Source organism: Rhizobium sp. BE258 (assembly GCF_031457345.1).
Classification (GTDB): Bacteria; Pseudomonadota; Alphaproteobacteria; order Rhizobiales; family Rhizobiaceae; genus Rhizobium.
Genome location: NZ_JAVDWL010000001.1, coordinates 224303 through 281780 on the forward strand (window position 1 = coordinate 224303; position 57478 = coordinate 281780).

The 57478-nt window shown below is 61.2% G+C and carries 53 protein-coding genes (2 of these 53 cut by a window edge); 25 read left to right on the plus strand and 28 right to left on the minus strand.

Annotated features, from left to right (window positions below; genetic code table 11):
• The 4 genes from J2X43_RS01180 to J2X43_RS01195 form a co-directional block, all read left to right on the plus strand.
• On the plus strand, positions 1-721 hold the 3' portion of the coding sequence (locus J2X43_RS01180) for a glycosyltransferase family 4 protein (protein WP_112386642.1). 527 nt of this gene lie to the left of the window's left edge; only the last 721 of its 1248 coding nucleotides appear in the window; its start codon lies off the left edge, out of view; the stop codon is at positions 719-721.
• Complete coding sequence (locus J2X43_RS01185; RefSeq protein WP_310290175.1) at positions 718-1851, plus strand: glycosyltransferase; 1134 nt, start codon at positions 718-720, stop codon at positions 1849-1851. Before J2X43_RS01180 ends, J2X43_RS01185 begins: the two co-directional genes overlap by 4 nt.
• A 182-nt stretch (positions 1852-2033) precedes the next feature.
• Positions 2034-4748: an ABC transporter transmembrane domain-containing protein gene (locus J2X43_RS01190; RefSeq protein ID WP_112386640.1), complete on the plus strand. Its 2715-nt coding sequence runs from the start codon at positions 2034-2036 to the stop codon at positions 4746-4748.
• A 108-nt stretch (positions 4749-4856) separates the two neighbouring features.
• Complete coding sequence (locus J2X43_RS01195) at positions 4857-5324, plus strand: cyclic nucleotide-binding domain-containing protein (RefSeq protein WP_112386639.1); 468 nt, start codon at positions 4857-4859, stop codon at positions 5322-5324.
• Between the two features lie 6 nt (positions 5325-5330).
• Here J2X43_RS01195 and J2X43_RS01200 read toward each other — a convergent pair whose 3' ends face one another.
• From J2X43_RS01200 to J2X43_RS01210, 3 genes are all read right to left on the minus strand, one after another.
• Positions 5331-5618: a type II toxin-antitoxin system RelE/ParE family toxin gene (locus J2X43_RS01200; RefSeq protein WP_112386638.1), complete on the minus strand. Its 288-nt coding sequence runs from the start codon at positions 5616-5618 to the stop codon at positions 5331-5333.
• Complete coding sequence (locus J2X43_RS01205; RefSeq protein WP_112386637.1) at positions 5615-6073, minus strand: hypothetical protein; 459 nt, start codon at positions 6071-6073, stop codon at positions 5615-5617. The genes J2X43_RS01200 and J2X43_RS01205 overlap by 4 nt, the downstream gene beginning before the upstream one ends.
• 114 nt (positions 6074-6187) lie before the next feature.
• Complete coding sequence (locus J2X43_RS01210) at positions 6188-7516, minus strand: MFS transporter (protein WP_112386636.1); 1329 nt, start codon at positions 7514-7516, stop codon at positions 6188-6190.
• A 378-nt stretch (positions 7517-7894) separates the two neighbouring features.
• Between J2X43_RS01210 and cyoA the strand changes: the two genes are divergently transcribed.
• Genes cyoA through J2X43_RS01235 form a run of 5 tightly spaced genes read left to right on the plus strand, consistent with a single transcriptional unit; the run spans position 7895 to position 12944 of the window.
• Positions 7895-9082, plus strand: a complete 1188-nt coding sequence (cyoA, locus tag J2X43_RS01215) for a ubiquinol oxidase subunit II (protein ID WP_112386635.1) — start codon at positions 7895-7897, stop codon at positions 9080-9082.
• A 45-nt stretch (positions 9083-9127) separates the two neighbouring features.
• Positions 9128-11131: a cytochrome o ubiquinol oxidase subunit I gene (cyoB, locus tag J2X43_RS01220; RefSeq protein ID WP_112386634.1), complete on the plus strand. Its 2004-nt coding sequence runs from the start codon at positions 9128-9130 to the stop codon at positions 11129-11131.
• Positions 11132-11136: 5 nt separating this feature from the next.
• Positions 11137-11757, plus strand: a complete 621-nt coding sequence (cyoC, locus tag J2X43_RS01225; RefSeq protein ID WP_112386745.1) for a cytochrome o ubiquinol oxidase subunit III — start codon at positions 11137-11139, stop codon at positions 11755-11757.
• A complete protein-coding gene (cyoD, locus tag J2X43_RS01230) occupies positions 11754-12161 on the plus strand; it encodes a cytochrome o ubiquinol oxidase subunit IV (RefSeq protein ID WP_112386633.1) in 408 nt (135 codons plus the stop codon). The genes cyoC and cyoD overlap by 4 nt, the downstream gene beginning before the upstream one ends.
• A 42-nt stretch (positions 12162-12203) precedes the next feature.
• The gene (locus J2X43_RS01235; protein WP_112386632.1) at positions 12204-12944 is read left to right on the plus strand and encodes an SURF1 family protein; all 741 of its coding nucleotides are present in this window, start codon (positions 12204-12206) and stop codon (positions 12942-12944) included.
• A 12-nt stretch (positions 12945-12956) separates the two neighbouring features.
• Here J2X43_RS01235 and J2X43_RS01240 read toward each other — a convergent pair whose 3' ends face one another.
• Positions 12957-14363, minus strand: a complete 1407-nt coding sequence (locus tag J2X43_RS01240; RefSeq protein ID WP_112386631.1) for an FAD/NAD(P)-binding protein — start codon at positions 14361-14363, stop codon at positions 12957-12959.
• Between the two features lie 264 nt (positions 14364-14627).
• Positions 14628-15245, minus strand: coding sequence for a flavodoxin family protein (locus J2X43_RS01245; RefSeq protein WP_112386630.1), 618 nt, complete (start codon positions 15243-15245; stop codon positions 14628-14630).
• Positions 15246-15365: 120 nt separating this feature from the next.
• Between J2X43_RS01245 and J2X43_RS01250 the strand changes: the two genes are divergently transcribed.
• Entirely contained in the window at positions 15366-17330 is a 1965-nt protein-coding gene (locus J2X43_RS01250) for an ABC transporter ATP-binding protein (protein ID WP_310290188.1), read from the plus strand.
• Between the two features lie 210 nt (positions 17331-17540).
• Positions 17541-19439 (plus strand): ABC transporter ATP-binding protein, encoded by a 1899-nt coding sequence (locus J2X43_RS01255; protein WP_112538736.1) that lies wholly within the window; start codon positions 17541-17543, stop codon positions 19437-19439.
• A gap of 53 nt (positions 19440-19492) precedes the next feature.
• Here J2X43_RS01255 and J2X43_RS01260 read toward each other — a convergent pair whose 3' ends face one another.
• From J2X43_RS01260 to J2X43_RS01305, 10 genes are all read right to left on the minus strand, one after another.
• On the minus strand, positions 19493-20338 hold the full coding sequence (locus J2X43_RS01260; RefSeq protein ID WP_112388950.1) for a fumarylacetoacetate hydrolase family protein: 846 nt from the start codon (positions 20336-20338) through the stop codon (positions 19493-19495).
• Between the two features lie 30 nt (positions 20339-20368).
• The gene (locus J2X43_RS01265) at positions 20369-21103 is read right to left on the minus strand and encodes an SDR family oxidoreductase (RefSeq protein WP_112388949.1); all 735 of its coding nucleotides are present in this window, start codon (positions 21101-21103) and stop codon (positions 20369-20371) included.
• A gap of 4 nt (positions 21104-21107) precedes the next feature.
• Positions 21108-21563: a MaoC/PaaZ C-terminal domain-containing protein gene (locus tag J2X43_RS01270; RefSeq protein ID WP_112388948.1), complete on the minus strand. Its 456-nt coding sequence runs from the start codon at positions 21561-21563 to the stop codon at positions 21108-21110.
• Positions 21564-21567: 4 nt separating this feature from the next.
• Entirely contained in the window at positions 21568-22647 is a 1080-nt protein-coding gene (locus J2X43_RS01275) for a Gfo/Idh/MocA family oxidoreductase (protein ID WP_310290196.1), read from the minus strand.
• Positions 22640-22969 (minus strand): L-rhamnose mutarotase, encoded by a 330-nt coding sequence (locus J2X43_RS01280; protein ID WP_310290198.1) that lies wholly within the window; start codon positions 22967-22969, stop codon positions 22640-22642. Before J2X43_RS01280 ends, J2X43_RS01275 begins: the two co-directional genes overlap by 8 nt.
• An 11-nt stretch (positions 22970-22980) precedes the next feature.
• Positions 22981-24093: a mandelate racemase/muconate lactonizing enzyme family protein gene (locus tag J2X43_RS01285; RefSeq protein ID WP_310290201.1), complete on the minus strand. Its 1113-nt coding sequence runs from the start codon at positions 24091-24093 to the stop codon at positions 22981-22983.
• A gap of 14 nt (positions 24094-24107) precedes the next feature.
• The gene (locus J2X43_RS01290) at positions 24108-25205 is read right to left on the minus strand and encodes a sn-glycerol-3-phosphate ABC transporter ATP-binding protein UgpC (protein ID WP_310290203.1); all 1098 of its coding nucleotides are present in this window, start codon (positions 25203-25205) and stop codon (positions 24108-24110) included.
• 6 nt (positions 25206-25211) lie between these two features.
• On the minus strand, positions 25212-26078 hold the full coding sequence (locus J2X43_RS01295; RefSeq protein WP_112598508.1) for a carbohydrate ABC transporter permease: 867 nt from the start codon (positions 26076-26078) through the stop codon (positions 25212-25214).
• A gap of 2 nt (positions 26079-26080) precedes the next feature.
• Positions 26081-26974 (minus strand): carbohydrate ABC transporter permease, encoded by an 894-nt coding sequence (locus J2X43_RS01300; RefSeq protein WP_112516510.1) that lies wholly within the window; start codon positions 26972-26974, stop codon positions 26081-26083.
• 122 nt (positions 26975-27096) lie between these two features.
• The gene (locus tag J2X43_RS01305; protein ID WP_310290208.1) at positions 27097-28407 is read right to left on the minus strand and encodes an extracellular solute-binding protein; all 1311 of its coding nucleotides are present in this window, start codon (positions 28405-28407) and stop codon (positions 27097-27099) included.
• Positions 28408-28573: 166 nt separating this feature from the next.
• On the opposite strand from J2X43_RS01305, the gene J2X43_RS01310 reads away from it, so the two are divergent.
• Together J2X43_RS01310 and J2X43_RS01315 are read left to right on the plus strand one after the other, a co-directional pair.
• Complete coding sequence (locus J2X43_RS01310) at positions 28574-29359, plus strand: IclR family transcriptional regulator (protein ID WP_310290211.1); 786 nt, start codon at positions 28574-28576, stop codon at positions 29357-29359.
• Positions 29360-29394: 35 nt separating this feature from the next.
• On the plus strand, positions 29395-30231 hold the full coding sequence (locus tag J2X43_RS01315) for an amidohydrolase (protein WP_310290213.1): 837 nt from the start codon (positions 29395-29397) through the stop codon (positions 30229-30231).
• Positions 30232-30286: 55 nt separating this feature from the next.
• Here the strand turns inward: J2X43_RS01315 and J2X43_RS01320 are convergent, their stop codons facing one another.
• The 4 genes from J2X43_RS01320 to J2X43_RS01335 all read right to left on the minus strand — a co-directional run bounded on the left by J2X43_RS01320 (position 30287) and on the right by J2X43_RS01335 (position 33424).
• Complete coding sequence (locus J2X43_RS01320) at positions 30287-31393, minus strand: extracellular solute-binding protein (protein WP_310291250.1); 1107 nt, start codon at positions 31391-31393, stop codon at positions 30287-30289.
• Between the two features lie 20 nt (positions 31394-31413).
• The gene (locus J2X43_RS01325) at positions 31414-32574 is read right to left on the minus strand and encodes a CaiB/BaiF CoA-transferase family protein (RefSeq protein ID WP_310290216.1); all 1161 of its coding nucleotides are present in this window, start codon (positions 32572-32574) and stop codon (positions 31414-31416) included.
• Between the two features lie 6 nt (positions 32575-32580).
• Complete coding sequence (locus J2X43_RS01330) at positions 32581-33081, minus strand: MaoC family dehydratase (RefSeq protein WP_112598618.1); 501 nt, start codon at positions 33079-33081, stop codon at positions 32581-32583.
• A gap of 151 nt (positions 33082-33232) precedes the next feature.
• Positions 33233-33424: a hypothetical protein gene (locus tag J2X43_RS01335; protein ID WP_148194277.1), complete on the minus strand. Its 192-nt coding sequence runs from the start codon at positions 33422-33424 to the stop codon at positions 33233-33235.
• A 36-nt stretch (positions 33425-33460) separates the two neighbouring features.
• Here J2X43_RS01335 and J2X43_RS01340 point away from each other — a divergent pair, with 36 nt between their 5' ends.
• Positions 33461-34606 (plus strand): alpha-hydroxy acid oxidase, encoded by a 1146-nt coding sequence (locus J2X43_RS01340; protein ID WP_112389062.1) that lies wholly within the window; start codon positions 33461-33463, stop codon positions 34604-34606.
• A 96-nt stretch (positions 34607-34702) separates the two neighbouring features.
• Positions 34703-35734: an aldo/keto reductase gene (locus J2X43_RS01345; RefSeq protein ID WP_310290219.1), complete on the plus strand. Its 1032-nt coding sequence runs from the start codon at positions 34703-34705 to the stop codon at positions 35732-35734.
• Between the two features lie 15 nt (positions 35735-35749).
• Here J2X43_RS01345 and J2X43_RS01350 read toward each other — a convergent pair whose 3' ends face one another.
• The 6 genes from J2X43_RS01350 to J2X43_RS01375 form a co-directional block, all read right to left on the minus strand.
• Positions 35750-36826, minus strand: coding sequence for a sn-glycerol-3-phosphate ABC transporter ATP-binding protein UgpC (locus J2X43_RS01350; RefSeq protein WP_310290223.1), 1077 nt, complete (start codon positions 36824-36826; stop codon positions 35750-35752).
• Positions 36827-36872: 46 nt separating this feature from the next.
• On the minus strand, positions 36873-37760 hold the full coding sequence (locus tag J2X43_RS01355; protein WP_310290226.1) for a carbohydrate ABC transporter permease: 888 nt from the start codon (positions 37758-37760) through the stop codon (positions 36873-36875).
• A complete protein-coding gene (locus tag J2X43_RS01360) occupies positions 37757-38665 on the minus strand; it encodes a carbohydrate ABC transporter permease (protein ID WP_112388935.1) in 909 nt (302 codons plus the stop codon). The genes J2X43_RS01355 and J2X43_RS01360 overlap by 4 nt, the downstream gene beginning before the upstream one ends.
• A gap of 64 nt (positions 38666-38729) precedes the next feature.
• Positions 38730-39989, minus strand: coding sequence for an extracellular solute-binding protein (locus J2X43_RS01365; protein WP_310290231.1), 1260 nt, complete (start codon positions 39987-39989; stop codon positions 38730-38732).
• Between the two features lie 94 nt (positions 39990-40083).
• Positions 40084-40986, minus strand: a complete 903-nt coding sequence (locus tag J2X43_RS01370; RefSeq protein WP_310290234.1) for a sugar phosphate isomerase/epimerase — start codon at positions 40984-40986, stop codon at positions 40084-40086.
• An 11-nt stretch (positions 40987-40997) separates the two neighbouring features.
• Positions 40998-42032 (minus strand): Gfo/Idh/MocA family oxidoreductase, encoded by a 1035-nt coding sequence (locus tag J2X43_RS01375; RefSeq protein WP_310290237.1) that lies wholly within the window; start codon positions 42030-42032, stop codon positions 40998-41000.
• Positions 42033-42294: 262 nt separating this feature from the next.
• Here J2X43_RS01375 and J2X43_RS01380 point away from each other — a divergent pair, with 262 nt between their 5' ends.
• From J2X43_RS01380 to J2X43_RS01415, 8 genes are all read left to right on the plus strand, one after another.
• Positions 42295-43425, plus strand: a complete 1131-nt coding sequence (locus J2X43_RS01380; RefSeq protein ID WP_310290239.1) for an ABC transporter ATP-binding protein — start codon at positions 42295-42297, stop codon at positions 43423-43425.
• Between the two features lie 32 nt (positions 43426-43457).
• Positions 43458-44591: an extracellular solute-binding protein gene (locus J2X43_RS01385; protein WP_112388930.1), complete on the plus strand. Its 1134-nt coding sequence runs from the start codon at positions 43458-43460 to the stop codon at positions 44589-44591.
• Positions 44592-44649: 58 nt separating this feature from the next.
• Positions 44650-45474: an ABC transporter permease subunit gene (locus J2X43_RS01390; RefSeq protein ID WP_112388929.1), complete on the plus strand. Its 825-nt coding sequence runs from the start codon at positions 44650-44652 to the stop codon at positions 45472-45474.
• Positions 45471-46319: an ABC transporter permease subunit gene (locus J2X43_RS01395; RefSeq protein WP_310290242.1), complete on the plus strand. Its 849-nt coding sequence runs from the start codon at positions 45471-45473 to the stop codon at positions 46317-46319. Before J2X43_RS01390 ends, J2X43_RS01395 begins: the two co-directional genes overlap by 4 nt.
• Positions 46320-46328: 9 nt before the next feature.
• A complete protein-coding gene (locus J2X43_RS01400; RefSeq protein WP_310290243.1) occupies positions 46329-47372 on the plus strand; it encodes a LacI family DNA-binding transcriptional regulator in 1044 nt (347 codons plus the stop codon).
• A gap of 15 nt (positions 47373-47387) precedes the next feature.
• A complete protein-coding gene (locus J2X43_RS01405; protein WP_310290246.1) occupies positions 47388-48209 on the plus strand; it encodes an inositol monophosphatase in 822 nt (273 codons plus the stop codon).
• Positions 48206-48961 carry a phosphodiesterase gene (locus J2X43_RS01410; protein ID WP_310290249.1) on the plus strand — a complete coding sequence of 252 codons (756 nt, stop codon included), beginning with the start codon at positions 48206-48208 and terminating at the stop codon, positions 48959-48961. Before J2X43_RS01405 ends, J2X43_RS01410 begins: the two co-directional genes overlap by 4 nt.
• Positions 48962-49044: 83 nt before the next feature.
• Positions 49045-50082 carry a substrate-binding domain-containing protein gene (locus tag J2X43_RS01415; protein WP_112388925.1) on the plus strand — a complete coding sequence of 346 codons (1038 nt, stop codon included), beginning with the start codon at positions 49045-49047 and terminating at the stop codon, positions 50080-50082.
• Here J2X43_RS01415 and J2X43_RS01420 read toward each other — a convergent pair.
• Positions 50072-51370 carry an MFS transporter gene (locus J2X43_RS01420; protein ID WP_310290254.1) on the minus strand — a complete coding sequence of 433 codons (1299 nt, stop codon included), beginning with the start codon at positions 51368-51370 and terminating at the stop codon, positions 50072-50074. The two genes, J2X43_RS01415 and J2X43_RS01420, sit on opposite strands and share 11 nt — an antisense overlap.
• Positions 51371-51485: 115 nt before the next feature.
• Complete coding sequence (locus J2X43_RS01425; protein ID WP_310290256.1) at positions 51486-52685, minus strand: multidrug effflux MFS transporter; 1200 nt, start codon at positions 52683-52685, stop codon at positions 51486-51488.
• Positions 52686-52861: 176 nt separating this feature from the next.
• On the opposite strand from J2X43_RS01425, the gene J2X43_RS01430 reads away from it, so the two are divergent.
• Positions 52862-53593 (plus strand): TetR/AcrR family transcriptional regulator, encoded by a 732-nt coding sequence (locus J2X43_RS01430; protein WP_310290259.1) that lies wholly within the window; start codon positions 52862-52864, stop codon positions 53591-53593.
• A 2-nt stretch (positions 53594-53595) separates the two neighbouring features.
• On the opposite strand, the gene J2X43_RS01435 is transcribed toward J2X43_RS01430, so the two are convergent.
• The gene (locus J2X43_RS01435) at positions 53596-54036 is read right to left on the minus strand and encodes a response regulator (protein ID WP_310290261.1); all 441 of its coding nucleotides are present in this window, start codon (positions 54034-54036) and stop codon (positions 53596-53598) included.
• Positions 54037-54661: 625 nt separating this feature from the next.
• Between J2X43_RS01435 and J2X43_RS01440 the strand changes: the two genes are divergently transcribed.
• A protein-coding gene (locus tag J2X43_RS01440; RefSeq protein WP_310290264.1) for an alpha-2-macroglobulin family protein crosses the window boundary here: on the plus strand, positions 54662-57478 show its 5' portion. 2658 nt of this gene lie beyond the right edge of the window; the window shows 2817 of its 5475 coding nt (coding positions 1-2817); the start codon lies at positions 54662-54664; its stop codon lies beyond the right edge, outside the window.

The following is a 57478-nucleotide window of genomic DNA, read 5'->3' on the forward strand; positions in this document are numbered from 1 at the left end:
GGCGGTGACCTGCACACGCACCGGCTATGAACACATGCGGACGCTGACCAGCCGTCCGGATGCGGTGCATCTCAGCTATCACGGGCTCGATCTTGCCCGTTTCGGCCATTTTTCAGGCGATCGGTCGAAGCGTGACGGATCGGCCACCAGCGATCCGGTCTTCCTGCTCAGCGTCGGCCGCGCCGTCGAGAAGAAGGGTTACGACATCCTGCTCAACGCGCTGGCCCTGCTGCCGAAAGATCTGGCCTGGCGCCTCGAGCACATCGGCGGCGGCGACGAGCTTGCGAAGCTCAAGGCACTTGCCAGCACTCTTGGTCTTTCTGAGCGCATCGTCTGGAAGGGCGCGCTCGCCCAGGAAGATGTTCTCGATCACTACAGACGGGCCGATCTCTTCGTGCTCGCCTGCCGGATCGCCGCCAATGGCGATCGTGACGGGCTGCCGAACGTGCTGGTCGAGGCGTCGAGCCAACGGCTTGCCTGCCTGTCCACCAATATCTCGGGCGTGCCGGAACTGCTGACAGACGACAAAAATGGCCTTGTCGTGCCCCCTGAAGACCCGATAGCGCTGGCTGCAGCGCTTGAGCGGGCAATCCGCGATCCGGCTCTGCGCCACCGCCTCGGCGACGCCGCCGAACAGCGCGTCCGGGCGCATTTCGACTACCATTCCAGCATCGCGCAGCTGACGCAGCTTTTTGAAGCCGAGTGGGAGAAGACCCCATGAGCGGCAAGCGAGCCTTCTTCTACGTTCAGCACCTGCTCGGCATCGGCCATATCGCCCGCGCGAGCCGCATCGCCAATGCCATGGCAACAGATGGTTTCGACGTCACCGTCGTCACCGGCGGCCTGCCTGTTCCGGGCTTTCCGGCCGGGGGACTGAAGACGATTGCACTTCCTCCTGTCGTTGCCAGCAACGCCGGGTTTTCAGGGCTTGCAGACGCAAACGGCAATCCGGCCACCGAAGCGTTCCTGTCTTCCCGCCGCGACATGCTGCTTTCGGCATTTCGCGAGACCAAGCCGGATGCAGTCATCATCGAAGCCTTTCCCTTCGGCCGCCGGCAAATGCGCTTCGAATTGCTGCCGCTGCTCGATGCGATCGCTTCGGTCAATCCGCGGCCAAAACTCTTCAGCTCGGTCCGCGATATCCTGCAGGAGAACCGTAAACCCGGCCGCGACGAAGAAACCGTCAAGCTCGTCAAGGATCACTTCGATGCCGTTCTCGTTCACGGCGATCCTGATTTCGTGCGGCTGGAAGCCACCTTTCCGCTGACTGCTGATATTGCCGACAAGGTGCGATACACCGGCCTCGTCGCCCCGCCCCCGGCGGCCGATCCGGCTGAGCGATTCGATATCATCGCATCAGCAGGCGGTGGCGCTGTCGGCCTGGATTTGATCCGCGCCGCCCGCGATGCCGCATGCTCGCTTCCGGCGAGCTATCGCTGGCTGCTGATTTCAGGCCCGAACCTTCCCGAACGGGATTTCGCAGCACTGCAGCACGAGGCCCCCGCAAACGTGACGCTGGTGCGGTTCCGCAAGGATTTCCCCTCTCTGCTGAAGGGCGCCAAGGTGTCGATCTCGCAAGCCGGCTACAATACGGTCGGCGATCTGCTGCGCACCGATTGCCGGGCAATCCTGATCCCCTTTGTTGCCGGTGGCGAAACGGAGCAGACCGTGCGTGCCGAGCGGCTGAAAGCCATGGGTCTGGCCAGCATTCTTCCGGAGACCGGGCTCACCGCTGAGCATGTCGCAAGTGCCGTCTCCGAAGCCCTTGCGCGTCCCCCCCGGCAGGCCGCCGCGCTGGACCTTGCGGGCGCTGAAACCACAGCGGCGATCATTCGCTCAATGCTCGGCTGAATTGCTCGCACTTTATGAAAGTCCTGTGATATAAACGGATTTCCGGCAGAATCGGCAGTTCGATGGTAGTCCGCTTCGCCTTGTTTTCGTTACGATATCCGGCGGTCCGGCGGCATGAACCTGTTTTCCGAATCCCCCTTCGTAAACGTCTCCGGACCCTCCCTTCAGGTTGACGGTTAGCAATGGAAAAGAGTCTCGCCCGCTACATCTGGTCGAACACCCGCCTCCAGCAGCTCTGGATTCTGGCGGTCGTTGCGGCATCGATGATCCCGTACTTCCTGTCGTTCGATCTGCCGAAGCAGATCGTCAATGGACCGATCCAGGGTGACGGCTTCGACAATGCCAACGCCACGCAGACCTTCATGCATCTGGCCTACGATCTGCCGCTGATCGGGCATGTCGAGTTCTTCCAGGGTCTGCAGCTCAACCGTCTGCAGATGCTGATGGCGCTCAGCCTGGTTTTCCTGGCGCTCGTGGTGCTGAACGGCCTCTTCAAATTCTACATCAACACCTACAAGGGCCGCCTGGGCGAGCGCATGCTGCGCCGTATCCGCTTTCAGCTGATCGACCGGGTGCTGCGCTTTCCGCCGGCGCATTTCAAGCGGGTGAAATCCGCTGAAATCGCCACGATGATCAAGGACGAGGTGGAGCCGATGGGCGGCTTTACCGGCGACGCCTTCGTCTCGCCTGCCCTGCTTGGCGGCCAGGCGCTGACGGCGCTCGCCTTCATCATCATCCAGAATTTCTGGCTCGGCATGATCGCCGCCGGTATCGTCGGCGTGCAGGCGATCGTCATCCCGCGCATGAGGAAGCGCCTGCTCGAACTCGGCCGCCAGCGGCAGCTGACGGCACGCGAACTCTCGGGCCGCGTCGGCGAAATCGTCGATGGCATTGGTACCATCCATGGCAACGACACTTCCAACCTCGAGCGCGCCGATATCGCAGCGCGCCTCGGCCTGATCTTCTCGATCCGCTACGACCTCTACCAGTGGAAGTTCATGGTGAAATTCCTGAACAACTTCCTGGCCCAGGTCACCCCGTTCCTGTTCTACGCCATCGGCGGATATCTGGCGCTTCAGGGCCGCCTCGACATCGGCCAGCTGGTAGCCGTCATCTCCGCCTACAAGGATCTGCCGGGACCGCTGAAGGAACTGATCGACTGGGACCAGATGCGCCAAGACGTTCAGGTCAAGTATCAGCAGGTCTACGAGCAGTTCAACGTCGAGCCGTTGATCGACAGCAAGATCCAGGACGTTCCGGCCGAAGCGATCGGACCGTTGACAGCGGCACTCGTCGTAACCAATCTCGCCGTCAATGACGACAGCGGCGCGCGGCTGGTCGACCACGTCTCGGTAGAGATCAAGCCGAACGAAACGGTGGCGATCGTCGGCCCGAATGGAAGCGGCGCGGAAGCCTTTGCCGAAGCGCTCGGGCGCATCGTCTGGCCGGAAGGCGGGCGCATCAGCATCGACGGCCAGGATTTGCTTGCGCTGCCGGAATATATTACCGGCAGACGGATTTCTTACGTATCGTCAGATACCTACTTTTTCCACGGTACGCTGAAAGACAACATCCTCTACGGCCTTAAGCACGCGCCGCTGACGGATCCGGGCTACCAGGGTCAGGACGCTCTCGAATTCAAATGGCGAAACGCGGAGGCGCTGCGCGCCGGAAACCCGATTTTCGACCTCAACAGCGACTGGGTGGATTATAACGCCGCCGGTGCGACAGGCCCCGACGATCTGCTGAAAGCGATCCGCCCGGTGCTCGACGCTGTGCTGATTTCGCAGGACATTCTCGATCTGGCACTGCGGTCTTCGGTCGATACCAGCGTTCATGTGGCACTTGCCGAGCGCATTGTCGATCTACGCGCCTCCTTGCGCGAGAGGCTGGAGGAAGAGAAGCTCGACACTATCGTCGTTCCCTTCGATTTCGACGCCTACAACGCTCAGGCGACGGTTGGCGAGAACCTGCTTTTCGGCACGATGAAGCGGCCGCAGATGACCAACCGCCGCCTCGCCGCCCACCCCTATTTCCAGCAACTGTTCCGCGACACCGGCCTCAGCAACGATCTCTACGCGATGGGCCTGGAGATCGCCGAAAACGCCGTGGAACTGTTCCATGACCTGCCGCCGGATCACCCGTTCTTCCAGCAACTGACCTTCATGACCGCGGACGACATCCCTGCCTACCAGGCGCTGCTGCAAAAGCTGCAGAGCCGGAAGTTCGAGGATGCGACGGCCGAGGAACGCTCAAGTATCATCCGCCTGAGCTTCGCCTATATCGAGCCCCGCCACCGCTTCGGTCTGCTGACCGACGAGCTGATGGAAAAGATCGTCTCGGCGCGCAAACAGTTCCACGAACATATTCCCAGTGATCTCTCGGCACTTATCGAGCGCTACGATCCGGAACGTTTCACCGCGTCTGCCAGCCTGATGGACAACGTGCTTTTCGGCCGCATCGCCTATCAGCAGGCCGATGCATCGGAGCATATCCGCTCGATCATGGGCGAGCTCTTCGACAAGCTCGATCTGTTCGACGACGTGCTGTCAATCGGTATGGAATTCGATGTCGGCTCTGGCGGCAAGCGCCTGACGATGGTTCAGCGCCAGAAGATCAACCTGGCGCGCGCGCTGCTGCGCCGTTCCGACTATTTCATCCTCAACCGGCCGCTTCTGGCGTTGGACCAGCGCGTCCAGGACCAGATCACCCGAAACGTGGTGACCGGCCTTCATGAAGAAGGCAAGCGCCCGGCAATCATCTGGGTTCTGTCGAACGCACGCCTTGCGGAGGTCTTCGACAGGATCCTGCTTTTCGAACGCGGTGGCCTGGCGCAAGCCGGTGGCTATCCGGAACTTTCGGAGAAAAACACTATGTTCAAGGAACTGTTATCGTAATAATCTACTGGGGCGGCTGAGACGGCATTCTTGCGAGGGAATGCCTGGTAGAGTTTTAGAAAACGCTTTCTCCTTATACGAGAGGAGGCGCCAGGGGGTAAAACACTCATGCTGTTGAGAGATGAAGTCGAAATGCTGCGGCGGGTGCCGATCTTTTCCAGGATCGCGCCGGCAAAACTCAAGCTTTTGGCATTCACCTCCGACCGGATGACCTACAAGGCCGGTCAGAACCTTTTCCATCAGGGCGATCCGGGCGATGCAGCCTACGTGATCCTCTCGGGAACGGCCGACATTCTCGTCCATTCTCCCGCTGGCGATATCAAGGTCGCCGATGTCGAACTCAACTCGATCGTCGGCGAGATCGCCATTCTCTGCGACGTCTCGCGAACGGCAACCGTGCGCGCCACCTCGGGGCTCGAAGTCCTGCGCATCAGCAAAGAGCACTTCCTGAAGCTGCTCAGCGACTTCCCAGAAATGGCCGTCGAAATCATGCGCGTGCTGGCCGACCGCCTGAACCACACGACTGCCGAACTGACCGCGGCGCGCGCCAAGCAGCCACCGGAACCGGTTAACTGATCAGCATTAATCCGGCGGCCATTGCTGGGCGCCGTGAAGCAGGCGCAGGATCTGGATTTCCTGCGCGTTCTCATCGATGCGATAGATGGTAAGATATGGACTGCCGGGAACCACCAGTTCCCGGGTTCCGTCCTTGCGTCCGCTGCGGCCCACACGCGGGTGTGCGCTAAGGATATCCGCCTGGCTTCGTACAAGCGTCTCCAGCCGGATGGCGGCCTGCGGGTTCTGCTGAAAAACGTAGGATATCTGGCGCCGGCGATCATTCAGCGCGCGAGGCAACCAGTTGACGATCACTTACCGTCTTCCTGTACGCGAGACATCAGGCTAGCCAGAAACGCATCCATTTCCTTGTTGGCATCTTCGTTACTGATCCAGACGGTATTCGGATCATCCGCCTCGCGAAGGCCGATCTCAACTTGCTCGCGGAACCACCGGTCGTGTTCGGCCGCCTCATGCGCGCGCTTCAGCGCTTCGGCTCGATCGGGACGCTTGCTGGACTCCGCGGCGTACTCCGCAGCATCCACATCGAATTGCGAGATGCCGACATCCTTGAGATAGGAGACAAGCGTCTCCATGCGCTTGAAAAGCCTGACCTGGCGGCTGCGCTGGGCGGCAAGCGAATGCTCGCTCTTTCCGTAGCGCACGACGATAGACCAGCCACCGAGCTGGCCGACGACAAGGGTTTTGTCGATGGCGCCGGCTTCCGCGAGGCGCGAGAGAGTCGCATGGTCGATCATCGAGTGGGTCATCAGAGCATCTCCTTGGTCTGGAAGGATATGCAATCAATTATAATTTGCAATGCGCCATTTAATAAAAAGCCCGGTACGAAACCGGGCTCTTCTGTTTGATCAGGATATCAGGCGCTACTCGCGTTGTTCCAGCGCCTTGCTGAAAGCCAGCGCTGCAAGCGTGCAGATCGCGCCCGAGAGCAGGTAGTAGCCGACGAAGGTCAGGCCGAAGCTGCTGGAGAGGCTCAGCGCCACCAGCGGCGCAAAGCCGGCGCCGACGAGCCATGCGAGGTCGGAGGTAAAGGCGGCACCGGTATAACGGTAGCCGCGGCCGAAGCGCGAGGAGATCGAGCCGGTCGCCTGACCGAAGGACAGGCCGAGCACTCCGAAGCCGATGATGACGAAGGCATCCTGTCCGGCATCGCCGGATGCAATCAGCATCGGCCCGACGAAGGAGAAGATCGCGATCAGCACCGCACAGACGGCAAGCTGGGCGCGGCGGCCGATGCGGTCGGCGATCAGGCCGGAGGCAATGATCGCGACGATGCCGACGAGTGCGCCGATGATCTGCACCACCATGAACGTGTCGAGCGGCTGCGTTCCATAAAGGCTCATCCAGCCGAGCGGGAAGATGGTGACCAGATGGAACATCGCGAAGCTCGCCAGCGGCACGAAGGCACCGATCAGGATGTCGCGGCCATGAACCTTCAGAACCTTGCCGATCGGCGCGGCCTCGAGCTCATGCTGTTCCAGCAGCGTGCCGAACTCCTGGGTCATGACCAGGCGCAGGCGGGCAAAGAGCGCCACGACGTTGATCGCGAAGGCGACGAAGAACGGGTAGCGCCAGCCCCAGGAGAGGAAATCCTCGTTGGAGAGATTGGCGATGAAGAAGCCGAAGATAATGCTCGCCAGCGCGAAGCCGATCGGCGCACCGAGCTGCGGGATCATCGCGTACCAGCCGCGCTTGTTCTGCGGCGCATTCAACGCCAGCAGCGATGCCAGGCCGTCCCAGGCGCCGCCGAGCGCAAAGCCCTGGCCGAGGCGGAACAGGGCCAGAAGCGCGATCGCCCAGTAGCCGATCTCGTTATAGCCGGGCAGGAAGGCGATCGACGCCGTAGAACCGCCGAGCAGGAAAAGCGCAATCGTCAGCTTCGTGCCGCGGCCATAGAAACGGTCGATCGTCATGAAGACGACCGAGCCGACTGGACGCGCCAGGAAGGCCAGCGAAAAGATCGCAAAGGAATAGAGCGTCGCCGTCAGGCGATCCGGTGCGAAGGGAAAAATCAGTTGCGGGAAGACCAGAACCGAAGCCAGGCCATAGACGAAGAAGTCGAAGAATTCCGACATTCGACCGATGATGACGCCAAGGGCGATACTGCCAGGCGAAACCTTTTCGCCAGAGTGGATCTGTCTTGCGTCGCGTTCAAGTGTCGTGGACGATGGTCCATAATTTGCTGCAGTCATTAACGCCTCCCTCGTTGAGACGCCGCGGCAAAGCGCCTCAAGACGATTTTGATCAAACCCGCAAGCTTATCAAGTCTGATGGACGTAAATAGTTCATCATCCATTCTCAAAATTAGATGTGGACGAGAAATCGGGCGTGATCCGGCGAATCGAGCCGCCGCCAGGTGGCCCTTTTCATTTTCACGGATATATTATGCCGCTAACATGCATGCGCCCGGGCCAAATCCTTCGTAATTTTATCAGGATTTCAAAGCCGTAGCGTCTTACAATTTTTGCCGCGCTGCGGCATCTTTGCTGCAGTGCGACCAAACACCTCATGTTGCCATCAGGTTCAGTGCTTTAGTCGCGGTTTGGACGAAACAACAAGAGCTTAGAGACGTGCAAAAACTCGTGAAGTTTTCCCGCCTTCTATCCGTGTTGCCGCTGATGATGCTGGCAGGATGCAATATGGTCGTGATGTCGCCGTCGGGCGATATCGCAAGTCAGCAGGCAGATCTCATTCTGGTCTCCACCTTCCTGATGCTGCTGATCATCGTGCCGGTCCTGTTCCTGACGCTGTTCTTCGCCTGGCGTTACCGGCGTTCGAACACGGCAGCGACCTACGATCCGGAATGGCATCATTCGACACGACTGGAAGTGGTTATCTGGTCTGCGCCGCTGGCGATCATCATCGCGCTCGGCGCGATCACCTGGATTTCAACTCACAAGTTGGACCCATACCGGCCACTCGACCGGATCGACGCGGAACGCAGCATTCCCGCGGACACCAAGCCGCTGACCGTTGAGGTCGTTGCGCTCGACTGGAAATGGCTGTTCTTCTATCCGGATCTCGGCATTGCCACGGTCAACGAACTGGCAGCGCCGGTCGATGTGCCGATCAATTTCAAGATCACCGCATCGTCGGTCATGAACTCCTTCTATATCCCTGCCCTTGCCGGCCAGATCTATGCGATGCCGGGCATGCAGACCAGGCTGCACGCCGTCATCAACAAGGAAGGCGAATACGAAGGCTTCTCCGCAAATTATAGCGGCGACGGCTTCTCGCACATGCGCTTCAAGTTCCACGGTCTGAACCAGCAGGGCTTCGACGATTGGGTCGCCCGGGTGAAGAGCCAGGGTACGGCGCTGAATCGCGACACCTATCTGAAGCTCGAAAAGCCGTCCGAACGCGAGCCGGTGCGCTATTACGCCACTGCCGACAAGGATCTCTACGACGCGATCCTCAATCTCTGCGCCGCACCCGGTAAGATGTGCATGAGCGAGATGATGCATATCGACATGATGGGCGGCGGCGGCAAGGAAAGCGCCGAAAACCGCGAGAAGCTGCAATATGACAACCGCCATGTGGAGAAGGGCGAAGGCACCAATGCCGCGACCTTCCCGGCAACCGGCACGCCTGCCCGCAGCGACGAGAAGCCCGCCGGCACCGGCGAAAATGGCCAGCAGCCGATGCAGAACGACATGCCAGGAATGGACATGAACGGCGGCGGCCACGATGGCCATTCGATGCCCGGAATGAACCACGGTACTGGCGATCCGGCTCCGGCTCAGCTGAACAACAATTAAACCTGGCGCTTTGCGTCGCTAAGACATCAATGAACGGGTTATTCCATGTTTTCCAATCCTGACCTCCTGAAGTTTATCTTCGGCCGGTTGACCCTCGATTCGATCCCCTATCACGAGCCGATCCTGGTCTTCACCTTCATCGGCGTGGCGATCGGCGGCATCGCCGTGCTGGGTCTCATCACCTATTTCAAGTTCTGGGGTCCGCTCTGGCGCGACTGGATCACCAGCGTCGACCACAAGAAGATCGGCATCATGTACATCATCCTCGCGGTGATCATGCTGCTGCGCGGCTTCTCCGACGCCATCCTGATGCGTATCCAGCAGGCGATCGCCTTCAACGGCAATGAAGGCTATCTGCCGCCGCATCACTATGACCAGATCTTCACGGCGCACGGCGTGATCATGATCTTCTTCGTGGCGATGCCATTCGTCACCGGCCTGATGAACTTCGTCGTGCCGCTGCAGATCGGCGCGCGCGACGTCTCGTTCCCGTTCCTCAACAATTTCTCGTTCTGGATGACGACGGCAGGCGCGATCATCATCATGATGTCGCTGTTCGTCGGCGAATTCGCCCGCACCGGCTGGCTGGCCTATCCGCCGCTTTCGGGGGCTGACTATAGTCCGGGTGTCGGTGTCGACTATTATATATGGGGCCTGCAGGTCGCAGGTGTCGGCACGACGCTATCGGGCATCAACCTGATTGCGACGATCGTCAAGATGCGCGCGCCGGGCATGACCTTCATGAAGATGCCGGTCTTTACCTGGACCTCGCTCTGCACAAACGTGCTGATCGTCGCTTCCTTCCCGATCCTGACCGCAACGCTCGTTCTGCTGTCACTCGACCGCTATGCCGGCACGAACTTCTTCACGAACGATCTCGGCGGCAATCCGATGATGTATGTGAACCTCATCTGGATCTGGGGTCACCCGGAAGTCTACATCCTGATCCTGCCGGCCTTCGGCATCTTCTCCGAAGTCGTCGCCACCTTCTCCGGCAAGCGCCTCTTCGGCTACGCATCGATGGTTTACGCCACCTGCGTCATCATGATCCTGTCCTATCTCGTGTGGCTGCACCACTTCTTCACGATGGGCTCGGGCGCCAGCGTCAACTCGTTCTTCGGCATCACGACGATGATCATCTCCATCCCGACAGGGGCGAAGATGTTCAACTGGCTGTTCACGATGTATCGCGGCCGCATTCGCTACGAAGTGCCAATGCTGTGGACCGTCGGCTTCATGGTGACCTTCGTCATCGGCGGTATGACCGGCGTCATGCTCGCCATCCCGCCTGCCGACTTCGTGCTCCACAACTCGCTGTTCCTGATCGCCCACTTCCATAACGTGATCATCGGCGGCGTGCTGTTCGGCCTGTTTGCCGGCGTCAACTACTGGTTCCCGAAGGCCTTCGGCTTCAAGCTCGACCCGTTCTGGGGCAAGATGAGCTTCTGGTTCTGGCAGATCGGCTTCTTCTTCGCCTTCATGCCGCTCTACGTGCTCGGCCTGATGGGCGTGACCCGCCGCGTCTCGCAGTTCGAGGATCCGTCGCTGCAAATCTGGTTCATCATCGCCGCCTTCGGCGCCGGCCTTATCGCCCTCGGCATCGTTTCCTTCCTCGTGCAGATCTTCGTCAGCTTCCGCAAGCGCGAGGCGCTGAAGGACGAGACGGGCGACCCCTGGGAAGGCCGTACGCTGGAATGGGCGACGTCCTCACCGCCGCCGGACTACAACTTCGCCTTCACGCCTGTCGTCCACGACCATGACAGCTGGTACGACATGAAGAAGCGCGGCTATGTCCGTCCGCACGAAGGTTTCCGTCCGATCCACATGCCGAAGAACACCGGCACCGGCGCGATCCTTTCGGCCCTCAGCATCGGCCTCGCCTTCGGCCTGATCTGGTACATGTGGTGGCTGGCTGCCGTCTCCTTCGTCGCGATCGTCGCGGTGTCGATCGCCCATACGTTCAACTACAAGCGTGATTTCTACATTCCCGTTGAGGAAGTCACCGCGACAGAGGACAAGCGCACCAAGCAGCTTGCGGTTCAGGCATGACGACCATGACCGATCACACCATCGACTCGGCCGAAAAGCCCGTCTTCTATCTGACCGAGGATCATCATCCGGAGAGCAGCACCAATCTCGGGTTCTGGCTCTATCTGATGAGCGACTGCCTGATCTTCGCCGTGCTCTTTGCCACCTATGGCGTGCTCGGCCGCAATTATGCGGCCGGCCCGTCGCCGAAGGATCTGTTCGATCTGCCGCTGGTGGCGATCAACACCTCGATGCTTCTGTTCTCGTCGATCACCTATGGCTTCGCCATGCTGCAGATGATGAGGGGTTACAAGGCCGGCGTGCTATTCTGGCTGGCGATCACCGGCCTGTTCGGTGCCGCCTTCATCGGGCTCGAACTCTATGAGTTCGCGCATCTGATCCATGAAGGCGCCGGACCGTCGCGCAGCGCGTTCCTCTCGGCCTTCTTCACGCTGGTCGGCACCCACGGCCTGCACGTCACCTTCGGCATCATCTGGCTCATCACGCTGATGGTGCAGGTCTCGATGCACGGCCTAATCGAAGCCAACAAGCGCCGCCTGATGTGCCTGTCGATGTTCTGGCACTTCCTCGATGTCGTCTGGATCGGCGTCTTTTCCTTGGTCTATCTGCTGGGAGTTCTCGGATGAGCTCGAACACTCACGCCCACGACGCACATCACCACCACGGCCATGGCGGCCATGATCACGGCGGCCACGATGCGGATCACGGCTCCTTCAAGAGCTACATGATCGGCTTCGTGCTGTCGGTCATCCTGACGGCGATCCCGTTCTGGCTGGTTATGGCAGGCGTCTTCGAAAGCCCGCTGGTGACGGCGGTCACGGTGATGGCGCTCGGCGCCGTGCAGATCGTCGTTCACATGATCTACTTCCTGCACATGAACACTCGTTCGGAAGGCGGCTGGACGATCATGGCGCTGATCTTCACCATCGTCATCGTCGCCATCGCCCTCGCTGGCTCCTTCTGGGTCATGCATCATCTGAACACCAACATGATGCCGATGAGCCCCGAAATGATGAAGAACATGCCGTAAGGCAGATGCGGGCGGCCTCCGGGCCGCCCGCTGCATTTGACCATGACCGATCTGTCCGGCTCCAAACCCACCACACCGCGCTCGACCGGCAAGCTCATTCTGCTTGGCGGCCTGATGCTGCTCGCGATCGCCACTTTCGTGGCGCTTGGCATCTGGCAGGTGGAGCGGCTCTACTGGAAGCGCGACCTGATCGCCCGCGTCGATCAGCGCATTCATGCGGCACCTGTACCCGCTCCCGAAGGCGCCACCATCGACGCCATGGCCGACGAATACCTCCGGGTCACCGCGACCGGCACGTTCGACAACAGCAAGGAAACGCTGGTCTACGCCTCCACCGAGCTCGGCCCCGGATACTGGGTGATGACGCCGCTCCGGCTGGAAGACGGCAATGCCATCCTCATCAATCGCGGCTTCGTACCGCTGGAAAAGCGCGACCCGAAAATGCGCACTGAGGGCCAGCTTTCGGGACCGGTCAGCGTGACAGGGTTGCTGCGGCCAACAGAGCCGAAAGGTTCACTGCTGCAATCCAATGATCCCACGACCGGATGGTGGTATTCGCGCGACGTGGCGGCGATCGCCGCGGACAAGGACATCGGCAAGATCGAGCCCTACTTCATCGACGCCGATGAAGCTCCGAATCCGGGTGGCGCCCCGGTCGGCGGGCTGACGCGCGTCGTCTTCCCGAACAGCCACCTGAGCTATGCGATCACCTGGTTCGCGATGGCGCTGATGGTCATCGGGCTGTTTGCAGCTGCCGTTCGCAGCGAGCTCCGCCGCCGATGAGCGAAGCGACGGCTACATGGCCCGGCATTGCGGAAATGCACGGACCGCAACCTGTTCGGCAGCGGCATAGGCCTGGCTGACGATTTCCGGCACCAGATCAATATCCGGAAGGCTGCCGAGCCCGAGCGGACCGATTGCGAAAATCCCCCCGACGGACGATCCGTCGGCAAGATAGGGCTCGCCGCGCTGGTTGACGGCAATGCCGAGCGACAGTTCGTCCGGCATCGCAAGCCCTGAGGCAAACAGGCTCTGCATCAGCGGCACATCGAGGTCGGCTGCTCTGCAACGGCAATCGATCACGCGATCGGCATGGATAACTTCCTCGGTTCGCGTACCTGAAGGCGTGAAGAAGATACCGCTCAGGCCCTGACGACCCGCCAGGCCGCGGCGTAGAACGGTATTGCCGCCTGCAAGCTCACGCTTCAGCCGCGCATACATCGCCTCCGGTAGTCTGTTACGGTGACTGTCGTAGATTGCCCGCAGATGCCGGTTGAATTGCTGCTTCTGGCGCGCAGGCAGCGAGCGCCAGAGCGAACGCGCATGCTTGCGCAGGCCGTTCATCACGGATTGCCAGCTGCGGCCGCCCTCCTCGGCATCCCTGCAGGCCTTGCGGATGAAATGGAGAATGCCAGCGAGATCCTTGGGAAGCTCTTCGGCCGGGAAAAGCGGATCGGCGGAGTTGGGCGTATGGCTCTGCGGCAGGAAGCCATGCTTTGAAACGATGGAGATCTGGCCGGAATAGCCCTGATCCCGTAGCTGCAGCAACTGATCGACGACGCGGATGCCGCTGCCGAGCAGAATCGTATGCGGACGCGCGACCAGCCTCTGGGCGCGCACCGGCGAAGTGTTCTCCGTCACGGCAGCGGACGGCGCAAGGCCATAGCCGGTGGCGAGGAAAACGGTGTCGAAAAGCGGATTGGCGGGACCGGCATGTTCCAGCAGGAAGCGGTTTCCGTGGCTCCTGCGAATTGCCACGACGGGCTCATGACAGACCTGGACAGTGATATCCTTGCGGGTCGAGAGCGCTTCGGAAAAGCGCTGGTAGACATAGTCGCTGAAAATTTCCTTGGGCACGAAGATCTGGCGGAATCCCGGGATCGCCGCCGGGACGGCAGCGCGGAATTCCGCGTTGCTACAGAGCCAGTCGTTGAAATCATCAGCATCGCCAGCCGACACCGAAAGGTCGCGGACGCGGGTGTTGAGGATGGCGGAACTCTTTGCCGACGACAGCGCCTGTCCGCCGCTGACGGAGGAATTCGGATCGAAGAGTTGCAGATGGAAGGGCGTACGCACTGTCTTCATCAGCGCAATTGCCGTCATCATCCCGGAAAAGCCGCGCCCGACAATCGCGATGCGCGGAATAGCCGACGGCTTTGCCGCGGCCGCGGCCTTCGCAGAGAAAAGTCCTTGAACCGTCATCTCAACTCCCTTGCGGTCATCACCGCATCCGTGTCTCGATCAAGGTATCGACGCAGAAAAATCAGGCTGCGTCGGCCGGGGTTCGAACTGCTATACGAGCAGTCGTCCGGAACTGGCCGGAAAGGAATTTAGGGGAGCAAACTCTCCCGTCCATAGTCTATTAAACTAGTCGTGTATGAAAGCGCTAAAATGGCTTCGCCGCAAGCCTCTGATTTCCGCTGAAGCGAAAATGCGGGTTAAGGCATTGATTGCGGGTGCTGTTTTTTAGCTCTCTTCGCCGGGATATTGCTTCGCCTTGAGCAGTGCGGCGAGATGGGTGACGTTTCGCGCCAGGGTCTCGATCATCGTGGTGACGTTCTCCGGCACCTGCTTCAGATCGGCGAAATTCGTTGATCCCATCGCCTCACCGACCCAATAGGCGACGGCATTAGCCGGCACCGTGAAACCGACATCGTTCAGCGCCTGATAGAGTTCGGCCGAGACATGGTGCGCGCCGTCTTCGTTTCCGACCACGGCAACCGCCGCCACCTTTCCATACGATACCATGCGACCCTCCGCGTCGGTTTCCGATAGGAACGCATCCATCCGCTCGAGGGCTCGTTTGCAGACGCTCGACGGTTGGCCCATCCATATCGGCGTCCCGACGAGCAGAATGTCGGCGGCGAGGATCTTTTCGCGGATGCCGGGCCAATCGTCCCCCTCGCCTTCGTCGGATGTGACGCCGGGCTTGATGTTGAAATCCGCCAGCCGGAGAACCTCGGTCGTGACATCGTATTTCGCCAACTCGTCGTCGATCAGCGCGGTCATTCGTTCGGTCGATGACTGCTCCTGGCTTTCCGCGGTTTTCAGGGTGGCGTTGAGGGCGAGTGCTTTGAGAGACATGCGGTGCTCCACGGACTCATATCGGTCCGTCACACGAACACGGCAAAGCATCGATTGTTCCGCGCGGAAACGGCGCGTGATCGCGCTCACGAGAAAATAACCAGTTGGTGAATTCTTTACTTGAACGGCCAGGTGGAATCGGCAAAAGTAAGCGCACTACCAATCCCATCATGGAATTGCCGTGTTTTCGGGTCAGCGTCCGAATGCACTTATCTATTTGGAATCATTACCGTGAGCAGCGATGCGTCCTTAAGCGCGACGAAGCATTCGGCTTCGCTCGCGAAAGCAACCGCGGCAGGCTGGGGCAAGGGCCTCTACACACTGGTCCGCATCACCGTCATGGCCTTCCGGCGTCCCTGGCAGGCAAGCCTGGCGATCGGCGCGACGCTTGTGGCGTCCACCTTTCAACTGATGATCCCGCGGCTACTCGGCCAGGCGGTCGACCACACCCAGGTCGCCCTGAGCGGAGGCACCGTCGGCCAGGCGGCGCAGGACGCGCTGCTGACGACGGCGCTGATGCTGCTTGGCGCCAGCGTGCTGCGCGGCCTCTTCACCATGGTGCAGAACTATTATTCCGAGAGCGTCGGCCACCATATGGGCTATTCGCTGCGGCTGGCCTGTTACGAAAAGATCCAGCGGCTGTCCTTCAGCTTCCACGACACCGTGCATTCGGGCGACCTCATCACCATCGGCCTGCTCGATCTCGAAGGCGTACGGATGTATTTCTCGACGGCGCTGGTGCGTGTCTTCCTGCTGTCGATGCTGATCGGCATCGGCGCCTATATGCTTATCACCACCGATCCGGTGCTCGGTCTCCTCGCCCTGAGCTTCGTTCCCTTCGTCGGCTGGCGTTCATCAGTCACGCAGCTGCGCCTGCGCGCCACTTGGCTGGAGCTCCAGGAGCGTCTTTCGGTGTTGACCCGCATCATGGAAGAAAACCTCGGCGGCATTCGCGTCGTCCGCGCCTTCGCGGCTCAGGACCATGAGATGGCGAAATTCCAAGCGGCATCCGAAAGTGCGATCGAACTCGCGCATCAGCGTGTCGGCATCCGCGTCGCCAATACCAGCGCCATGACCTTCTCGTTCTTCGTGTCGATGGGTCTCGTGCTCTGGGTCGGCGGCGGCAAGGTCATGGCCGGCGAAATCACCGTGGGCACGCTTGCCTCGTTCCTGACCTTCATGACCATCCTGCAGATGCCAGTGCGCCAGCTCGGCCTGATGGTCAACGCCTTTGCCCGGGCCTCGACCTGCGGCACGCGCCTCTTCAATCTTCTCGACCTCGAGATTGCCGTGCGCGATGCACCCGATGCCGCGGAGCTCAAGATCACCGAGGGAACGCTTCGCTTCGAGCATGTGGACTTCGCCTATCCGAGCTCGGAGATGCACCAGGTTCTCTACGATGTCAGCTTCGAGGCGAAGCGCGGCGAAACGATCGGCATTGTCGGCCCTCCAGGTAGCGGCAAGTCGACGATCGCGCATCTGATCCCGCGCTTCTATGACGCCACCGGTGGCCGCATCACCATAGACGGTCAGGATATCCGCAAGGCGACACTGCAATCGCTGCGCCGCTCCGTTGCCGTCGTGCAGCAGGATTCCTTCCTGTTCACAACGACGATCGAGAACAACATCGCCTATGGCGACCCATGGGCGAAGGAGCCGCGTATCGAGCGCGCCAGCGAAAGCGCGCAGCTGCACAACTACGTTCTCGGCCTGCCGACGGGATATGGCACCGTCGTCGGCGAGCGTGGCGTCTCGCTGTCGGGTGGCCAACGCCAGCGCCTGTCGATCGCTCGCGCCCTGATGCTGCGCCCCGCCGTGATGGTCTTCGACGACTCGACGGCCGCAATCGACGCGGCGACCGAACAGCGCATCCGCTCGGCGATGCGCAAATACGCCGCCGACCGGGTCACGATCATCGTCGCGCACCGGCTGAGCTCGCTGATGCATGCTGACCAGATCCTCTTCGTCGAGGACGGCCGCATCGTCGAGCGCGGCACGCATGCCGAACTGCTGGCTCTCGGTGGGCGCTACAAGGCGCTCTACGACCTGCAGGTACGGCCGGGAGATGAGGCGCTGAGTGCTTGAAGTCCCTTCTCCCCAGCGGGGAGAAGATGTCCGTCAGGACAGATGAGGGGGCGCGCGACATCGGAGCGAGCGCCTGAGCGGCAAGCGAAGGCGAGTTTGTGAGTGCGTCCCCCTCATCCGACCCTTCGGGCCACCTTCTCCCCGCTGGGGAGAAGGGAAAAGAACCAATATGCCGGCCATGGAACGAGAAATGGCCGCGGGAGGAATGGCATGGCCGAGGAAATGGAAACCGAGCGCCCTGATCCGCGCGAAGACGGCAGACGGCCGCCGCGGGCGGTGGTCGGTTCGCACCGAATCGAAGAAGAGATGTTCGGTACCGCCTTCGACGGCAACATCGTCAAGCGCATCTGGACCTTCGTCGATCCCTACAAGGACAAGATCATCTGGTCCGTCGTGGCGGTGCTGACCTTCACGGCCATGCAGCTGCTGATCCCGCTGATCATCCGCTACGCCATCGACCACGGCATGCGGCAGGGCGGCAGTTCCAACGCGCTCACCTGGTCGATCCTTGCCTTCCTCTGTGCCATCCTCGTCAATTATGCTGCCAGCTATGCGCAAGAGACGCTGGTGGGCGGGGTGGCCGAAAACGTGCTCTTCGATATGCGCAAGGCGATGTTCTCGCATCTGCAGCGCGTCTCGCTCTCCTTCATGGACAAGACCGAAGTGGGCCGCCTGATGTCGCGGCTGCAGGGCGACGTCAACTCGATGCAGGAGTTTCTCGAAACGTCGGTCCTGTCCGTCGGCGATATCTTCCTGCTCTTCGGCATCGTCTTCGTGATGCTGTATCTCGATTTCAAGCTCGGATTGCTGACGCTGTCGGCCCTGCCGGTGCTCTTCGTCGTCCGCCTCTTCTGGCTGCCGCTGGCGCGCAAGTCGTTCATGGCAGCACATGAAACGAACTCGGTGGCGAACGGCGCGCTGGCCGAGGCGATCCATGGCGTGCGCGCAGTCCAGAGCATGGACCGCCAGAGTGTGAATTTCACGCTCTATGACGACAAGGCCCATGCCAACCTTCTCACCCATCTAACGGCAGCGCGCTATGCGCAGGTGATGGTCCCGATCGTCGACAGCCTGACGGGCGTTGCTATGGCCCTCGTCATCGTCGTCGGCGGGGCACGTGTCCTGAACCAGGCGCTTGACGTCGGCGTGCTCGTCGCCTTCCTCTTTTATATCCAGCGCTTCTTCGACCCGATCCGTTCGCTGACGCTGCAATATTCGGTGATGCAGCGCGCCATGGCCTCCGGCCAGCGGCTGACAGAGGTGCTGGACGTTCCCGTCGACATCCAGGACGCCCCCGATGCCAAGGTGCTTTCGCGAGATATGGACGGCTCGGTCGAATTCCGCGACGTGGTCTTCGGCTACAACCCGAAGCATCCGGTGCTGAAGCATGTGAGTTTCCGCGTCAATCCGGGCGAAACGGTTGCGCTCGTCGGACCGACAGGCTCTGGCAAATCGAGCTGCATGTCGTTGATCCATCGCTTCTACGATGTGCAGCAGGGCCAGGTGCTCGTCGGCGGCAATGACGTGCGGGATCTGACGCAGGATTCACTCGGCGACCAGATCGCCATGGTTCTGCAGGAGCCTTTCCTCTTCACGGGCAGCGTCTTTGAAAACATTCGCTATCACAAGACAAATGCCACCCGCGAACAGGTGATCGAGGCGGCCAAGGCCGTCGGTGCGCATGATTTCATCATGCGGCTGGCAGAAGGCTATGACAGCATTCTCGGTGAGCGCGGCGGCAATCTCTCGCTCGGGCAAAGGCAGCTTCTGTCCTTCGCCCGCGCGCTCGTCGCCGATGCGAAGATCCTCGTTCTCGACGAGGCGACGGCCAATATCGACAGCTATACCGAAATGCTGATCCAGAAGGCCCTGGTGAAGCTGCTGGAAAACCGCACCGGTCTCGTCATCGCCCACCGTCTCGCGACGATCCGCGAAGCCGACCGCATCATCGTGCTGCAGAACGGCGAGCTGATTGAAAGCGGCAATCACAGTGAACTGATGAAGAACGGGAAGCTCTATTCCCGGCTCTATAATCTCAACTACGCGTCTTTCGACGATATTCCCGAAGACGTGCTCGAAGAGACGGCATCAGGCAGCTCGGCGACATAAAAGGCACGAAGCATGGCGTCGCCTGCCTCGTGCCCATCAGCACCATGGAGCTATCAGATATCCGCCCTGACGGCCTGCCGCTGGTTGCCGAGCTTTTCGATGCCGAGCTCGACGATATCGCCTGGTTTCAGATAGCGCGGCGGCTTCATGCCCATGCCGACGCCCGGCGGCGTACCGGTCGAGATGATGTCACCGGGATGCAGCGACATGAACTGGCTGAGATAGGAGACCAGATAGGCGGCGCCGAAGACCATGGTATTGCTGGAGCCGTTCTGCATGGTTTCACCGTTGACCTTCAGCCACATCTTCAGGCCTTGCGGATCAGGCACCTCGTCCTTGGTGACGAGCCAGGGACCGGTCGGGCCGAACGTGTCGCAGGACTTGCCCTTGGTCCACTGGCCAGAGCGCTCGATCTGGAAGGCGCGTTCGGAGACATCGTGGATCGTGCAGTAGCCGGCAACATAGTCGAGCGCATCGGCTTCGCTGACATATTTCGCCGTCTTGCCGATGACGATGCCGAGCTCGACTTCCCAATCGGTCTTCTCCGAGCCGCGCGGGATGACGAGATCATCATTGGGGCCGACAATCGCCGAGGTGGCCTTCATGAAGATGATCGGTTCGGGGGGAACCGTCGCACCGGTCTCGGCAGCGTGGTCGGAATAGTTGAGACCGATGCAGATGAACTTGCCGGTACCGGCAACGCAGGGGCCGAGCCGCGGTGTTCCCTCGACAACCGGCAGCGTGCTGGTGTCGAGCCGCGACAATTCGGCGAGACGATCGGGGTTCAGGGCCGCTCCGGCGAGATCGCCAAGCTGGCCGGAGAGATCGCGGATCTTGCCGCCGGCATCGAGAAGGCCGGGCTTTTCCTGGCCGGCTTCACCGTAACGAAGAAATTTCATGCGGATTCCATTCCTGTGTCGGTTCGAAGGTCAGATGGTCCAGCCGCCGTCGATGGCGTAGGCCTGACCTGAGGTATAGGTGGCGCCGGCGAGATAGACGGCGAGTTCGGCGATCTCTTCGGGTGAGCCCAGACGGCCCATCGGCTGGCGCGAGATGAAGGCGGCGCGCGCCGTCTCGTAATCGCCCTGCGCCTTCATGCGATCCTGCAGCGACGGGCTCTCGACCGTGCCGGGGCAGATGGCGTTGCAGCGGATGCCCTGCGCCACATAATCGGCAGCAACAGACTTCGTGAGACCGATGACGGCAGCCTTGGTGACGCCGTATGCGAAGCGGTTCGGCACGCCCTTGATGCTGGATGCAACGGAGGCCATGTTGATGATCGAGCCGTCCTTGCGCTCCAGCATGCCGGGCAGCACGGCGCGGATGGTGCGGATCATCGCCTTGACGTTGAGATCGAGGGCAAACTCCAGATCGGCGTCCTTCATCTCGAGGATTGAACCGGCATGGACGAAGCCGGCGCAATTGAAGAGCACGTCGATCTGGCCGATCTCTGAGACCAGCGCATTGACGGCGGCTTCGTCGAGAACGTTCAGCTTGTGGGTCGCAATCCCGGTTTCGGCAGTCAGCTGCGCCAGTGCATCGGTGTTGATGTCTGTGGCATGTACGATGGCACCAGCCTGCTGAAAGGCGATCGCCGAAGCGCGGCCAATCCCCTGCCCTGCGGCGGTGATCAGAACGGTCTTGCCGGTCAAATCCTGTGACATGATCTTATCCCTGTTTCTGTTGGCGCTCGACGAGCAGGATATGGTCTGCGGCCAGCACCACTTCATTGCGCTGGTTCAAAACCTCGCAGCGCTCGACGACGCGGCCCATATCCGGCCGCTTCGGATCGTCTTCCTTGGCTGAGATGGTCACCCGTGTACGGATCGTGTCTCCGATATGGACCGGGCGGACGAAGCGCAGCCGGTCGTAGCCGTAGGAAAAGGCGACGGGGTTGATGAGCGTCGCCGTTAGGCCGATACCGATCGAGAAGACCATCGTGCCATGGGCGATACGCTGGCCGCCCGGCAGCGTCTTGGCGAATTCGGCGTCCATGTGATGCGGAAAGAAATCGCCGGTATGCCCGGCATGGACGACGAAATCCGTCTCGGTAATCGTGCGGCCGATCGTCGTGCGCGACGCGTTCAGTGCGTAGTCTTCAAAATGGATGATCTGTTCCGACATCGGTCTATTCCTTCGGCAGCGGGCTGAGCGGGGTCGCCGGGCTGGCACTCGATTGATAGGCTGCTTCGACCAGCGCCATGGTCTGCCAGCCGTCCTCGACGGCGCCCACGAGCCTGTCGTCTTCGCCCGAAGCGAAGCGCTGGAGGTTCGCCATGCGGTTGGCGAAGGCATCGGGGAACCATGTGCCTTCGAGCGGCACGGAGACCCAGTCGCTGGCGCCCTCCGTCTTAATCCAGAGCTCGTCCGGCTCGCCGCGTGGATAGTCGAGATTGACTCCAAGCTTCAGGTAGGCGGCCCCGTTCGTCCCCGATATCCGGAACTCGCAAGCCTGGAAGCGGCGGCCGAAATCGTGGTCGTGGTTGATCGACAGGGCGCAGCGGATGCGATCGCCATAGTCGAGGATCGCAGCCGTGCGGGTCTGCGCCACGTCATGGTTCGGATGGCCGATGGTCTTGGCGTGAACGCCGAGCGGATTGCCGAGCAGGTCCCTGACGACATCGAGATAGTGGATCGAATGCATGGCGATCTCGATGCGCGGCAGGCCCTTCAGGAATGGCCAGAGCCCCCAGGGGGTCGCCAGCGCCAGCCAGGCATCGAAATCGACGACCTCGCCAAGATGACCCTTGGCGATCGCATCTTTCAACGCCAGCATCATCGGCGCGAAGCGCAGCTGGAAATTGACCGCAGCCTTGATGCCGCGGGCGCGGCACAGCCTCAGGATCTCGGTCGCCTCATCGAGATTGCTGCCCATCGGCTTCTGCAGCAAAGCAAAGGAGCCCTCCGGCAGTTTAGACAGGATGGCGGCATGGGCCGCGGGTGGCGTGGCGAGATCGAAGATCGCGCCTTCGGTTTGCAGTGCTTCGCTCTCGGAGGCAAAGGCTTTCGTGCGCCATTGCTCTGCCAGCGCGCTGGCCTTGGCGAGATCGGGATCGAAGATCCCGGCGACCGGGAATCCGGCCTTCATGTACGCCGGCAGATGGGCGTCGCCGACAATGCTGCCCGCGCCGAAGATAACGATCGGGCGCGGCTTGGCCGGACGCGGCCAGGATTGCTGCAGACGATTGGGATCGAAGACTTCAGTCATGATGGAAGACCTCCTCCATCGTCGCCCACCATTCGCCGGGCTTGCGCGTTTCCAGCGGCTGTTGCTGCGGCATGCAGACGGCCCACCATTCCTTGTTCTTCGGGTGATCGGCCATCTTCGCCATATCGGCCGCAAAGTCGCTGCCGGTATATTCCCAATAGCCGAAGAGCAGATTTTCCGGCTCTTTCAGGAAGATCGAATAGTTGCAGATGTTGCATTCCGAGATCAGCGCCAGGATCTCCGGCCAGACGGCGGCGTGCAGACGCTTGTACTCGGCGATCTTCTCGGGCTTCAGCCCGACAACCATTCCCATACGCTGCATGGCCCGTCTCCTCAGCCGCGAAACTCTCGGGTGAATTCCTTGATCGACCGCTCCTCGATCGCCTGCCAATCCCAGCTGATGCCGAGGCCCGGTTCGGACGGGGCAATCGCCCGGCCGTCGCGGATTTCCATACCCTTGGTGGTCAACTGGTCGAGCTGGGGAATGTATTCGACATATTTGCCATTTTGCACCGCGCAGACGAGGCTGACATGCAGCTCCATCAGGAAATGCGGGCAAACCGGAATGTCGAAGGCTTCTGCCGCATGGGCGACCTTGAGCCAGGGCGTGATGCCGCCGATGCGGGCGACATCGACCTGGACGATCGAGCAGGCGCCCTTCTGCATATATTCGCGGAAATGCCGTATCGAATAGATCGACTCGCCGACGGCGATCGGCGTGGTGGTCGAGCGCGACAGGCGGATATGGCCGTCGAGATCGTCGGCGGGGAGCGGCTCTTCGATCCAGGCGAGATCGAGCTCCTTCAACCGGGCGGCACGGCGGATCACCTCATCGACCATAAAGCCCTGATTGCAATCGGTCATGATCTCGAAGCCATCGCCGACCGCAGCACGCACAGCCGACAGACGTGCATAATCCTCCGAGCCATGCGGCTTGCCGATCTTCACCTTGGAGCCGGAAAAGCCCTTCGACTTTGCGAGAAGCGCATCTTCGACCAGCGCTTCCTTCTCGATATGCAGCCAGCCGCCTTCGGTGGTGTAGAGCGGGCAGCTGTCCTTGGCGCCACCCGCCAGCTTCCAGAGCGGCAGGCCCTGCTTTTTCGCTCTGAGATCCCAAAGCGCGGTATCGACGGCGGCAAGCGCCAGCGCGGTGATCGCGCCGATCGTCGTGGCGTGGGTCGCGAACTCCATCTTGCGCCAGATCGCCTCGATGCAATCGGCATCCTCCCCGATCAGCAGCGGAACGAGATGATCCGACAGCAGCCGCATGATCGACGATCCGCCGGTGCCGATCGTGTAGCTGTACCCAATCCCCGTCGCGCCGTCGGAATCCGTGATCGTGACGATCGGCGTTTCCTGGCTGACGAAACTCTGGATGGCGTCGGTGCGTTTGACCTTGGGAGCAAGGTCGACCATCCGGATGTCAATTTTCTCGATGCGGGCCATGTCTCTCTCCCCTCTCAGATCGCCAGTGTCTTGCCGGTGTCGGCGGCAAACAGATGCGCCTGTGACAGATCGAAGCTCATCCTGATCTGCTCACCGGTTGCCAGCGCCCTCGGGTTCAGCATGCGCGCCACCCATTCGCGGCCGGCGAATTCGACGAAAACCAGCGTCTCGTTGCCGAGCGGCTCGGTGATGACAACGGGCAGGCTGATCTCACGAACCGCAGATGTGCTGTCCGAGACCAGGCCGTGGCCGGTCGGGAACAGGTCATCAGGGCGCAGACCGAAAGTGACCTTCTGCCCATGCGTGACGGCATTCCTGAACTTCGGCGGCAGCGGAAGGCGATCGCCATTGGCGAAGACGATGCTGTCGCCATCGACGGTGGCATCGAGGATATTCATCGGCGGCGAGCCGATGAAGCCTGCGACGAAGCGGGTCGCCGGGCGCTTGAACACCTCGTCGGGCGTTCCGACCTGCTCGATATAGCCATCGCGCATGATGACGATCCGGTCGGCCAGCGTCATTGCCTCAACCTGGTCGTGGGTGACGTAGATGACCGTCGCCTGGACCTTGGCGTGCAGCTTCTTGATCTCGGTGCGCATCTGCGTGCGCAGCTTCGCGTCGAGGTTGGACAGCGGCTCGTCGAACAGGAAGACCTCGGGGTTGCGAACGATGGCGCGACCCATGGCGACGCGCTGCCGCTGGCCGCCGGAAAGCTGCGCTGGCCGCCGGTCCATCAGCGCTTCAAGGCTGAGAATGGCGGCCGCCTCGTTGACGCGCTGGTCGATCTCGGGCTGCGGAACCTTGGCAATCTTCAGCGAGAAGCCCATGTTCTCGCGCACGCTCATGTGCGGATAAAGGGCATAGGACTGGAACACCATCGAGATGTTGCGGTCGCGCGGCGGCAGATCGTTGACGACGCGTCCGCCAATCTCGATATCGCCGCCGGAAATCGGCTCGAGGCCTGCGACCATGCGCAAGGTCGTGGACTTGCCACAGCCGGAGGGACCGACGAGGGCGATGAATTCCTTGTCGGCAATATCGAGATCGATACCGTGGACGATTTCGAGGGCGCCGTAGCGCTTGACGAGTTTTTTAAGAGAGACCTGAGCCATGGGAAATCAACCTTTGACCGCGCCGAATGTCAGGCCGGACACGAGATGCTTCTGAATGATGAAGGTGAGCGCCAGCGCCGGAACGATCATCACGACCGCAAGCGCACACATGCCGCGCCAGTCGATGGTGAATTCCGCCGTATAGTCGAGGAGCCCGACTGGGAGTGTCTTCGAATTGACAGAGCGCGTCAGCTGCGAGGCCAGCGCATATTCGTTCCAGCAGGTGAGGAAGGCGAAGATACCTGCCGACGCAATGCCGGGACCGGCCAGCGGAAACTCGACCTTCCAGAACGCCTGCCAGCGCGTGCAGCCGTCGATCTGCGCGGCTTCCGCCAGATCCTTCGGCACCTGCCGGAAGAAGCCGTCGATCAGCCAGATCGTGAAGGGCACGTTGAGCGCCACATAGGTCAGGATCAACCCGAAATGCGTATCGATGATGCCGATGCGCGAATAGACGATGAAGAGCGGCAGCGAGAGCGCGATACCAGGAACGGAGCGCGTCAGCATCAGGCCGAGGAAAGTTGCCGACTTGCCGGCAAAGCGGAAGCGCGCGAAGGCATAGCCACCGGACATGCCGATCACCAGCGCGATGACGGTCGAAGTGATCGAGATGATCAGCGAGTTGCGGAAGTAGTCCCAGATCGGAATGCCGCCCTTGCCGATGCCCGAGAACATGGCTCTGTAAGCATCGAGCGACAGTTCGTTGGGAATCCAGACCGGCGGCTTGGCCATGATCTCGACCGGCGGACGCAGCGAGCTGAGGACGATCCAGAAGCCCGGCAGGCAGATGATGAGCATCGCCAGAAACAGGCCGACGAGATAGAAAACCTGGCCGATACGGCGGCGCAGACGTTGTTGAGCGTTGCGATCCATGATTACCACTCCGCGCCGATTTGGGTGCGGGCGAGCGCCAGCTTCCGGAAGAAATAGACGGTGAAGCCGATCGACAGGATGATCGAGACATAGGCCATGGCGTTGGCAAGGCCCATCTGCGCATCGGCATAGGCGGTGCGGCCGACCAGTGTCCAGAGCAGTTCCGTGCGCCGCGCCGGGCCGCCATCGGTCATGATCTTGACGATGTCATAGGCGCGCGCGACGTCGAGCGAGCGGATGGTCATGGCGATGAAGGCGAAGGGCATCAGGAACGGCCAGATGACATAGCGGAAGGTCTGAAGCGGCGTGCAGCCATCGACGCGGGCCGCCTCGACCGGCTCCTGCGGCATGGCGAGCAGGCCCGAGAGGATCAGGATCGCGAAGACCGACGTCGATGACCAGACCTCGGCGACGACGATCGAGAACAGCGCCAGATTGCCGTCGATCAGCCACGGGATCGCATTGTCGGTCAGTCCGAGCGCCTGCAGCGCATTGTTGATCAACCCGACATTGTCGTTGAACATGAACTTGAACTGGAAGCCGACGAGCACGGGCGAGAACATCATCGGAAACATCATCAGCGTGCGCAGCACGCGCTGACCCATCGTCGCCTTGTTGACGAGCAGCGCCAGGCCAAGGCCGAGCAGCATTTCCAGATTGAGCGCAATGGTCAGAAGCACGACGGTGCGGACGAAGGCGGCGAGGAAAACGGGATCGGTCAGGATGCGCACGTAGTTGCGCAGGCCGACGAAGACATAGAGCGTCTGCGGCCGGGTCAGGCGGAATGGCGTGAAACTGGAATAAAGCGAAAGCAGCAAGGGAACCAGGACGACTGCGACCAGCACGACGATCGCCGGCAGGAGCAGAAGAATGGGCGTCGGAATTTTTTTCAACATCGAGTGACCTGTCCACACCTGATAGGGCGCCGGGACCGCAAGAGGGAGCGCGGGAAGCGTTCCGGTCTTCCAAAAATGAGGCCCCGCACCCGTTGCCGGATGCGGGACCTGTTATGACAGGATTAGAGGGCGCCGGCGTCCTTGAGGATGCCGGTTGCCTTTTCGGCAGCCGCATCGAGCGCTTCCTTGGAGGTCTTGTCGCCGAGGATGGCCGACTGCAGCTCCGGATAGACCGCGTTGGAAATCTCAATCCACTCAGGCGTGCGCGGAACCGGGAAGGCGTGCTTCATGGCTTCCTGGAAGGCGCCGAGGGCTTCCTTCTTGTAAGGATCGCTGGCAGCCTGCTGGATATCCCAATCCCAGACAGCCTTGCGGGTCGGCAGCGTGCCGTTTGCCGCTTCGATCTTCTGCGAGTCCTCGTTGGTGAGGAACCAGACGAGCGAGGCCGCAGCATCCTTATGTTCGCAGGCTTCGGTGACCGAGAAGCCGTGGTGACCGGACCAGCCGGTCCGCTTGCCGGACGAACCGGCAGGCTGGACGATCACGCCGACATTACCGGCAATCTTGGAGTTCTTCGGGTCGTTGAAATAGGCGGCCCAGCCCGGCCAGTCGAGATCGAGCGCCACGGTGCCGGACGCAAAGCCCGCGCCGAGGTCGTCCCAGAGATAGTTGGTGGTGCCGGCCGGAACGGCCTTCGCCTTGTACATGTTGACGAACCAGTCGAGCGCACGAACACCGGCTTCGGAGTTGAACGCAGGCTTGCCGTCCTTGTCGAGATATTCGCCGCCTTCGGCGACCAGCATTTCAAAGAAGCGTCCGTTGATCGCTTCTTCCTTGCCGGGGAACTGCGTGCCGAAGAAATTCGGCGGATTGGCGAAGAAGATCGCCTGATCCGAAACCTGCTTCCAGGTGTCCGGCGGCGTCAGATCGTAGCCGTACTTTTCCTTGAAGGCCTTCTTCTTGGCTTCGTCGGTGTAAAGGCTCTTCTGGTAATACAGCGCCGAAACGTCGAACTGGGCGCGCGGCAGCATCACCAGCTTGTCGTCGATCGTCGAAGCCGAGATCGTAGAGTCGACAAATTTGGCGATTTCTTCCGCGGGCAGAAGCGGCTTCAGATCGGTGTAGAGGCCTTCGTAGATCGGCGCGAAGGACGAGTGGTTGGAACCGACGCACCACTTGATATCGCCGGACGCGATATCCGACTTCATTTCCTTGTCGAGCTCGAAATAGTTCTTCTTCGAGAGCACGTTGACCTTGGCGCCGGTCGCCTTTTCCCATTCGGCAATGCGTCCGTAGAGCGGCTCGTACTGCTGTCCGCCGATCAGCTTGGCATCGATCGTCACGCCTTCGAACTTGCCGGGCAGGTCCGCAGCATTGGCAGAGCATGCAAACAGCGAAATTCCAGCCGCGAGGCTGGCTAGCAATCTTTTCATATTCCTCTCCTCCACAACGGCGATCTTGATGAGTTCGCCGACTCTCCTCACATATGAGTTTTATGTTTATATACAAACGACAAGAAAGTTCCGGCGTCAAGCGGAACTTTCCCTTCTCGAATGGTTCATCTGCGTATATGCAACTATCATTCATGGGAGATCGCACATGGACATGGACGACGCAGACCGTTACCGCGCGCCCGCGCTCGACAAGGGTCTCGATATTCTGGAACTGCTCGCCAGCGTCGAGGACGGCCTGACGCAGGCCGAGATATCGAAGCGGCTCGATCGCAGCCCGAACGAATTCTACCGGATGCTCGACCGCCTGGTGCGCCGCGGCTACGTCACCAAGCTGGAGGGCGACCGCTTCGCGCTCACGCTCAAGCTTTTCGGCCTGTCGCAGCTTCACGCGCCGACAAGGCGCCTGGCATCCTTCGCAACGCCGCTGATGCGCGATCTTGCGCAAAAGACCCGCCAGGCCAATCATCTTGCCGTTTTCGACCGCGGATATGCCGTGGTCATCGCCCAGCAGGAAGCGCCTGATTACTGGGGCATCTCGATCCGCGTCGGCTCGCATGTGAACCTTTTCGACACCGGCTCCGGCCATGTGCTTCTGGCCTTCCGAGATGCCGAAGAGCGTGAACTGATGATCTCGGAGCACGTCCGCAGCAAGGACGATCCCCGCCTGACGCCTGACTTTTACGAAAGGCTCGATCATATCCGCGAGCGGGGATACGAGATGATGGCCAGCGCCCAGACGGCCGGCGTCTATAACCTTTCCGCGCCGATCATGGGCCCCGATGGCCGGGGCATTGCCGCCCTGACCTGCCCCTATATCGCGCTGGTTAATGCGCCCAGCGCGCCCGACATCACCCGGACGATCACTCACCTGCAGAAGACCGCCGAGCAATTGTCGCTGTTGGTCGGATCGGACGTCAACGTCGCGCCCTGAGCGCGTTCCATTCATCGCAAAACGCGGAGGACGCTTTGCTTATCGATACCCATCTGCACCTGATCGACAGGTCGAAACTGACCTATCCCTGGCTCTCCGGCGTCCCGGCTCTGGACAGGGATTTCCTCTATAATAGCTATGCGGCAGAAGCCCGCCGCTGCGGCATCGATGCGGCGCTTCACATGGAGGTGGATGTCGATGCCGGGGAGATGCAGCGCGAAACCGATGTGGTCAGGGATCTTTCGGACACCAGCGGCCAGCTGATCCGCGGCGCCATCGCCGCCTGCCGTCCTGAGGACGAGAGCTTTGCCGGCTATCTCGAACGGCAGACGGCTGATCCCTTCGTCAAAGGCTTTCGCCGGGTGCTGCACGTCGTTCCTGACGAACTTTCAGAGGGTGCAGTGTTTCGCGAGAACATCAGGCGCATGTCCGGCTCGCGGCTGACCTTCGATATCTGCGCTCTACCGCATCAGATGAACCGGGTTTTGGCGCTCATCGACCTCGCACCCGAGGTTCAGTTCGTCCTCGATCATTGCGGTGTTCCGGCGATCAGCAGCGGCGCCTTCGACGTCTGGAAGGACGGCATTCGCGAGGTCTCCAGGCGGCCGAACGTCGTCTGCAAGGTATCGGGCGTCGTGGCCTATGCCGATGCAGAGACCTGGGATGTCGAGACCCTTCGGCCCTATATCGAGCAGGTGACGGCGAGTTTCGGCTGGGACCGCCTCGTCTGGGGCAGCGACTGGCCCGTCTGCACGCTGGGCGGCGGGCTTTCCACCTGGGGTGCGACCACGCACGCGCTGTTTGCAGGCAGCAGCGAAGCGGAGCGAACAAAGGTCTTCTCCGCCAATGCGAAACGGCTCTGGAATCTCTGATAGCAGGCTCGCCCTGGCGCTCTCATCCCAGAGGTAGGAGCGCCAGGGCAGCTCCCTAGAAGCTGGCGGCAAACAGCCTATTCAGATCGGCAACGATTGCCGCGGCACTTTCGCCACTCTTCAATCCGGCATTCAACCTGTCAGATCCCTGCTGCTGGAACGCCATGTAGCCATCGTGCCGCGGACGGACCCAGGCGCCTTCCAGCGTTGCGCGCGTGCCGCGATAGAAGTCGGCCGTTGCCAGATTGACCGCGTCGTCTTCCCATGCCGCCGCATGGCCCGTCTGCCCGCCGGCACTGGCATAGAGTCCACGCTGGACGCCTGCGGCCGCAACCCAATAGGCAAAATCGACCGCCTCCTTGGGATTGCCTGAAAAGGCCGAGACAGCGATGCCCGTGCCGCCCAGGGCCGAGCCGGCAGGCCCGAGATGACCGGCAACGGGAATATCGGCAAACTTGATCAGCCGATCGCGGAAACCCGGCATCGAATAGCTGACATAGCCGTAGATCAGCGGCACGCAGACGATCCTGCTATCGGCAGCCGCCATCTGCTCGAAGACGGCGATCGGATCCATCTCGAAACAGGCGGGGTCGATCAGCGCGGATATTTCACGCATCATCTCGACGGTTTCAGCACCGGCTTCAGGGTCGATCAACTGCCCAGCCTGTGTCTGGCACGGATGCCCGCGGTTGGCCGACAGGGTGTAGAAAGTCATCAGCGTGTGCGGCGGGCGAAGCGGCAGAAGCACGCGTCCGTCCCTCGCCAGCGCGATGACCTCCTCCCAGGTCGCTGCCGCTTGCGCCAACTGGTCGGGCCGGAACGCCTGGACCTGGGTCGCCGCATCGATCGGGAATGCCCATTGATGTCCCTGCCAGAGATAGCTCGGATAGGAGGCGCCGACGCTGCCGTCTTCCAGCGCCTCGCGCTCTTCCTCGCGCCCGGAAACGTCGAGCGGCAGAAGGCATTTCTCATTGGTGATCTGCCCGACATGCGGGTGATCGATGACGATGAGATCATAGGCGCGCGCCAGATCTTCAACCGGATAGGTCTCGAAATCCTGCAGCGAACGCTTCTCCCAATGGACCGCCACACCCGTCTGCTCTTCGAAGAGCCGCGAACAGGCCACCATCGGATCGTAGCCGCGCGGATGGCTCCAGGTCATGCCTTTCAAGGTAACCTTGCTCACAGGCCGAACTCCTCGCGAATGGCCGCGCTATGCTCGCCGATCCGGGGGGCAGCGCGCTGGAAGACCGGGCGGGCGCCATCGACGCGGAGCGGCGAACGGGTCGTCAGGATCGAGACGTCGTCTTCGCGCGTCACCGTCTGCAGCATGTCGAGCGACTTGAAACCGTCGCTGTCCATCAGCTCGTTCCAATTCAGCACTTTTGCGCACCAGATATCGGCCGGCTCCAGCACTGCCAGCCACTCGTCGATTGTCCTGGTGGCGATCTGCTTGGCGATCAGTTCCTTGATGCCATCGCGCTGCAGGAACCAGCTGGACGGATCGTCGCGATAGGGGTCGAGCTCGGGCATACCGAGGAGATCGGCAAGCTTCGGGATCGGCGTCATGGCGATCGCCAGATAGCCGTCCGAGGCGGCGTAAACACCATAGGGAGCGGCGAGGTAAGCATGGGCGCTGCGGAAGTTGGAGCGCTTCGGCAGCCGTTTGCCGTCGTTCAGATGGGTGGTCAGCACCTCGAACTGGAAATCGACAAGTGCCTCGAGCAGGCTGGTCTCGACGAGCGCGCCCTTGCCGGTGATGCCGCGGCGCACCAGCGCTGCAAGAATGCCCTGGCAGGCAGCCGCTCCCGCCAGCATGTCGCCGATCGCCAGCCCGAACGGCACGGGACCCTGGTCCTCGTCGCCGTTCAGCCACATCACGCCGGAACGCGACTGGGCCAGCAGATCCTGGCCGGGACGTTTCACCCACGGACCCTCATCGCCATAGCCGCTGATCGACGCATAGACGAGGCGCGGATTGATTTCCTTGACCGCATCGTAGTGAAGACCGAGCCGCTCGATCACGCCGGGGCGGAAATTCTGGATCATCACATCCGCCTTCAAGAGCAGGGCGCGCAGCGCCTTCAGGTCACTCTCGTTCTTCAGGTCGATCGCCAGGCTTTCCTTGGCGCGGTTGATCGCGTGGAAGATCGTCGAGTCGCCGCCGATTTCGGTGTCGCTGAGATAGAGCCGGCGCGAAAGGTCGCCGCCGTCGGGCCGTTCGACCTTGATGACACGCGCGCCGAGATCCATCAGGCGCAGTGAACAGTAGGGGCCGGAGAGGAACTGGCTCATGTCGACGACGACGAGGCCGTTTAAGGGAAGATCGCTGGATTGCGTCATTGCATCTTACTTTTCTGTCTTACCGGCGAAGTCGGCCGGGTTCTTGTACTTCACGGTTTGCAGATGCTCGCAGTAGAGCACCAATTCGCCTTCGCCCTTGAAGACCTCGTAGCTCGCGCGGATGAGGCCGAGCTCCTTGTAGCGCGGGCGTTTGTCGAGGTTCGTTCGGATCGTGTAGATCGTATCGCCGATGAAAACGGGTTTGATGAAGCGCAGCTTGTCATAGCCATAGGAAAAGGCGTTGACGCAGTTGGTGGCAACAAGGCCAAGCCCTGCCGAGAAGACGAAGGCGCCGGCGACGAGACGCCGCCCGAATACACCTTCCTTTTCCGCAAACATCTGATCCTGCACATAGGGATGGATGTCGGTCACCAGCACATTGAAAAGGTGGCTGTCGCTCTCCCCGATCGTGCGGCGGAGCGAGCGGATCTTCTGGCCCTCGGGCCAATCCTCGTAAAACCAGTTCTCGGCATTCCATACCGGCAGATCGGCATGCGCTTGCGGCATGTCGGACGGATGGGTGGACGAAATCCCGACTGTCGGCGCCTGTGCCACGATCACGCCTCCTCCCGGCCATGAATTTTCTTATGTGAAGATTATTTTCACATATGGGTTATCTTTGCAAGAGCTGTCGATTGTGCCAAGACACACTGGAAGGTCAGCGCCGGCACGGCCGGTGCAATATCGGCAGCGAAATGCTGATGATGTCAGGCAGGTTCATCGACGGCGGCGTGCCGATGTGTATAAAGACGATAGCGGCGCGGCTCCCCGCCGGCGCCGCCGCCAATTTCCAACCAGGGTAGCGCTTGCCGTCCGCCGGCGGCTCGCGCTTCTCGATCAATCCAAGCAAGCGACGCTCTGCGACAACGAGATTCTGGACACAAACATGCGCCTTACGGATTGCCATAACTTCCACGACTTCCGCCGTCTCGCGAAGCGCCGCCTGCCCGGCCCGATCTTCAATTACATCGACGGCGCGGCTGACGACGAGGTGACCTACCGGCGCAATACGGCATCCTTCGAAAGCTGCGATCTGCTGCCGAGCGTGTTGCGCGGGGTTACCGATGTCGACATGTCCGTGACGGTCATGGGCCAGCGCCTGGCAATGCCGGTCTACTGCTCGCCGACGGCGCTGCAGCGGCTCTTCCACCATGATGGCGAACGCGCGGTAGCGCGGGCTGCGGGCAAGTTCGACACGATGTTCGGCGTTTCCTCGCTCGGTACGGTCAGCCTCGAAGAAGCCCGGCGGATCAGCGGCGCGCCGCAGGTCTATCAGTTCTATTTCCACAAGGACCGCGGCCTGAACCGCGAAATGATGGCCCGCGCCAAGCAGGCCGGCGTTCAGGTGATGATGCTGACCGTGGACAGCATCACCGGCGGCAACCGCGAGCGCGACAAGCGGACCGGCTTCTCCATCCCCTTCCGTCTGAATCTCGCGGGCATCGCACAATTCGCGGTCAAGCCGGGCTGGGCACTCAACTTCTTCACCCACGAGAAATTCAAGCTGCCGCAGCTCGACAGCCATGTGGACATGGGCAGCGGCACCATGTCGATCAGCCGCTATTTCACCGAGATGCTCGACCCCGCCATGAACTGGGATGATGTCGCCGATATGGTGAAGACCTGGGGCGGCCAGTTCTGCCTCAAGGGCATCATGACCGTCGAGGACGCCAAGCGCGCCATCGATATCGGCTGCACCGGCATCGTGCTCTCCAATCACGGCGGCCGCCAGCTGGATGGCTCGCGCAGCGGCTTCGACCAGCTGGCCGAGATCGTCGATGCGGTCGGCGACAAGATCGACGTGATGATCGATGGCGGCGTGCAGCGCGGCACCCATGTTCTGAAGGCGCTTTCGCTCGGGGCCAAGGCCGTCGGGCTCGGCCGCTACTATCTCTTCCCGCTGGCCGGAGCCGGCCAGGCGGGCGTCGAGCGCGCGCTAACGCTGATGCATGCGGAACTCGAGCGCGGCATGAAGCTGATGGGTTGCTCGTCGATCGACCAGCTCACCCGCGCGAACATCCGCTTCCGCTAATCAGGGCCTTCCCGTTCACGATTGAGAGAGCAAGCGTTGTGTGTGACGGCACAGCGCGATAGATCTGGCGTTGTCTTTTGAAATGGAGGATTTTCAATGGATTATCGCAAGCTCGGTCCGAGCGGCACGATCGTGACCGCCTATTGCCTGGGGACCATGACATTTGGCGCAGAGTCGGATGAGGCGACCTCGCACAAGCTGCTCGACGACTATTTCGCCTGGGGCGGCAATTTTATCGATACCGCTGATGTTTACAGCGCCGGCGTTTCCGAAGAGATCATCGGCCGCTGGCTGAAGGCGCGCCCGGCGGAGGCAAAGCAGGCCGTGATCGCCACCAAAGGCCGCTTCCCGATGGGTGACGGGCCCAACGATATCGGTCTGTCGCGCCGCCATCTTCACGATGCGCTGAATGCATCGCTGAAGCGTCTCGGCGTCGATTATATCGATCTCTATCAGATGCATGCCTGGGACGCGCTGACGCCAATCGAGGAGACATTGCGTTTCCTCGACGACGCCGTTTCGTCTGGCAAGATCGGCTATTACGGCTTCTCGAACTATGTCGGCTGGCATATCGCCAAGGCCTCGGAAATCGCCAAGGCGCAGGGCTATACGCGGCCGGTGACGCTGCAGCCGCAATATAATCTGCTGATGCGCGATATCGAACTCGAGATCGTCGCCGCTTGCCAGGACGCCGGCATGGGCCTGCTTCCCTGGTCGCCGCTCGGCGGCGGCTGGCTGACCGGCAAGTACAAGCGTGACCAGATGCCGACGGGTGCAACGCGCCTCGGCGAGAATCCGAAGCGCGGCGGCGAGGCCTATGAGGCCCGCAACGCGCAGGAACGCACCTGGAATATTATCAGCACGGTCGAGGAAATCGCCCGGGCACGCGGTGTCAGCATGGCGCAGGTGGCACTTGCCTGGGTCGCAACTCGCCCGGCCGTGACCTCGGTCATTCTCGGCGCCCGCACCACGGAACAGCTTGCCGACAATCTCGGCGCAGCCAAGCTGACGCTTTCGGATGAAGAAACGCAGCGGCTGACCGACATCAGCGCCCCGACGCCCGGACAATATCCCTACGGCGTTAACGGCACCAACCAGCGCCACCGCAAGCTGGAAGGCGGACGCTGACAATCGAAGGCGGCGTCAGATCCTGACGCCGCTGGTTTCGTCGAAGAGATGTAGGTGCTGCGGATCGACGGTCACACCGATTGTCTCCCCCGCATGTGCGCCGCTGCGGCCGGTCTGGACGATCGTCATTTCGGGCGTGGTTGCCGTCGCGACGAAGGTCGATGAGCCCGTCGATTCCACAAAAGCGACAGGCACATCGAAGGTCCCCTGCCCCTCCCCGGTGATACAGAGATGTTCTGGCCGCAGCCCCGCCGTCACCCTCGTGCCCGGCTGCAGCTGATGGTTGGAAGCGATGGTTTGCTTCACCGTTCCGAAATCAAGAACCAGGCTGCGTCCGTCTTCGCCGACGATTGCCGGGATAAAGTTCATCGCCGGCGAGCCGATGAATCCGCCGACGAACTTGTTGGCCGGCCTGTCGTAGAGATCGAGCGGTTTGCCCTGCTGCTCGATGATACCCTCGCGCATGACGACGACATGGTCGGCCATCGTCATGGCTTCGATCTGGTCGTGCGTCACATAGACCGACGTCGCATGAAGCCGGTCGTGTAATGCGCGGATTTCCTTGCGCATCGAAACACGCAATGCAGCATCGAGATTGGACAAGGGTTCATCGAACAGGAAGGCCTTGGGATTGCGGATGATCGCCCGGCCCATGGCAACACGCTGGCGCTGGCCGCCGGAGAGCTGGCGGGGATACCGATCCAGCAGGCCTGTCAGCCCGGCGATCGTCGCGACTTCCTGCGCCTTGCGCTTGGCCTCCGGCTTCGGGACCTTCCGCATGCGCAGCGAGTAGGTGAGATTCTGCTCGACGGTCATATGCGGGTAGAGCGCGTAGGACTGGAAGACCATGGCGATATCGCGCATGCGCGGCGGCACATCGTTCATCACGTCGCCGGCGATCTTCATCGTGCCGCCGGTGATCCGTTCGAGGCCGGCAAGCGAGCGCAGCAGCGTCGATTTTCCGCAGCCGGAAGGGCCGACCAGCGCCACGAACTGCCCCTTCGGGATCGTCAGATTGATATTCTTGAGGGCATGATAGGCGCCGTAATGCTTCTCGATTCCGGAGAGTTCGATCTGGATGTCCTGGTTCATGCGAGGCGACCTGTAATTGGAACGGAGAGCGGATTGTTCACGAGCATCATTTCACGGCTCCCACGGCAATGCCGCGCGTCAGAGTGCGCTGGAAGATCAGGAAGAAGATCAGGGTCGGCGCAATGCCGAGCAGGGCCGCGGCAGCCGTCGTTGTCGGTGTCTGCACGAACTGGCCGTTCAACACGCCCATCGAGACGGAAACCGTCTGGTTGACGTTCGAGACCAGCAACACCAGCGGCAGCAGGAACTCGTTCCACGTCCAGATGAAGAAGAAGGTCGCCAGCACCGCAAGCGTCGGCATCAGCATCGGCACCACGATGGTCCAGAGGATTTTCCAGGGCGTCGCGCCATCCATCTCGGCGGCCTCGATGATCTCACGCGGGAATGCGGTCATGACCGACGAGAGAAGATAGGTGCCGAAGGCGCTCTGCAGGACCGAGAAGACGATGATCACCGACCAGATCGTGTCGAACAGTCCGACGGCCTTGGAGAGATAGTAGATTGGATAGATCAGCGATTCATGCGGGATCATGATGCCGACGAGCAGGATCGTCAGCATGTATTTGCTGCCCTTCACCTTGCCGATACCGAACGCATAGGCATTCAACAGGCTCAGCAGCACGGCGATAACGGCTGTTGACGCGCTGATGATCGTGCTGTTGATCAGCTTCTGCGTGAAATCGACATTGTTCCAGAACGTCTTGAGTGCGGTCAGGTCGAAGCTTCGAGGAATGGCGAGCGGCCCGTAGGTGCCGTAGTCCTCAGGTGTCCGGATCGCGTTGGTGAAGGCCAGCACGAAGGGGCACAGGAAGAGGATAAGCGCGAAGGAAATGGCGGCAAGCACCCACCAGCGCGATGATCCATACATCGACCCGGTCGATGCCGCATGCGCCGGCCGGCCGGCCGTGTCGAGGGAGATCGCTGCTTCGCTCATCGATCGTTCTCCGTGTGACGCGACTGGATGCGAATGAAAATGAAGCAGATGACGAGGGTCATCAGCATCTGCGCCGTGGTGATGGCCGCACCATATCCAACGCGGTTGGTGGCGAAGAATTCGTGGTAGGACATCTGCGACGGCACCATTGTTGCGTTGTCGGGTCCGCCAGAAGTCAGCACGAAGATCGGCGCGAAGACCTTGAGCGCAGCGATGGTCGTGGTCAGGCCGACGACGAAGATCTCAGGTTTCAAGAGAGGCACGGTGATCGTCCAGAAGCGCTGCAGCCAGGCAGCGCCATCGAGTTCTGCCGCCTCTTGCAGCGAAGGATCGACACGGGCCAGGCCCGACATGAAGACGACGAGGCAATAACCGAGCTGCAGCCAAACCATGACGACCATGATCGCCCAGAGCGCCAGCTGCGGTTCGCCGAGCCAGTTTTGCTTGAGGCTGCCCATGCCGGTTGCATCGAGGATGGCGTTGATGATGCCGAACGGGTTCAGCATCCAGCCCCAGAGAATGCCGGCGGCCGAGACCGGCAGGATCTGCGGCAGATAAAAACCGGCCCGGAAGAAGCTGGCAAGCGCGTTGGAAAATCGCGAACTGATGTAGTCGAACAGAAGTGCGGCCAGAAGAACGCCGATCGCGGTCGGGATGATTGCCATGGCGAAGACGAAGGCTGCCGTATTGACCAGCGAATGCCAGAACGTATCGTCCGTCAGCAGCCGTTCGTAGTTGCGCAGACCGGCGAACTTCGGAATGCCAATGCCCTTCCACGTCGTGAAGCTGATCATCAGATTCATGACGAACGGGATGAGAATGATGGTCACGAAACCAAGCATTCCGGGTATCAGGTAAAACCAATAGACCCTGCCCGGCTGTGCGTCCGCGGATGCGCCCGACATATTTCCTCCGGCTTCATTTGAGAGGGGAAGCAGGGCGCCGTGGCGCCCTGCCGGTCAGGATGACTTACTGGTCGCCCTGCACTTCGTCGTAGGGTTCCTTCAGGCGTTCGGCGAATTCCTCGGGCGTGACCGATCCGCCGATGACAGCCTGAGTGGCCTTCAGCATGACGTCGTAGTAGCCGGGAACCGGCCAGTCCGGATAGAAGCCGAGGCCATTCTGGGCGACGAGCTTGTTGAAGAGCTCGACCTCGATCTTGCCGACCGGATCGGTGACCATGGCCGGATCTGCGGCGATCGGCAGACCGCCGGAATTGCCGAACAGCGCCTGATTATCCTTCGACAGCGTGATGTCGATGAAGTCGTAGGCGAGGTCCTTGTTCTTGGCGTTCTTCGGCACGACCCAGATATTGCCGGTCGATGCGGGCGAAATGACATTGCCCGGGAACAGGAACTGGCTGGCCTTGAAGTTCTTGATGGCGCCGAACTGGGCACCGTACCAGGTACCGGTCACAACCATCGGAGACTTGCCGGTTTCGAAGAGGTTCGCCATGTCAGGCGCCTTGAGGCCGGTGGAATCCTTGGAAATATAGCCCTTCTTGACCCACTCCTGCAGTTTCTGGCCGGCATAGACGAAGGGGGCCGTATCGAGCGGCGTGCGGATCGCCTGGAAGTCGTTGACCCACTTCGGATCGGCCTTCGACAGCGCGAAGAGATACATCAGATGCTGGGCCGGGTAATCGTTGGCGGCCTCTGCGATCGGCGTGACGCCCTTCTTGACGAAGACGTCCATCACCTTTTCCATCTCTTCGAGGGTCTTGGGAACCTCGACGCCGGCTTCCTTGAACATGTTCTCGTTGTAGAACACCGAGACGAATTCGCCGTAATTGGCAACGCCGATCAGCGGACCGTTGCCGTAAATGCCCTTCTCGTCATAACGGCTCAGCTGGTTGCTGGCATCGGAGAGAACCTTGTCCCAGCCGCGCTGCTTGGCAACGTCGCCGAGATCGGTCAGCAGGCCCTGCGATGCGGCGAGACCGGCAACGGCATTGCCCTTGTTATATTCCATCAGATCCGGCGCTTCGACCGAATTCAGGATCATGGTGCCGGACTTGGTGATCTGGTCGAAGGTCTTCAGCTCGAACTGAACTTTGACGTCGGGATGCTTTTCCTGGAAGGTTTCAAGCGCCTTCTTCCAGGTGATGCCGGCGGCACTCGCCGCGTCTTCATACCACCAGATCTTGAAGGTCTTGTCCTCGGCATGGACGGTCGTGGACAGCAGCATCGAAACGCCGAGCGCCAACGCCAGTTTTGATATCGCTTTCATACTTTCCTCCCAAAAGCGGCCATGCCGCGAAAGCTTAAATGATCGCGTTGCACGCCTGGCCTCCTCCGCCCGCGCACGCCGCACGATAGGTCAGTCAAACCGGATCGGCAACAAAATCGCCGCCCCGGGCATGCTTTAGGTGGTTCAGCGCATGAACCTGGCCGGTCATCTCCAGCGCATCGCGGTAAACAGGGTCATGCCAGCCTTCGATATCGATCGAGCCGGACCAGCCGGCGAGCCGGAGCTCGGAGATGATATCTGTCCAGTTGCTGTCGCCGAAGCCCGGCGTACGCATAAGGACAAACTTCTCCTTGCCGAAGATGCCGTGCTCCTTGATCACATCCCAGCGGATCGTCGCGTCCTTGCCGTGAACGTGGAAAATCTTCGAGGCCCATTTGCGGATCTGCGGCAGCGGCTCGATCAGATAGACCATCTGATGGCAGGGCTCCCATTCGAGGCCGATATTGTCATCGGGCGTCTCGTTGAACATCAGTTCCCAGGCATCGGGGTTATGAGCGATGTTCCAGTCACCGGTCGCCCAGTTGCCATCCATGGCGCAGTTTTCGAAGGCGATCTTGACGCCCTTGTCGGCGGCGCGCTTGGCGAGATCCCCGAAGATCTGCTTATAGCGCGGTAGGCTGTCGGTCAGCACCTTGCCGCGGATGCGGCCGGTGAAGCCGGCAACGCAGGTGGCGCCGAAATGATGGGCGTTGTCGATGCAATCCTTCCAGCCCTGCAGCGTCTGCAGGTCGATGTCGGTCTCTTCGAGCGGGTTTCCGAACATGCCGAGGGTCGAAATGGTGATGTCGCGATCGCCGATCGCATCCAGCGAGCGCTTGCCGAGTTCGGCGAGATCCTGGCCGTTGGTCGTCTGCCAGAAAAACGGCTCGAAACTTTCGAAACCCATATCGGCGATCTGGCCGATGCGCTTGTCGGCGCCGCCATTGGAGGCGCTGATCATGGTGCCGATACGGATGGACTTTGCGGGGTTGCTCACGATCTCATGTCCTATGCTGAAATTTCAATGCGCTTGCCTGTCTTGGCGCTCTCGATGGCGCCGAAAACCATGGCAAGACTTCTGATATTGTCGGAACTGACGGTCTCCGGCCGTTTGCCGGAGCGGATGGCCTCGATGAAACTGGCGATGACGCTGGCATGGCCATGCGTCTCGTCGTCATGCTCGGGCTGCGGAACCTCGACGGCGCTGAAGCCATGAAGCAAGCCCGGCTCTGCGCCCGAAACGGCGGCGCTGAAATTCTCCGCGCCGTCCCAGGTCAGCATGCCCTTCGAGCCGACCAGCCGCCACTCGCTTTCCCAGCTGGTGCGCTCGCCTTCGGCGCACCACGAGCCGCGATAGGTGAAGATCACATCGTCGGCAAACTCGAATGTGGCATTGGCTGAGGCGCCATGACGGTACCACGAGCCCTTCGGGTTCTTCTCGACGCAATAGACGGCCAGCGGCTTCTTGCCCGCCACATAGCGGGCGGCGTCGAAGGTATGGATCGCCATATCGAGCAAAAGGACATTGTCCATCTCCTCGCGGAAGCCGCCGAAATGCGGCGCGATGAAGAAGTCGCAATGAATGCCGGTCAGATCGCCGATCGCCCCGCTTTCGACGAAGCGGCGCATGCGGCGTACGCCCGAAATGAAGCGGCGGTTCTGGATGATGGCGTGGATCTTGCCGGCATCGGCAGCGAGATCGATCAGCGCTGCACCTTCGGCAAGCGAGGTCGCCATCGGCTTTTCGCTGAGCACATGGCAACCAGCCTTCAGGGCCGTGGAGACCACATTGAAACGGGCGGCGGGAATGACGACGTCGAAGACGATGTCGGCCTTCGTCTGCTTGATCACATCGCCAAGGTCGGCGCCGATGACAGCATCGCTCAAGCCGAACTCGGCAGCGAGCGTTTCGGCAACAGCAGGGTTCAGGTCCACGAGGGCCTTGATTTCGATCGCACCGGCCAACGCCGGCGTGTCCTTGATTGCCCGCAGCCAGCCTTTCGACATGGCTCCGCATCCGCATAAAACGGCATTCAATGTCACGATTTCCTCCCGCGGCGCGCTTCCCGTCTCCTCCAGAAGCGCATCCCGTAAACGTTTACGATACTATTCGGAAAGGTTTCCTGCTGTCAAGGCACCGGTAAATTAGAAAAAATGCTGCGGAAAACACCAGTGAAAGCCGGCGCTTAGGCTGGTTTGCGCGGCAGTGCAGCACAGAAATATCTGCGATGTCATCTGGCTGTTAAACAAACATTCTATTAAGCTCCAGATCGGATTGCACAGCCGTGCAATGGGAGGAGACATGATGAACCAGGACGCGTTTCTGGAACTGGGTTCTGTTGCCTGCAGATATGGCAGCACAAAGGTTCTGAACGATATCAACCTCAGCATTCAGCGCGGCGAATTCGTGGCCCTTCTCGGCTCTTCCGGCTGTGGAAAGACGACGCTGCTGCGGGTGCTGGCTGGTTTCATCGCGCCCTCGTCTGGCACGGTTTCCGTGCGCCATCGCGACGTTACTCACCTGCCGCCGGACAAGCGCGGCATGGCGCTGGTCTTCCAGTCCTACGCTCTCTGGCCGCATATGACGGTGGCGCAGAATATCGGCTATGGCCTGAAACTGCGCGGCGTTGCAAAGGCGGAGATCGCCACGCGCGTCGTCGCGATGCAGAGCCTGCTCGGCCTCGACGGGCTTGGCGCACGAAAGCCCGCGGCACTGTCAGGCGGCCAGCGCCAGCGCGTCGCCCTTGGCCGTGCATTGGCCATCGACCCTGAGATCCTGCTGCTCGATGAGCCGCTTTCCAATCTCGACGCCCGCATTCGCCTCACGGTCCGCCACGAGCTTCGCGCGCTGCAGAAGCGTCTCGGCATCACCGCCGTCCACGTCACCCACGACCGCGAAGAGGCCATGGTGATGGCCGATCGCATCGTCATCCTCAATGCCGGAGAGATCGCCCAGCAGGGAACGCCCGAGGATGTCTACAACCGCCCGGCATCCGCCTTCGTAGCTGCCTTCATGGGCGCCGAGAACGTGCTGCCGCTGGAAGGCGTGCCGCAGGGCGACAGTTTCCACATCGCCGCAGGTCCTGCCAATGCCGCAGGCAGCGTGCCGCTGCTCGGCCGCAAGCTTGCGCCCGGCGCCATCGAGGCGCGGTTCCGGCCGGAAGCCGCCCAGCTGCTGCCGATGGACACGCCGATCGCAGCACCCGGCATGACCTTCGAGGGCGAGGTGACCGCCGTCAGCTATCCGGGCGGCCATTGGCGCCATTCCGTCAGGCTCGGCGAGCGCGAAATCATGGCCGATGCGCCACGCGCCTTCGAGCCCGGTGACCGCGTGCAGGTCCATATCGGGCCGGACGCGCTGTTTCTTTTCAATTCGCCGGAGTCCAACCCGGCCATTGCCATTTCCCGGTCCGCGGCCGGGAAAGCTCACGCATGACTTTATCTTTTTGAACCCATGGAGACATACTCATGAAGAGACTGACCTATGCAGCTTTCGCCGTCGCTCTCGCCGCCTTTCCGCTGAAGGCCGAAGAACTGACCGTTGCGACCGCTGGCGACCAGAACATGGTCGATTACATCAACCAGTATCTCGGCCCGCTTTTTGAAAAGGCCTATCCGGGCAACACGGTTCGCGCCGTCGGCACGGGCCCCGGCGACGCCGGTTCGCAGAAGATCCTCGAGCGCTTCGACGCCCAGCAGGCTGCCAACACGGCAAACTGGGATATCGACGTTGCCGTCGTCCACGAGAAGTTCGCTGGCCCGATGGTCCAGAAGGGCTATCTCGAAAAGTATCGCGGCGCGATCGACACCGGCAAGCTGGTTTCCCGCGACAACGCCAAGAACGCTCTCGGCTCCGACGTTGACGGCTATGTCATGCCGATGTTCAACAGCCAGACAGCGATTGCATACAACCCGGCTCTCGTTCCGAACCCGCCGAAGAGCTACACCGAGCTCGCAGCTTGGGCGAAGGAACATCCGAAGCAGTTCGGCTATAACGGCATCAAGGGCGGCGCTTCGGGCGTCAGCTTCGTCATGGGCTGGATCTACGCCTTCGGCGGCGGCGATGCTGCCAACCTGATGACCGGCCCGTTCAAGCAGGACGAGACCACCAAGTGGGGCGATGCCTTCAAGAGCCTCGCCGACTTCACCAAGAACGCAACGCTGACGCCTGGCAACGCCGGCACGCTCGACCTACTCTCGCGCGGCGAAATCGCCATGGGCCCAGTCTGGGTCGACATGTTCTACTCCTGGCAGGCCAATGGCCAGCTGCCGCCGGAACTGAAGCTGGTTCTGCCGGCTCCGGGCATGCCGGGCCAGCCGATGCACTATGTCGTTCCGGCCAAGGCATCGCATAAGGACCTCGCCGAGAAGTTCATCGCGCTCGCCACCAGCCCCGAAGTCCAGGCCGACGGCATCGTGAAGAAGTTCAACTGGTATCCGGGTATCGACGCCCAGTTCGTCAAGCCGAAGCTCGACGACGCCACCTGGAACAAGCTGTTCGTCGACATCACGCCTGAAGACCTCGCCACCAAGGGCAAGCCTTTCCCGATCGCGCCCTACAACACCGCGATCCTCGAAGCCTACGAGCAGTCTGTGAAGTAAGCCAAACCGCTCCCTGCCGGAAACGGCGGGGAGCACCTTTCCGAAGCGAGGTCAAACGATGTCCAGACGCCTGCTCGGTCTCTTGCTCGTGCTTCCGGCACTGGCGGTGATTGCCTTTCTCTTCATCCTGCCGCTGGTCATGTCGGCGGTTGGCGCCTTTCGTATCGAAGGCGGCGGGTTCGGCTGGGACAATTTCTACAAGACCTTCGATCTCTACACCAAGGACATCATCTTTTCGGTGGTGATCATCACCATCTCGACCATCCTGATCGGCCTCGCCTCGATCGCCATCGGCGGCTATCTCACGCTCGGCGAGCATCCAGTCGCCGTTGCCATCCTGCGCTGGCTCTATCGCTGGCCGATGTTCATTCCCTTCATCGTCGTTGGCCAGATCCTGCGCACGTTCCTCGCCAAGAGCGGGCTGATGAACAGCACGCTGATCAGCCTCGGGCTGCTGACGCCGATCGACGCCCAAAGCTATCTCGACTGGCGCGGTATCGTCATTGCCTTCGTCTGGAAACAGACGCCGTTCGTGACACTGCTGGTTGCCGGCGCCATGGCCTCCGTCAATCGCGACACGATCGAGGCCGCGCGCAATCTCGGCGCTTCGCGCCTGCGCCTGCTCTTTGAAATTCTCGTGCCGCAGGTGTCGGTGACGCTGACCGTCGGCCTGATCCTGTCTTTCGTCACCATGATGTCCGTTCTCTCGGTACCGCTGATGATCAACGCGCAGTCGCCGACCATGCTGACGGCCGACATCGCCTTCCGCGTCAACGCCTATGGTGACTATGGCGTCGCCAATGCCCTCGGCCTCGTCTCGCTGGTGCTCGCCTCGTCGGTCGCCTGGATCTACCTGCGCCAGAGCCTGAAGGAGCGCGCATGACCCTCGCCACGCTTTCCCCTTCGCAATCACAAGCGAGCCCGCTCTCGGCACTCTGGTGGATCCCGCGCGGCATCATCTTCGGCCTGATGGCCTTCTTCATCTTTGGGCCGCTGGCAAACCTGCTGCTCTGGACAGTCGCCGAGAAATGGTACTTCCCGCACAGCCTGCCGCTGCAATACGGCTTCAGCAGCTGGGCCAAGGTGTTCGCGCCGCGCGGCGGCGCGCTGGAATCGCTGACCAATTCGCTCATCGTCGCCGTGCTGACCGTCGTGGTTTCGTTGCTGCTGGCGATCCCTGCCGGTTACGCGCTGGCGCGGCTGAAACTGCCTTTCCGGGCGCTGATCCTGCTGGCCTTCCTCATTCCTCAGGCGTTTCCGAACCTGACAGTCTATGTGAACGTCGCCCGCATCTTCTACGAGATCCGCCTCAATGGCACGATCCTTGGCGTCGTTCTCGTCCATGCCTCGCATGGTCTGGTCTACGCCGTCTGGATTGCCACGGCCGCCTTCTCGGCGATCGACGAGGAGCTGGAACAGGCGGCGCGCTCGGCCGGCGCGAGTGCCATGCGTGCCTTCATGGATATCACCTTGCCGCTCGCCGCACCCGGACTGATGGCCAGCGCCATCTTCGTCTTCCTCGAAAGTCTCGATGAATTTACCGGAAGCTATTTCGTCGGCGCACCGGATGTGAACATGCTGCCGCTTCTGCTGTATACTGCAGGTTCGGGCGGTAATTATCAGATCGCCTCGATCACTGCCCTCTTGCTGCTTATTCCTTCCTTGGTCTTTATGTTTATCGTCGAGCGATTCCTGAAGGCAGACGTCCTTTCACGCGTGGGGCATTGAGAGATTGTCATGAATGACGGCCCGATCAACGACGCCAAGAACCAGCGCAAGGAGCGGATGCGCTTCGTCAGCGCCGAACAGGTGGCGCAGCTTGCCGGCGTCTCGCGATCGGCGGTTTCGCGCACCTTCACGCCGGGCGCCAGCGTGGCGCCGCTGACGCGCGAGAAGGTACTGAAGGCAGCCGACGAGCTCGGTTATCAGGTCAACGACCTGGCGCGCGGCGTGCTTGCCAACCAGAGCCGGCTTGTCGGCATCGTTGCGACACGGCCGGAAGTCGGCTTCCGGGCCCACCTTGCGGCGGCCTTGTCGAAGGCGCTGATCCAGCGCGGCAGCATTCCGATCCTGATCAACACCGGTCAGACCGAAGAGGAAATGCTGGCCGCCCAGAAGATGCTGATTGGCCACCGCGCCGAGGCAACGATCATCCTCTCGGGCTCGCCGCCGGCCAATTTCGTCGAGCTGGCGCATCGCAACGGCCAGCCGCTGGTGGTGATCGGCCGCTCCGAGCCGGATGCCGACCACGTGCGCGCGGGCAACTCCGAAGCATCGCGCAAAGCGGCCAATGCCTTCTTCGAAAAGGGCCGCCGGAAGCTTGCCGTCGCCGCATCCTTCTCGGCGACCTCGAGCATCGCCGAGCGCGAGAACGCCTTCAGAACCGCCGCCGAAGCGCTGGGGGCAACCGTCACCATCGGCCGCGGCAAGGATTCCGACTATGACAGCGGCATTGCCGCCGCCAGGCAGCTTTTCGCGCGTCCGGACGACCATCCCGACGCCGTCTATTGCGCCAACGACCAGATCGCCTTCGGGCTGATGGATTATGTACGCACCACACTCGGCCTGCGCATCCCCGAGGATGTCGCCGTCATCGGCTTCGACGATGTTCCCGAAGCCGCCTGGCTGAGCTACCGGCTGACGACCTTCCGCCAGGACCCTGTCGTCATGGCGCAACGCGCTGTCGAGCTCGTGGAAAAACGGCTGGCCAATCCCGACCTTCCTCCCGCCTATGAGCGGGTCATCCCGGAGCTGATCGTCCGCGACAGCTTCGTTCCCTGACCCAGAAAGATCCCCATGCCCTGCGAATTCCCCGATGATCCGCGCTTCGTGCTGGCGCGGGAGGTGATCCTCGAAGCCGCGGCAAAGGCGCTCGCCTACTTTGCCGACCTGGCTTCGCTGGAAAGCAGCCAGAAGCTCAACGGCCAGGATATCGTCAGCGAGGCCGACAAGGCGGTCGAAGCGCTGATCCGCACACGCATTGCCGCCGCCTTTGCCGATGATGGCGTGCTCGGCGAGGAAGAGGGCTTGAGCGAAGGCCCATCTGGCTTCCTCTGGGTGGTCGATCCGATCGACGGCACCAGCTGCTTCGTCAACGGCCTCGATCAATGGTGCATATCGATCGCCGTCATGAAGGGCACCGAGACGGTGCTCGGGCTGATCTGCCAGCCGTCGACAGGCGATCTCTTCGTTGCCAAGCAAGGCGCTGGCGCGCAGCTCAACGGGCGGCCGATGCAGGTGACCGGTACCGGCAGCATCTCGACCGGCCTGCTCGGCGTCGGCGCCAATTTCCGCATTCCGCTCCGGCAGGTGTCTGTCTTCATCGAGCTGCTTCTGGAAGCGGGCGGCATGTTCATCCGCAATGGTTCGGGCGCGCTCATGCTGGCACAGGTCGCCAGCGGGCGGCTGGCTGGATATTACGAGCCGCATATCAACGCCTGGGATTGCGCAGCTGGCCTGTTGATGATCCGCGAAGCCGGTGGCTGGACGGCGGACTTTCCGGGTGAAGGCGGAACGCTGCTGACCGGCGGCCCCGTCATCACCGCGGCGCCGCAGATGCGCGATGAACTGCTTTCGCTTATCACTCGTTCGCTTGCAAATGCCGAGGCTGCCGCATGAAGCTCATCCACATTTCCGATTTCCATCTGGTTTCCGCCGGGGAAACGCTGCTTGGCCTCGATCCGGCCGCCCGCATGGATGCGTGTCTTTGCGACGTCGAGCAGTTTCACCCGGACGCCTCGCTCGTCGTCGTATCAGGCGATCTTTCGGAGACCGGTGGCGCCGAGACCTACCAAATCCTGAAGGCCCGCGTTCAGCGCTCGCCGCTGACCATCCGGCTGATGCTCGGCAATCACGATATCCGCGAGAATTTTGCTGCAGCTTTCCCGGATCAGATGGTCGAAAACGGCTTTGCCCAGGCAGCGATCGATCTCCCCGAGGGCCGGGTGATCACGCTCGATACGCTCGACGACGACAAGGTGACCGGAAGGCTTTGCGCTGTGAGGCTGGCCTGGTTCAAGGAAAAACTCGATGAAGCCAGCGACCGGCCGGTCTACCTCTTCATGCATCATCCGCCTGCCAAGGTGCATCTGCCTGCTCTCGACCTCTTCGGGCTTGCCGAACCGGAGCCGTTCTTCGAGCTACTGAAGAGCCATGGCAATGTGCGCCACATCTTTGCAGGCCACCTGCACCGGCTGATCACCGGGAACTGGCAGGGCATCCCCTTCACCATCCTGCGCAGCACCAACCACCAGACGGCGCTCGACTTCGTTTCACCGAAGACGACGAACTGCTTCGAGCCGCCGGTCTATTCGATCATCCTCGCCGACCCGGATTCGCTCATTATTCATATCCACCAATTCGCCGATTGACGGCGGTAACGCTTTCCGGAAACGTTTTCCTGTGGCAAGAAGAGGGTTCTACGGGCTTTGATCGAGGAGGAAGATCGCCTGATATGAAAGGGATCCGACAACTTGCAAAGCATCTCGACATTTCGATCGGAACGGTTTCCCGCGCGCTGAACGGCAAGCCCGATGTGAACGAGGAAACCCGCAAGCGCGTGCTCGCCGCCGCCGAGGAGCTTGGCTATGTCGCCAACCAGTCCGGCCGCAGCCTGCGTCAGGGAACGACCAACGCGATCGGCTTGATGATCGAATCCAGCAAGGAGACCGTCGAAAATAGCGACGACTTCTTCCTCGGCGTCACCGGCGGTCTGCAGAGCGTCCTGGCACGGCACAAGCTCGACCTCGTCATGCTGCCCTGCCCCAATGACGAAGACCCCTACGAATATCTGAAGCGCATGGTGGCGCGCCGCGTCGTCGATGCGATGATCATCTCGGCAACACAGCGGATCGACAAGCGCATCGATTTGCTGGTCAAGGCCAAGATCCCCTTCGTCAGCCTCGGCCGCAGCTCGTCGGGCGGCAACTACCCGTGGATCGACCTTGATTTCGAAGGCGTCGCGACGTCGGCCGTCGACCGGCTGGTTGCCAAGGGGCACCGCAAGATCGCCATCGCCGCACCGTCAAACGACATCAACCTCGGCTACATCTTCGTCGATTCCTACCGGCGGGCGCTGGAGCGGCATGGCATCAAATACGATCCCAATCTCGTCATCCGGGTGAAATCGAGCGAACAGGGCGGCTATCAGGCGGGCCATGAGCTCCTGCTGCTCGACAGCAAACCGACAGCCATCATCCTGATCTATGAGCTGATGGCATTCGGGCTGTATCGCCGGCTGGTCGAAGCGGGTGTGATTCCCGGCCGCAACCTCGCCATCATCGGCTTCCGCGAAGAGCCGCGCGGACGGTTCCTGCAGCCGTCACTGACCTGCTTCCGCATGTCGCTGCGCGATCTCGGCGTCGAACTCGCCGAGACCCTGCTTGCGACCATGCCAGCCTACGCGGAATCCTATCCGGAGGGAGCCCGCAACACGATCTGGCCACTGGAGCTGGTGCCCGGCGAAAGTGACGCGTTCTCGCTCACGTCCTGACCGTACCCTGGGTATTCTCGTGGTCCTTGCGGGCGATCAGCTGCGTCACGAGGAAGACGAGTAGACCGCCTGCCGCCAGGCAGATCGCGAGGAAAATCATCGGTGCGATCGTGCTGCCCGTGCTGTCCTTGATCCAGGGCACGACGTTCTGGGCCACGAAGCCGCCGAGATTGCCGACCGAATTGATGGCGGCGAGACCGGCTGCGGCCCCCGCCCCTTTCAGGAAGCGCGACGGCAGGCTCCAGAATACCGGCTGCGGCGCAAAGATGCCGGCTGCGGCAACGCAGAGGAAGGCGAATTGCAGCGTGTTGTTGGGGATCAGCGCCGATAGCAACAGGCAGGCCGCACCGATAAAGGCCGGGATGACGATATAGGGCGTTTTCGACGATGCCTTGTCAGCCATGGCAGGCACGGCATAGAGCGCGACCGCAACCAGGATCCACGGGATGACATTGATGAAACCGTTGACCGTGTTGGTGACGCCGAAGCCATGGACGATGGTCGGCAGCCAGTAGCTGAGACCATAGGCGGCCAGGGGGAATGCCACGTAGCAGAGTGACATCAACAGCACGCGCGGATCGATCAGCGCCTTGAAGCCGTTCTCGGCATTCTTGTCCATGCCGGCATTTTCGCTGTCGAGCCGGTTCTGCAGCCAGCTCTTTTCGTCGCTGCTCAGGAACGTCGCGGTCTGCGGATTGCCCGGGAGGTAGAAGAAGGTGACGATACCCGCGATGACGGCCGGAACACCCGTCGCCAGGAAAACCCATTCCCAGCCGGCGTAGCCATAGAGGCCATCGAGATCGAGCAGCATGCCGCCGAGCGGCGCGCCGACGGCGTTTGCCAACGCACTGAAGATCATGAACAGCCCGACCATCCGGCCGCGATAATCCGCCGGGAACCAGAGCGTCAGCAGATAGAGCACGCCCGGGAAAAAGCCCGCCTCGCAGACGCCGAGCAGGAAGCGCAGGATGTAGAACATCGTCGCGTTCTGCGTATAGGCGAGCGCGATGGTGACGATGCCCCAGGAAACGAGAATACGCGCGAACCAGATGCGGGCGCCGAGCTTGTTGAGAAACAGGTTACTGGGAACTTCGAACAGGAAATAGCCGATGAAGAACAGCGAGGCGCCGAGGCCATAGGCATATTCGCTCATGCCGAGATCACCGACCATCTGCAGCTTGGCGAAACTGACATTCTGGCGGTCGATATAGGCGATGAGATAGAGGATGCCGAGGAACGGCATCAGGCGCCAGGTGATCTTGGAGATCAATTCCCGTTCGCTGACCATACTTGCTTCTCCGAAATGATATTGCTCAGCAGGTACTTATGGCCCGGCCTGGGATTATCAATCGAACGTTGCACATATCAGTGCCGCCGCGCCGCCGGAGCGGCGCGGCAATGGTTTATTCGGCGGCGGCCACAGCGGCACGGCGGCCGATGGTTGCCTGAGTCACGGCAAAGGCCAGGAAAGCACAGATGGCGATACCGCCGGCCATCGGCAGCGCGGTGCCATCGGCAACCAGGCTTGAGAAGACCATGGCGACCGCCGAGATGACGAAATGCAACGTGCCCATCAGCGACGAGGCGGTGCCGGCGATCTCGCCGTGATCCTCAAGCGCCAGGACCGCGCTGGTCGGAATAACGAGTCCGAGGAAGCCGTATCCGGCGAACAGGAACACTGCCATGACAGGAAGCTGGGCGAGGCCGGCGGCCATCACGGCGACCATGGCGATCATCACAAGCGCGTAGGAGGTGACGGCGATGCGCATGACGCGGACAAGGCCGAACTTCTGACCGAGCCAGCCGGTTGCCTGCGACACAGCGAAGAACGACACGGCGTTGATCGAGAAGGCGAAGCTGTATTGCGTCGGCGTCAGCCCGTAATGCTCGATGAGCACGAAGGGCGAATTGGCGAGATAGACGAGGAAGCTCGAGATGCCCAGACCGCCGATGAAAGTCAGCGTCATGAAGTTGCGGTCGCGCAGAAGCATGCCGTAGGCGCGCATGGCGCCGGCGATGCTGCTTTCCTTGCGCTGGTGGGCAGGCCGCGTTTCGTCGAGCTGCGTTGCCAGCAGAAGGATACCGATGAAAGCCGCGATGGTGACGGCCCAGAACACGCCCCGCCAGCCGTAGAAGGCAATGACGGCACTGCCGGTCAGCGGGGCAAGGATCGGCGAGATCGAGAAAACCAGCATCAGCAGCGACATAAGCCGCGCTGCCTGGACGCCGGTATGCATGTCGCGGACGACTGCGCGCGGAATGACCATGCCGGCAGCGCCGCCGATGCCCTGGATAAAGCGGAAGGCGATCAGCGTTTCGATATTTTGCGCCAGCGCGCAGCCGACACTGGCGACGACGAAGATGCTGATACCGATATAGAGCGGCAGCTTTCTGCCCCACATGTCGGACAGCGGCCCATAGAGAAGCTGCGCCAGCGCAAACGAGATGAAGAAGGCAAGCAGGCTCAGCTGTGTCACGCTGTTATCGGAGTGAAGGTCCGCCCCGATGGACGGCAGAGCCGGTAGATACATGTCGATGGCAAACGGGCCGATGGCCGACAGCAGGCCGAGAATGAGCGCAGTGCGAAAGAATGGAGCGTTCATGGCGGTGATCTTTCATAAAAACGCAGCGGACGAGGCGGAAATTCACACCACCGCTTTGCTTTCGAAGGGGTTCAATTTGCGTGTCCAGAGCGGTCCATCGGCGTCTTGGGAGAAGCGCCAACGAATACGCATCAGTATGTCAATTATTTTGGACACTGGTGTAAAATTAGACAGCATTGTCTAAAACGTCAAGACGCATTACATTTACGGATATGAAAAATTCCGCGACACCCGAAAAGCGATCCGAAGGACCGACCCAGCGCGGCCAGTTCAAGAAGCGTGCATCGATCCTGGAGGCCGCGGCCGAGGTTTTCTGCCGCGAGGGTTTTGCCGGAGCGAGCGTCGACGAGATCGCCATCGAGGCCAATGTCTCGCGACAGACCGTCTATAATCACTACTGCGAGAAGGAAACGCTGTTCGTCGCCGTCGTCGAGGACGTCATGAGCCGCGCCGACCAGATGCTCTTCTCGATGCTTTCGACCTTCCCGGTCAATGCCGACAATCTGGAAGACGATCTCGTCGCCTTTTCAATTCGCATCAACAAGAACTGCTTCTGCAATCAGGACGGAAAATTCCTGCGCCGTCTGATCCAGAACGAAGGCGAGCGCTATCCGCATCTCTTCGAGACCTGGCGCCAGCAGGGACCGGGCAGGATCATTTCGGCGCTTGGGGCGCTGTTTGCACGGCTGAGTGCCGGCGGCGCTCTGAAGATCGATGATTTCGATGTCGCAGCCCGCCAGTTTCTGGCGCTCGGCAATGCGGATTTGCAATTGATGCTGCTCTTCGGACAATTGCCGACGGAATCACAGCTCGAAAGCGCAGCACGCAACGCGGTGCGGACGTTCGTTCGTGCCTACGGCACGGAAAAGCTAGCCGAACGGCCGCAACTTGCGGCCGTCAGCGGCTAATTTCAGGCAAACACCATCATCTGCGGCGGCACCGACGCCAACATGCCTGCGCGGCGCGCGACGGCATATTTCAGCGACTGTTCGACCACCGTAGGCATGACGGGCTTGCTAACGACACCAAGCGCACCCTTGACGCCGTTTGCGACGGCCTCCGGGTTGCCGGTCATGAAAACGACGGTGATGCCATGCTCTTCGGCAAGGCGGCGGCCGATTTCCGGACCTGTCGCACCATCGGACAGGTTGATGTCGACGAAAGCCACGTCTGCCAGGTGCGCAAGCTGCAACGCTTGCTCCTTGTTGGTCGCAAGTCCCGCGACTTCCATTCCCAAGTTTTCGACTGTCGCCTCAAGGTCGAGGGCGATCAGAAACTCGTCTTCTACAATCAATACTCTCTGGTTCATAACGTTATCCCGCAGCCATTTACGCACAACATTGATGGCCATGACGCCCTCTTCCGTTAACCCAAGCACGCGAAAGAACTTCATTCCGGAAGGTTGTGAGCCTCTGGAACTTGAGCAGATAACGGTGCTGGAAAGGATATGTTCCGGGCCGGGACGTATTTTTTTGAGTTTAACCCGTTGTTAACATTGATAAAATGTTGAAATTAGCTAAGCCTTTGAAATGATAGGCGGCTCAGGGTGCCGCCTGCGTGGTTATCCACAGGGCGGGATAACACTCGACAAGCCCCCAGAACCAGAACGGATCTTCCCGGTACACCTTGCGAAACCTTTGCGGAGAGTTCGAGTGCATCCGGTGATCGCCGGTCGCCGGGATCATAGCCGCGTATTGAGGCAGCGCTTTCGACAAAGCAGGCAAGCAGTGAAATCGCGCTCGGCGCGACGCGCCTTCCTGACAAAAACAGGTCCACCGGAGAGCAATTCCCTTTGGCGCGTTTCGTCTTGCCAAAAACAGCAAAAAGGCCCAATTCCAAAGCACTTATCTCATGATGACATGACAATGCGATGGCGGCTTCTGTGCGAAAACGCGACACCGCATAAGTTGTGTTGACAACGTCATCGGGGCAGCCAAGAGTGCGGCCCGATCAGCGCAGCCGCCCGGGGGGACTTGATGTCTGTACGCTCTTTCTTCGCCTTCGCCGCCATCGCCTTTTCCGCACTTGCGATCAGCCTGCCAGCCGGCGCCGCCGATGCGAAGCGCGATATCCAGACGATCAAGGATGCGGATTTCTTCGGCTTCGATCTGAGGACGGAGCAGAACGTCTCGCTTGACCAGTGCAAGAAGTCCTGCATCGGCGACAAGAGCTGCAAGGCCTTTACCTATAATCCCAAGGTCAGCTGGTGCTTCCTGAAATCCGACTTCAAGACGATGAACGCTTTCCCCGGCGCGATCGCTGGCCGGATCGTCGAGACGACGGCCGCCGCCATTCCGCAGGAGCCGGATCTGGGTGCTGCGCCGCGCCTCAACTTCCTCTCCGCTGACGTCATCCAGCAGGCCCGCGACTACAAGACGAATAACGAGCTAACCGAGGCCCAGGAAGGCCAGTCGGTCGATAATCTCACGGCGACCGCCCGCCTCGACCTGACGGCCAACAATCTCGCCGCCGCACTGGAATCCTTCCATGGCGCATTGGCGCTCACGCCGAACGACGGCGACCTCTGGCTCGAAACCGCGCGCGCCGCCAATTCGCTCGGCGGGACCGACAGCCAGGTCTTCGGCCAGGCGCAGCTCGATGCCCTGAACGCCTATGACCTGACCCGCACCGCCTCGAAGCGCGCCGACGCGCTGGCCGTGCTGGCAACCTCGCTGTCGAAGAATTCGAACTACCGTGCGGCGCTCAATGCCTACAAGGCAAGCCTGGCGCTTGTCAGCTCCAAGGAAGTCAACGACGCCTATCTGAAGCTCAAGGCCGAGCAGGGCTTCCGGATCACTGAGCATAATGTCGATGCCGACAGCGCCAATCCCCGCGCCTGCGTCACCTTCTCGGAATCCTTGGTCAAGACGACGGATTACACGCCCTTCGTGACGCTGAATGGCCAGGCGCCGAAAGCGCTCGAAGCCAAGGACAAGCAGATCTGCGTCGAAGGTCTCGTTCACGGCGAGAACTACAAGATCGTTTTCCGCTCCGGCCTGCCGTCGTCGGTCGATGAGGTGCTGGAAGCGCCTGTCAGCCTCGACATCTACGTCAAGGACCGCAGCCAGACGGTGCGTTTCACCGGTGACAGCTTCGTGCTGCCGTCCACGGCGCGCCGCGGCATTCCGCTGGTGTCTGTCAACATCCAGTCGGCGGCGCTGAAGCTCTACCGCATCGGCGATCGCGGCATCGCGCCGCTGCTGACGAATTCGCAGTTCCTGACGCAGCTCGACGGCTACAGCGCCCAGCGCATCGAGGACGAAAGCGGCGAGCTGGTCTGGCAGGGTTCGATCGACATCGCCAACGACCTGAACAAGGACGTCGTCACCAGCTTCCCCGTCGATGAGGCGCTACCGCAGCGCAAGCCCGGCGTCTACGTCCTGATCGCCTCGCCTGCCAACGCGCCCGAGAATGAATGGGACAGCAAGGCGACGCAGTGGTTCGTCGTCTCGGATGTCGGCATCACCACCTATGCCGGCACCGACGGCCTCAACGTCTTCACCCGCTCGCTGGCTTCCGCCAAGCCGATCTCGGGCGTCCAACTAACGCTGCTTGCCAAGAACAATGAAGTGCTCGGTACCGCCAAGACAGACGACAACGGCCGCGCCACTTTCACGGCCGGCCTGATGCGTGGAACGGCGGCACTGACGCCTGCTGTCATCACGGCGAAGAACGGCGATTCCGACTACGTCTTCCTCGATATGACGCGCGCTGGCTTCGACCTCTCCGACCGCGGCGTCACTGGCCGCGCTTCGCCGGGCGCGATCGATATCATGACCTTTACCGAACGCGGCATCTATCGTGCCGGCGAGACGGTGCATGCGTCAGCGCTGGCCAGAGACACCGACGGCAAGGCGATCGAGAACCTACCGCTCACCTTCGTCTTCCTGCGCCCCGATGGCGTCGAGGACCGCCGCATCGTCAAGGAAACCAGCGATCTCGGCGGCTATACCGTCGATCTGCCGGTGCAGCAGAACGCCATGCGCGGCACCTGGACGATGAACATCTACACGGATCCGAAGGGTGCTGCGATCGGCACCAAGAGCTTCCTGGTCGATGACTTCGTGCCTGATCGCACCGACATGGAGCTGAAGACCGCCGCCAAGGAAATCGGCCCGGATACGCCAGCGACAATCGAAATCAACGGCAAGTATCTCTATGGCGCACCGGCTGCCGGGCTCACGCTCGAAGGCGACGTCGTGCTGAAGCCGACCCGCGAAAGCGCTGCCTTCCCCGGCTATTTCTTCGGCCTTGCCGATGAAGAAGCCTCCGAAGAAAACCGCCAGACGATCGAGGGCCTGCCCGAGCTCGATGAGAACGGCAAGGCATCGACCGATCTGACGGTCGGCGACCTGCCCGCCACCACCCAGCTTCTGAACGCCACCGTCTATATCCGCATGCAGGAACAGGGCGGCCGGGCGCTGGAGCGCTCGCTGGTGATCCCGGTCAAGAACCAGGGTCCGATGATCGGCATCAAGCCGGAATTCTCCGGTGATGTGGCCGAGAATTCCACCGCCTCCTTCAATGTCATCGGCACGACGGCCGACGGCCAGAAGCAGGAGGTGAAGGGCCTGCGCTGGAAATTCTACAATCTCGAGCGCGAGTACCAGTGGTACCGCGACGGCACGGCCTGGAAATACGAGCCTGCCTACAACGCCCGCCAGGTCGCCGACGGCGTCGTCGATGCCGGAACCGATGGCGGTAAGATTTCCGTGCCGGTCGGCTGGGGTCGCTATCGCCTCGAAGTCGAAAGCCCGGACGCCGACGGCCCGACCTCGAGCTTCGAATTCGAC

Excerpts from the sequence above, each read along its gene's own strand:
- J2X43_RS01205 (WP_112386637.1), bottom strand. The coding sequence starts at position 6,073 with ATGACCCACTCGATGATCGACCATGCGACTCTCTCGCGCCTCGCGGAA.
- J2X43_RS01400 (WP_310290243.1), top strand. The coding sequence starts at position 46,329 with ATGAATGACGGCCCGATCAACGACGCCAAGAACCAGCGCAAGGAGCGG.
- J2X43_RS01345 (WP_310290219.1), top strand. The coding sequence starts at position 34,703 with ATGGATTATCGCAAGCTCGGTCCGAGCGGCACGATCGTGACCGCCTAT.
- J2X43_RS01260 (WP_112388950.1), bottom strand. The coding sequence starts at position 20,338 with ATGAAATTTCTTCGTTACGGTGAAGCCGGCCAGGAAAAGCCCGGCCTT.
- cyoC (WP_112386745.1), top strand. The coding sequence starts at position 11,137 with ATGACCGATCACACCATCGACTCGGCCGAAAAGCCCGTCTTCTATCTG.
- J2X43_RS01425 (WP_310290256.1), bottom strand. The coding sequence starts at position 52,685 with ATGAACGCTCCATTCTTTCGCACTGCGCTCATTCTCGGCCTGCTGTCG.
- J2X43_RS01190 (WP_112386640.1), top strand. The coding sequence starts at position 2,034 with ATGGAAAAGAGTCTCGCCCGCTACATCTGGTCGAACACCCGCCTCCAG.
- J2X43_RS01380 (WP_310290239.1), top strand. The coding sequence starts at position 42,295 with ATGAACCAGGACGCGTTTCTGGAACTGGGTTCTGTTGCCTGCAGATAT.
- J2X43_RS01355 (WP_310290226.1), bottom strand. The coding sequence starts at position 37,760 with ATGAGCGAAGCAGCGATCTCCCTCGACACGGCCGGCCGGCCGGCGCAT.
- J2X43_RS01415 (WP_112388925.1), top strand. The coding sequence starts at position 49,045 with ATGAAAGGGATCCGACAACTTGCAAAGCATCTCGACATTTCGATCGGA.
- J2X43_RS01195 (WP_112386639.1), top strand. The coding sequence starts at position 4,857 with ATGCTGTTGAGAGATGAAGTCGAAATGCTGCGGCGGGTGCCGATCTTT.
- J2X43_RS01340 (WP_112389062.1), top strand. The coding sequence starts at position 33,461 with ATGCGCCTTACGGATTGCCATAACTTCCACGACTTCCGCCGTCTCGCG.
- J2X43_RS01255 (WP_112538736.1), top strand. The coding sequence starts at position 17,541 with ATGGCCGAGGAAATGGAAACCGAGCGCCCTGATCCGCGCGAAGACGGC.
- J2X43_RS01210 (WP_112386636.1), bottom strand. The coding sequence starts at position 7,516 with ATGACTGCAGCAAATTATGGACCATCGTCCACGACACTTGAACGCGAC.
- J2X43_RS01390 (WP_112388929.1), top strand. The coding sequence starts at position 44,650 with ATGTCCAGACGCCTGCTCGGTCTCTTGCTCGTGCTTCCGGCACTGGCG.
- J2X43_RS01405 (WP_310290246.1), top strand. The coding sequence starts at position 47,388 with ATGCCCTGCGAATTCCCCGATGATCCGCGCTTCGTGCTGGCGCGGGAG.
- J2X43_RS01275 (WP_310290196.1), bottom strand. The coding sequence starts at position 22,647 with ATGACTGAAGTCTTCGATCCCAATCGTCTGCAGCAATCCTGGCCGCGT.
- J2X43_RS01325 (WP_310290216.1), bottom strand. The coding sequence starts at position 32,574 with ATGACGCAATCCAGCGATCTTCCCTTAAACGGCCTCGTCGTCGTCGAC.
- J2X43_RS01285 (WP_310290201.1), bottom strand. The coding sequence starts at position 24,093 with ATGGCCCGCATCGAGAAAATTGACATCCGGATGGTCGACCTTGCTCCC.
- cyoD (WP_112386633.1), top strand. The coding sequence starts at position 11,754 with ATGAGCTCGAACACTCACGCCCACGACGCACATCACCACCACGGCCAT.
- J2X43_RS01235 (WP_112386632.1), top strand. The coding sequence starts at position 12,204 with ATGACCGATCTGTCCGGCTCCAAACCCACCACACCGCGCTCGACCGGC.
- J2X43_RS01280 (WP_310290198.1), bottom strand. The coding sequence starts at position 22,969 with ATGCAGCGTATGGGAATGGTTGTCGGGCTGAAGCCCGAGAAGATCGCC.
- J2X43_RS01350 (WP_310290223.1), bottom strand. The coding sequence starts at position 36,826 with ATGAACCAGGACATCCAGATCGAACTCTCCGGAATCGAGAAGCATTAC.
- cyoB (WP_112386634.1), top strand. The coding sequence starts at position 9,128 with ATGTTTTCCAATCCTGACCTCCTGAAGTTTATCTTCGGCCGGTTGACC.
- J2X43_RS01240 (WP_112386631.1), bottom strand. The coding sequence starts at position 14,363 with ATGACGGTTCAAGGACTTTTCTCTGCGAAGGCCGCGGCCGCGGCAAAG.
- J2X43_RS01435 (WP_310290261.1), bottom strand. The coding sequence starts at position 54,036 with ATGGCCATCAATGTTGTGCGTAAATGGCTGCGGGATAACGTTATGAAC.
- J2X43_RS01360 (WP_112388935.1), bottom strand. The coding sequence starts at position 38,665 with ATGTCGGGCGCATCCGCGGACGCACAGCCGGGCAGGGTCTATTGGTTT.
- J2X43_RS01305 (WP_310290208.1), bottom strand. The coding sequence starts at position 28,407 with ATGAAAAGATTGCTAGCCAGCCTCGCGGCTGGAATTTCGCTGTTTGCA.
- J2X43_RS01295 (WP_112598508.1), bottom strand. The coding sequence starts at position 26,078 with ATGGATCGCAACGCTCAACAACGTCTGCGCCGCCGTATCGGCCAGGTT.
- J2X43_RS01420 (WP_310290254.1), bottom strand. The coding sequence starts at position 51,370 with ATGGTCAGCGAACGGGAATTGATCTCCAAGATCACCTGGCGCCTGATG.
- J2X43_RS01320 (WP_310291250.1), bottom strand. The coding sequence starts at position 31,393 with ATGACCTGGAGCCATCCGCGCGGCTACGATCCGATGGTGGCCTGTTCG.
- J2X43_RS01330 (WP_112598618.1), bottom strand. The coding sequence starts at position 33,081 with ATGCCGCAAGCGCATGCCGATCTGCCGGTATGGAATGCCGAGAACTGG.
- J2X43_RS01245 (WP_112386630.1), bottom strand. The coding sequence starts at position 15,245 with ATGTCTCTCAAAGCACTCGCCCTCAACGCCACCCTGAAAACCGCGGAA.
- J2X43_RS01365 (WP_310290231.1), bottom strand. The coding sequence starts at position 39,989 with ATGAAAGCGATATCAAAACTGGCGTTGGCGCTCGGCGTTTCGATGCTG.
- J2X43_RS01385 (WP_112388930.1), top strand. The coding sequence starts at position 43,458 with ATGAAGAGACTGACCTATGCAGCTTTCGCCGTCGCTCTCGCCGCCTTT.
- J2X43_RS01185 (WP_310290175.1), top strand. The coding sequence starts at position 718 with ATGAGCGGCAAGCGAGCCTTCTTCTACGTTCAGCACCTGCTCGGCATC.
- J2X43_RS01270 (WP_112388948.1), bottom strand. The coding sequence starts at position 21,563 with ATGTCGGAACAGATCATCCATTTTGAAGACTACGCACTGAACGCGTCG.
- J2X43_RS01265 (WP_112388949.1), bottom strand. The coding sequence starts at position 21,103 with ATGTCACAGGATTTGACCGGCAAGACCGTTCTGATCACCGCCGCAGGG.
- J2X43_RS01395 (WP_310290242.1), top strand. The coding sequence starts at position 45,471 with ATGACCCTCGCCACGCTTTCCCCTTCGCAATCACAAGCGAGCCCGCTC.
- J2X43_RS01410 (WP_310290249.1), top strand. The coding sequence starts at position 48,206 with ATGAAGCTCATCCACATTTCCGATTTCCATCTGGTTTCCGCCGGGGAA.
- J2X43_RS01300 (WP_112516510.1), bottom strand. The coding sequence starts at position 26,974 with ATGTTGAAAAAAATTCCGACGCCCATTCTTCTGCTCCTGCCGGCGATC.
- J2X43_RS01290 (WP_310290203.1), bottom strand. The coding sequence starts at position 25,205 with ATGGCTCAGGTCTCTCTTAAAAAACTCGTCAAGCGCTACGGCGCCCTC.
- J2X43_RS01310 (WP_310290211.1), top strand. The coding sequence starts at position 28,574 with ATGGACATGGACGACGCAGACCGTTACCGCGCGCCCGCGCTCGACAAG.